General features: G+C 74.3%; 25 protein-coding genes. 13 read left to right on the plus strand and 12 right to left on the minus strand.

Annotated elements, in window-relative coordinates; all coding sequences use genetic code 11:
• The first annotated feature begins 327 nt into the window (after window positions 1-327).
• Window positions 328-1,794 carry an MFS transporter gene (locus tag ABZ923_RS11215; RefSeq protein WP_361469760.1) on the plus strand — a complete coding sequence of 489 codons (1,467 nt, stop codon included), beginning with the start codon at window positions 328-330 and terminating at the stop codon, window positions 1,792-1,794.
• Window positions 1,795-1,824: 30 nt separating this feature from the next.
• On the opposite strand, the gene ABZ923_RS11220 is transcribed toward ABZ923_RS11215, so the two are convergent.
• Complete coding sequence (locus ABZ923_RS11220; protein ID WP_361469763.1) at window positions 1,825-2,466, minus strand: TetR/AcrR family transcriptional regulator; 642 nt, start codon at window positions 2,464-2,466, stop codon at window positions 1,825-1,827.
• A gap of 53 nt (window positions 2,467-2,519) precedes the next feature.
• Window positions 2,520-3,188, minus strand: coding sequence for an SGNH/GDSL hydrolase family protein (locus ABZ923_RS11225; protein WP_361469766.1), 669 nt, complete (start codon window positions 3,186-3,188; stop codon window positions 2,520-2,522).
• Window positions 3,189-3,412: 224 nt separating this feature from the next.
• Between ABZ923_RS11225 and ABZ923_RS11230 the strand changes: the two genes are divergently transcribed.
• From ABZ923_RS11230 to ABZ923_RS11240, 3 genes are all read left to right on the plus strand, one after another.
• A complete protein-coding gene (locus tag ABZ923_RS11230) occupies window positions 3,413-4,333 on the plus strand; it encodes a zinc-binding dehydrogenase (RefSeq protein ID WP_361469769.1) in 921 nt (306 codons plus the stop codon).
• A gap of 68 nt (window positions 4,334-4,401) precedes the next feature.
• Entirely contained in the window at window positions 4,402-4,830 is a 429-nt protein-coding gene (locus ABZ923_RS11235; protein WP_361469772.1) for a nuclear transport factor 2 family protein, read from the plus strand.
• Between the two features lie 94 nt (window positions 4,831-4,924).
• Window positions 4,925-5,242 (plus strand): hypothetical protein, encoded by a 318-nt coding sequence (locus ABZ923_RS11240; protein WP_361469775.1) that lies wholly within the window; start codon window positions 4,925-4,927, stop codon window positions 5,240-5,242.
• Window positions 5,243-5,282: 40 nt separating this feature from the next.
• Here ABZ923_RS11240 and ABZ923_RS11245 read toward each other — a convergent pair whose 3' ends face one another.
• Window positions 5,283-5,705 carry a hypothetical protein gene (locus ABZ923_RS11245; protein ID WP_361469778.1) on the minus strand — a complete coding sequence of 141 codons (423 nt, stop codon included), beginning with the start codon at window positions 5,703-5,705 and terminating at the stop codon, window positions 5,283-5,285.
• Between the two features lie 413 nt (window positions 5,706-6,118).
• Here ABZ923_RS11245 and ABZ923_RS11250 point away from each other — a divergent pair, with 413 nt between their 5' ends.
• The 3 genes from ABZ923_RS11250 (at window position 6,119) to ABZ923_RS11260 (ending at window position 8,716) form a co-directional block, all read left to right on the plus strand.
• Window positions 6,119-6,457, plus strand: a complete 339-nt coding sequence (locus tag ABZ923_RS11250; protein WP_361469781.1) for a MerR family transcriptional regulator — start codon at window positions 6,119-6,121, stop codon at window positions 6,455-6,457.
• A gap of 230 nt (window positions 6,458-6,687) precedes the next feature.
• Window positions 6,688-6,891 carry a cold-shock protein gene (locus tag ABZ923_RS11255; protein WP_007383480.1) on the plus strand — a complete coding sequence of 68 codons (204 nt, stop codon included), beginning with the start codon at window positions 6,688-6,690 and terminating at the stop codon, window positions 6,889-6,891.
• A 247-nt stretch (window positions 6,892-7,138) separates the two neighbouring features.
• A complete protein-coding gene (locus ABZ923_RS11260) occupies window positions 7,139-8,716 on the plus strand; it encodes a DEAD/DEAH box helicase (protein ID WP_361469784.1) in 1,578 nt (525 codons plus the stop codon).
• Between the two features lie 170 nt (window positions 8,717-8,886).
• On the opposite strand, the gene ABZ923_RS11265 is transcribed toward ABZ923_RS11260, so the two are convergent.
• The 3 genes from ABZ923_RS11265 to sbnA form a co-directional block, all read right to left on the minus strand.
• Window positions 8,887-9,096, minus strand: a complete 210-nt coding sequence (locus ABZ923_RS11265; protein ID WP_361469787.1) for a hypothetical protein — start codon at window positions 9,094-9,096, stop codon at window positions 8,887-8,889.
• A gap of 374 nt (window positions 9,097-9,470) precedes the next feature.
• Window positions 9,471-10,214 carry an alpha/beta fold hydrolase gene (locus ABZ923_RS11270; protein WP_361469790.1) on the minus strand — a complete coding sequence of 248 codons (744 nt, stop codon included), beginning with the start codon at window positions 10,212-10,214 and terminating at the stop codon, window positions 9,471-9,473.
• A 58-nt stretch (window positions 10,215-10,272) separates the two neighbouring features.
• Window positions 10,273-11,244: a 2,3-diaminopropionate biosynthesis protein SbnA gene (gene sbnA, locus ABZ923_RS11275; protein WP_361469793.1), complete on the minus strand. Its 972-nt coding sequence runs from the start codon at window positions 11,242-11,244 to the stop codon at window positions 10,273-10,275.
• A gap of 779 nt (window positions 11,245-12,023) precedes the next feature.
• Here sbnA and ABZ923_RS11280 point away from each other — a divergent pair.
• The gene (locus ABZ923_RS11280; RefSeq protein ID WP_361469796.1) at window positions 12,024-12,947 is read left to right on the plus strand and encodes an AfsR/SARP family transcriptional regulator; all 924 of its coding nucleotides are present in this window, start codon (window positions 12,024-12,026) and stop codon (window positions 12,945-12,947) included.
• A gap of 94 nt (window positions 12,948-13,041) precedes the next feature.
• Here ABZ923_RS11280 and ABZ923_RS11285 read toward each other — a convergent pair whose 3' ends face one another.
• Window positions 13,042-13,986, minus strand: coding sequence for a TauD/TfdA family dioxygenase (locus tag ABZ923_RS11285; protein ID WP_361469799.1), 945 nt, complete (start codon window positions 13,984-13,986; stop codon window positions 13,042-13,044).
• A 146-nt stretch (window positions 13,987-14,132) separates the two neighbouring features.
• On the opposite strand from ABZ923_RS11285, the gene ABZ923_RS11290 reads away from it, so the two are divergent.
• From ABZ923_RS11290 to ABZ923_RS11310, 5 genes are read left to right on the plus strand one after another with little or no spacing between them, the layout of a single operon-like run.
• Entirely contained in the window at window positions 14,133-19,040 is a 4,908-nt protein-coding gene (locus ABZ923_RS11290) for an amino acid adenylation domain-containing protein (RefSeq protein WP_361469802.1), read from the plus strand.
• 52 nt (window positions 19,041-19,092) lie between these two features.
• Window positions 19,093-20,154, plus strand: a complete 1,062-nt coding sequence (locus ABZ923_RS11295) for a ketoacyl-ACP synthase III family protein (protein ID WP_361469805.1) — start codon at window positions 19,093-19,095, stop codon at window positions 20,152-20,154.
• A 31-nt stretch (window positions 20,155-20,185) separates the two neighbouring features.
• Entirely contained in the window at window positions 20,186-25,399 is a 5,214-nt protein-coding gene (locus tag ABZ923_RS11300) for a type I polyketide synthase (RefSeq protein WP_361469808.1), read from the plus strand.
• Between the two features lie 56 nt (window positions 25,400-25,455).
• Window positions 25,456-27,012, plus strand: coding sequence for a tryptophan halogenase family protein (locus ABZ923_RS11305; protein WP_361469811.1), 1,557 nt, complete (start codon window positions 25,456-25,458; stop codon window positions 27,010-27,012).
• Window positions 27,009-27,524 (plus strand): flavin reductase family protein, encoded by a 516-nt coding sequence (locus ABZ923_RS11310; RefSeq protein ID WP_361469814.1) that lies wholly within the window; start codon window positions 27,009-27,011, stop codon window positions 27,522-27,524. Before ABZ923_RS11305 ends, ABZ923_RS11310 begins: the two co-directional genes overlap by 4 nt.
• Before the next feature lie 102 nt (window positions 27,525-27,626).
• On the opposite strand, the gene ABZ923_RS11315 is transcribed toward ABZ923_RS11310, so the two are convergent.
• From ABZ923_RS11315 to ABZ923_RS11335, 5 genes are all read right to left on the minus strand, one after another.
• On the minus strand, window positions 27,627-28,970 hold the full coding sequence (locus tag ABZ923_RS11315) for an NAD(P)/FAD-dependent oxidoreductase (protein ID WP_361469817.1): 1,344 nt from the start codon (window positions 28,968-28,970) through the stop codon (window positions 27,627-27,629).
• Window positions 28,967-29,245 (minus strand): acyl carrier protein, encoded by a 279-nt coding sequence (locus ABZ923_RS11320; RefSeq protein WP_361469820.1) that lies wholly within the window; start codon window positions 29,243-29,245, stop codon window positions 28,967-28,969. The genes ABZ923_RS11315 and ABZ923_RS11320 overlap by 4 nt, the downstream gene beginning before the upstream one ends.
• A gap of 47 nt (window positions 29,246-29,292) precedes the next feature.
• Window positions 29,293-34,338 carry an amino acid adenylation domain-containing protein gene (locus tag ABZ923_RS11325; protein WP_361469823.1) on the minus strand — a complete coding sequence of 1,682 codons (5,046 nt, stop codon included), beginning with the start codon at window positions 34,336-34,338 and terminating at the stop codon, window positions 29,293-29,295.
• A gap of 137 nt (window positions 34,339-34,475) precedes the next feature.
• Window positions 34,476-35,783 carry an MFS transporter gene (locus tag ABZ923_RS11330; RefSeq protein ID WP_361469825.1) on the minus strand — a complete coding sequence of 436 codons (1,308 nt, stop codon included), beginning with the start codon at window positions 35,781-35,783 and terminating at the stop codon, window positions 34,476-34,478.
• Window positions 35,780-41,509: an amino acid adenylation domain-containing protein gene (locus ABZ923_RS11335; RefSeq protein ID WP_361469831.1), complete on the minus strand. Its 5,730-nt coding sequence runs from the start codon at window positions 41,507-41,509 to the stop codon at window positions 35,780-35,782. Before ABZ923_RS11335 ends, ABZ923_RS11330 begins: the two co-directional genes overlap by 4 nt.
• Window positions 41,510-41,515: the final 6 nt, after the last annotated feature.

The raw sequence follows: 41,515 nt of genomic DNA on the forward strand, positions 1-41,515 counted from the left end.
GGCCACCCCCCCCCACCCCCCCCGGCCCTCCTGCGCCTGCCCCCCGGCGCGGGGGGGGGGGCCCCCCGGCACCGGCGCCCCCGCCCCCCCGCCGGAGGGGGATCGCCGGGTTTCGTCCATCAACCGCGTCTCCAGTCCACGTCGTACGGCCCGGCGGATGCGCCGTGCCGCTTCAGGAGTCGGACCGGCCGGCGGCCGGGTTCCGGAACGCGTCCTGTTCGGGCGGCCCGTGGCGGTAACCGATTGAAGTAGACATACGGTCGTGCGTATTGTTGACGGGCCCGGGATCCCCCGGGTCCGTGTGTCTTGCCGTGGAAGGGATCCCTCGTGTCCGACACAGGTCACACACTGAAGGCGGCGCGCCACGCGCAGCCGGGTCCGGCGGATGCGGTGCCCTGGGCCGCGCTGGCGACGGTCATGGTCGGGATGTTCATGGCGGTCCTGGACTCGTTCATCGTCGTCGTGGCCGGACCGGCCATCCAGAGCGACCTCGAGGCCACCGCGGGCGAGCTGCAATGGGTCCTCGCCGGCTACCAGTTGAGCTACGCGGTCCTCCTGATCACCGGCGGCCGGCTCGCGGACCTGTACGGCCGCAAGCGCGTCTTCGTCATCGGTACGGCGGTCTTCACCCTGTCGTCCGTCGCCTGTGCCGTGGCCGGTGATCCGGGCGTGCTCATCGGGGCCCGCATCGTCCAGGGCCTCGGCGCGGCGCTGATGGTCCCGCAGGTCTTCGCCGTCATCACGCTGACGGTCTCGGCGCGGAACCGGCACCGTGTCTTCGGTGTCCTCGGGGTCGTCGTCGGCATGGCATCGGTCAGCGGCCAGCTGATCGGCGGCCTCCTGATCGGCGCCGACCTCTTCCACTCCGGCTGGCGTTCGGTGTTCTGGGTGAACGTCCCCATCGGCATCGCCACGATCCTGCTGGCCCTGAGGGCCGTACCGGAGTCACGGGCGGAGCGGAACCGCACGCTCGACGTGCCCGGGGTGCTGGTCCTCAGCACGGCCCTGCTGCTGCTCACCTACCCGCTCATCCAGGGGCGGGAGGCGGGCTGGCCCTGGTGGACGTGGGCGTGCCTCACGGGCAGTGCGGCGGCGTTCACGGTCTTCGTCGCGCTCGAGCGGGCGGTGGAACGGCGCGGTGGCGAGCCGCTGATCACGCTGTCCCTCTTCGCGCAGCGCTCGTTCTCGCTCGGCATCGTCCTCGTCCTCGCCGTGTACGCGCTGCTGACCTCGTACTACCTGGCGCTGTCCATCTCGCTGCAGGACGGGCTGGGCATGTCGGCCCTCGGTTCCGGGCTGGTCTACACGCCGGCGGCGGTGACCTTCTTCCTGTGCAGTCTGATCGCCGGGCGGCTCGTCCCGAGGTATGGCCGTCGCGTCCTGGAGACCGGTGCGGTGGTCCTCGCCGCCGGCTATCTGACCACCGCCGTGGTCCTGCTGTCCGGGCCGCGCCTGACGCCCCTGCTCGTCGTCCCGACCCTGATGCTGCAGAGCGTGGGGGGCGGGCTGCTGATCACCCCGCTGCTCAACACGGTCCTGGCCCGGATAGAACCGGAGTCCGCGGGCATGGCCTCGGGTTCGCTGTCCACCGCCCAGCAGGTCGGCGCCGCGCTGGGGGTGGCGGTCGTCGGAGCGGTGTTCTTCCACTCCTTCCGGGCGGGCGCCGCCTCGGGCGACACGGTGCACGCGGCGGGACACGCCTTCGCGCTGACGTCCCTGACGGCCTGCGCCCTGGCGGCACTCGCGGCCCTACTGGTGCACCTCCTGCCCAAGGCGCCGTCCACGAAGGCCTGAGGAGGTGCGGGAGGGCGGCCCGCGGAGGGGTCAAACCGCCTTCAGGAGGGCGTCCACGGTGCGGCGGACCTTGGCGAGGACGTCCTCGTCGCCCAGGCGCAGCGCCGTGTTGGCCGCGCAGAGCACGGAGTCGAGCTGGAAGACCGCGAGGTCGACGTCGAGTTCCGCGATCTGGTGGGAGGCGACGGCCTCCCGCAGTTCCCTGCCGAGGGTGTCGAGCCATTCCCGCTGGTGGCGCAGGAGGGCGTCGCGGACCGGTCCCGGCCTGCTGTCGAAACGGGCGAGGTTGGCGACGCGGAAGCAACCGCCTTCGAACAGCGGGGTCTCGGCGTAGTCGATCCAGTGCTCGACCAGGGAGCGCAGCCGGTCGGCTCCGGGAGCCGCCTCCCGCGCCGGGCGCACGACCGCGTCGACGAACATGTCGCGCGCGAAGTCGATGGTCGCGAGCTGGAGCAGTTCCTTGGACCGGAAGAGGGTCTGGATGCCCGCCTTGCTCATGCCCGTGTCGGTGGCGAGGCGGCCGAAGCTCACGTCGTCCAGCCCGTCGATCGAGGCGATGTCGACGGCGCGCCGCAGTGCGGCCTCGCGCGTGCGCGCCCCCTTGAGCAGGCGCTTGTCCGTGATCGACACCGTGTCCGCCCGCGTGGCGAACGTGCGCGCCCCAGTGTCCATACGGCCGATCGTACCTCTGGTGTACGAGGGGCGGGCCGGTGCCGGCGCCGGGGTCAGGGGGTGCGGCGGGCCAGGACTGCGGCCAGTGCCCTGACCATCTCGCTCGCCATGACGGCCTGGCCCGAGGTGGAGAAGTGGATGCGGTCCGCGCTCAGCAGGTCCGGCCGGGAGTTGACGGGGTGGTCCCACATGTCGACGACCACGGCGCCGTAGGCGCCGGCGACGGTGCGCGTGAGGTCGTTCAGGGTGCGCACGCGTTGCGTCCAGTCGGGGAAGACCGGCACGACGTAGGCGCGCCCCAGGGTGAACGTCGTGAGCTGCGCGCCCGTCCCGGCCGCCATCTCGTACATCGTGCGCAGGTTCCGCTCGATCTCTCCGAAGTCCGGTGTGCGGCGCAGGAGGTCGTTGGCGCCGCACGGGAGGTGCAGCAGGTCCGGGCCGAAGTCCCGCACCGCGCCGGTCTGGTGGTCGAGGGTGTCGAGCGTCGTGGCGCCGTCCACCGCCGTGTTCAGGTAGGCCAGGCCGGGCCGCACCTGCCGCAGGACGTGCGCGAACCGGTCGGACCAGCCCTGGTCGCCGTAGCCGGTGCTCCTGTCCCCCGTCCCCGCGGAGAGGCTGTCGCCGATGACGGCGTAGCGCTGCCAGGGGGCGTCGAACAGGAGCGCCGCGGCGTCGACGGTGGGGAGGCAGAACGGGTCGGTCTCCTCGGTGAAGGACGTCATGGCCAAAGTGTGCGGTCGACCGTATGTACTGTCAACGCCGGGGCCGGCCCGTGTGGGTCGAGACCTGCCGGGCCGGGCCGTTGACCCCGTGCGACAACCGCGCGTTGTCGCCCGTGCGGCTCGGTTGTTGGCCGGGGCGCCGCGCCCCGCGGTCGGATGGGCCCGCACGCCGCACCGCCGGAAAGCGTCCGGGGGCGGCCGACGCCACCGAGGAGCCGACCACGATGAAAGCGTTCGTACCGACCGGAGACCCCGCCGAGCCCGTCGTGCTCGCCGATGTCGCCGAGCCGACGCCGCGCCCCGACGAGGCGCTGGTGAAGGTCGAGGCGTTCTCGGTCAACCGGGGCGAGACGTTCAGGCTGGAGCGGCCCGCCCCCGGCGACCGCCCCGGCAAGGACGTCGCGGGCCTGGTGGTGCAGGCGGCCGCCGACGGCAGCGGGCCGCCCGCGGTCACGCGGGTCGTCGGCCACCCCATGGCGGGCGGCTGGGCGGAGTACGTGGCGGTGCCGGCGCACGCGCTCGCCGAGCTGCCGGACGGCGTGTCCGTGCTGCACGGCGCGGCGCTGCCGCTGGCCGGCCTCACCGCGCTGCGGCTGCTGCGCGCGGCCGGACCCGTACTGGGCCGGCGGGTGCTGCTGACCGGTGCCTCCGGGGGCGTGGGCCACTTCGTCACCGAGCTGGCGGCCGCCGCCGGCGCACAGGTCACCGCCGTCACCCGGAACGCCGAACGGGGAGCCCGGCTGGTCGAGTTGGGCGCCGCCGAGATCGTCCACGACGTCGCCGACGCCCGGGGCCCGTACGACCTCGTGCTGGAGTCGACCGGCGGCCGGGCCCTGCCGCTCGCGCTGGCCCGGCTCGCCCGGCGCGGCACGCTCGTCTGGTTCGGGCAGGCCTGCCGCACACCGGTGACGCTGGACTTCTTCGACTTCTTCACCGGGCCCGAATCGGCTGTCGTCCGCCACTTCCACTACCTCGACGCCGACACCCGCCTCGGCGACGACCTGGCGACACTCGTCCGGCTGACCGCCGAAGGCCGCCTGCACCCCGAGATCGGCCGGGTCGCGGACTGGGCCGACACCGCGACCGCCCTCACCGACCTGCGCGACCGCCGCATCCGCGGCAAGGCCGTCCTCACCCTGTCCTGAACCACGCCCGCGAGACCCGGCGAAAGACCGCCGAAAGACCGACGAAAGACCGGCGAAGGAGCAAGACCATGACCGCCACCGACCCCATGACGGCCACCGACCCCAGGGCCGTCGTCGTCCGCTACGTCGAGGCCGTGCGCGACGGCGCCGCCGACGTCGTCCATGACAGCTTCGCCGCGGACGCCACCTGGCACTACCCGGGCGACCTGCCCGCGTCCGGGGTGTGGCACGGCCGTGACCGGATCATCGGCGAGTTCCTCGCCGGCATGGGTCCGCTCCTCGTCCCCGGCACCCTGGAGATCGAACTGACCGGCACGATCGCCGAGGGCGACCGGGTGGTGGCCGAATGGACCTCCCGGGCCGAGACCGTGTACGGCGGCAGCTACGACAACCGCTGCGTCGGCGTCTTCACGGTGCGCGACGGCAGGATCGCCTCCGTCGTCGAGTACACCGACACCCGGCACGTCGCGGCGACGCTCTTCCCGTCGGCGCAGTAGCCCGTCCGGACGATGCCGGGATGCAGTGCGGGAGCGGGTCCGTACGGTCGGTTACAGGCGCCGGGACCTGCCCGGCCGCACGTCAGGAGGGTCCATGCGCCGCATCGGCTCGACACTCGCCACCCTCGGCGCCGCCGGGGTGCTGGCGCTCGCCGTTCCCTCGTCGGTGTTCGCCACGAACGGGTTCCTGGTGATCGACGGAGTCCGTCACGACACCCCGAAGGGCTGCTTCGAGATATCCCACCTCTCCACCGTCTTCAACGTCACGGACATACCCGCCCTGGTGCACGACGTCCCGGGCTGCGCCGGCACCTTCGTCCACGTCATCCCTCCCGGACTGGCGGAGCAGGTGCCCGGGACCCACAGCATCTTCATGGGCGAACCGGCGGCGGACCTGCTGCCTCCCGCGTGACGGCCCCGGCCTCCTGGTCACGGACGCGGACCGGCGCCGCTCAACCGGTGAAGTACCGCTTGTCGCGGGCGATCGTCAGCAGCTCGTCCAGGCCCAGCGCCGGCCGCGGGCGGGTCACCGGAGCGCTCTCGGCGTAGGAGTTGACCTCCCGCACCGCGACCCGGCGGCCGTCCGGGTACAGCAGGTCGACCAGCCACACGACGGCCGAACCGCCCTTCTCCGAGGGGCCCTTGACCTTCTTGACCTTGGTGCCGTCGGCCAGGGTCGTGGCCTCGCAGTCGCCTTCGACGCCGGCGCAGCCCATGTGCCCGGCCAGGGGGGCGGTCATGTCGTACTGCGCGTCGACCTGCACCATGTTCCTGCCCCGGCCGTCGTCGTAGACGAGCTGGATCAGACCGTCGCCGGCGTTCAGGTCGGAGACGGTCCCGCCGTGCGGCAGATGGGACCGCAGCACCTCGGTCATCCGGGCGCCCGGCACCCGGTGCCCGGCCGCGGACGGGCCCGGGGACGCGGACCTCTCCGGGACGGGCAGCGCGGCGATCGCCCTGTTCCAGGCGGGGAGCAGGCGGTCCGCAGCAGCGGCCCGCTGCGGGCGGCTGCGAACTCCAGGTAGTCCGCGGGTGCTTCCCCCACCGTGTGTCCTTTCGTGGTCGGACGTCGCCTCTTACACGCGGTGGGGGTGCCGCCGCGTTACACACCTGCCGGGATCCGCCGGCCCGGGGCGGGAGGGACCGTGCGGAAATCTGTCACGGCGGGGCCAGGTCTCCGGGCCCGGCGGCGTTAGGGTTGCGGGAGGAGACAGAGGTGTCCGGTCCGTCGAGCGCGGGTGCCGCGCACGCCCGGGTCTCCCGCCGCGCCCCCCGAAACGAAGGTGCCATGCCCGCCGAGAACGCCCCTGCCGCCGGCAACCTCGACGACGACGACTACCCCGCCTACACCATGGGCCGGGCCGCGGACGTGCTCGGCACCACCCCCGCCTTCCTGCGGGCCGTCGGCCAGGCCGGACTGATCACGCCCCTGCGTTCGGACGGCGGCCACCGCCGCTACTCCCGCCGCCAGCTGCGGGTGGCGGCCCGCGCCCGGGAGCTGGTCGACCAGGGCACGCCCGTCGAGGCCGCGTGCCGCATCGTCTCCCTGGAGGACCAGCTGGACGACGCCCTGCGCCAGAACCGGGACATGCGCCGGAGGCTGGGCGAGCGCGACGCGAATACCTAGTCCCGCCGGTACAGAATTTCGGTCCGCGACGGCACGAGAATTGCCGGACGCCACGCAAAACTGCCGGGCGATGCCAACCGACGTGTGTTAACGTGATAGCAGTTGCAGTTTTGGTTGCCAGAGATTTTTTTCTTTGCAGAGCTTTCCGGATCTTTCCGGAGGGGTGATCATCGCGGCGACTCGGCTCCGTAAAGTGCGGAGTCCGCACTGCCCTCCGAGGGAGATTCAATATGGCATCTGGCACCGTGAAGTGGTTCAACGCGGAAAAGGGCTTCGGCTTCATCGAGCAGGACGGCGGCGGCGCTGACGTGTTCGCGCACTACTCGAACATCGCCACCTCCGGCTTCCGCGAGCTTCAGGAAGGCCAGAAGGTTACCTTCGACGTCACGCAGGGTCAGAAGGGCCCGCAGGCCGAGAACATCGTTCCCGCCTGACGCTGACGCGAAATCGTCGCGAACCAGCGGTTCGCGCATCATGTGGCTGGGGCCCGCGCTCTCGGGGTGCGGGCCCCCGCTCATTGTCTGAGCCCCTTTCCGGATTTCCCGGACCACGGACGCCTCCGGCCGCCACACCGAGAGCTCCGTCTCTTCACTTTTTCTTCGGCTCATTCTTGCGAATCCTCGTGCGGTCGTCACCGCTGGACGGAATTCCTCGATACGCCGCATCGAGGAAGGTTCCTTCATGAACCGCACCCCCCGTCGCTCCGGCGGCACGTCCGGCGGCTTCCGCGCGGACCGCAGGTCCACGCGCGCGGCAGGAGCCGCGCGCGGCGGCCGCGCCCGTTCCCAGGAGCCCGGCCGCCAGGGCTCCCGCCCGGGCACCGGACGCAAGGGCGGCCCGGCCGCGCACTCCTCCCCGCGCCGGCAGGAGTTCGCCCTGCCGGTCACCCTCACCGAACCGCTGCCGGCGGTCGAGACGTTCGCCGAACTCGACATGCCCGAACGGCTGCTGGCCGCACTGGGCACCGAGGGCGTCACCCTGCCCTTCCCGATCCAGGCGGCCACCCTGCCGAACGCGCTGGCCGGCCGGGACGTCCTGGGCCGGGGCCGTACCGGCTCGGGCAAGACCCTCGCCTTCGGCCTGCCGCTGCTGGCCCGGCTGGACGGACAGCGGGCCCAGCCCCGGCAGCCGCTCGCCCTCGTCCTCGTCCCCACCCGGGAACTGGCCCAGCAGGTCACCGACGCGCTCACGCCCTACGCCCGCGCCCTGCGGCTGCGGCTCGCCACCGTGGTCGGCGGCATGTCGATCGGCCGGCAGGCGAGCGCGCTGCGCGGCGGCGCCGAGGTCGTCGTCGCGACCCCGGGCCGGCTGAAGGACCTCATCGAGCGGCGCGACTGCCGGCTCGACCAGGTCTCGGTCACCGTCCTGGACGAAGCCGACCAGATGGCCGACATGGGGTTCATGCCCCAGGTGACCGCGCTGCTCGACCAAGTACCGGCCCGCGGCCAGCGGTTGCTGTTCTCGGCCACCCTGGACCGCAACATCGACCTCCTGGTACGCCGCTACCTCCACGACCCCGTGGTGCACTCGGTCGACCCGTCCGCGGGCGCCGTCACCACCATGGACCACCACCTGCTGCACGTGCACGACGACGACAAGCAGACCGCCGCGACCGAGATCGCCGCGCGCGACGGACGTGTGATCATGTTCCTGGACACCAAGCACGCGGTGGACCGGCTCACCAAGCACCTGCTGTCCGTCGGGGTGCGCGCCTCGGCCCTGCACGGCGGCAAGTCCCAGTCCCAGCGCAACCGGACGCTCGCCCAGTTCAAGGACGGCCAGGTCACGGCCCTGGTGGCCACCAACGTCGCCGCCCGCGGCATCCACGTCGACGGCCTCGACCTGGTCGTGAACGTCGACCCGCCCGGCGACCACAAGGACTACCTGCACCGCGGCGGCCGTACCGCGCGGGCCGGCGAGTCCGGCACCGTCGTCACCCTCGTCCTGCCGCACCAGCGGCGCGCGGTGGACCGCCTGATGAACGACGCCGGCATCGCCGCGCAGACCGCCCGGGTCCGCCCGGGCGAGACCGAGCTGCAGCGGATCACCGGCGCCCGGACGCCCTCCGGCGTGCCCGTCGTCCTCACCGCGCCGGCCGAGAACCGCCGCGAGGGCAAGGGATCGTCCGCCGGCCGGCGCCGCAGGGGCGGCGCGGGGCGCGGCAAGGGCGCGGGGGCCGTCCGCGGGGAGAACGGCCAGGGCACCGGCCGCGGCGGGGAGACCCGGGCCCGTCGGCCCGCTTCCCGGAACGACGCGTAGTCCGGGCGCGGGGACGGCACTCCCGGCGGACGGGGCTGAGCCGCGCCCGGTCGACCCGGCCCTTAAGGCACGGGCCGGCGAGGACACGCTCGGCCGGTGACGCGCGGGATGTGACGCGGGAACGGAGGAGCGGGCCGCACCCTGGGGTGCGGCCCGCTCCTCCTTCGGCGTCAGAGGGAGACGCTGACGCTGACGTGGTCGTACTGGGCGGCGGTGGCCAGCACCTGGTTGCCGACGGCGCCGAGGCCGGCCAGGACGTCCGCGTCGCTGACCGCCGTGGGACCGGCGGCCAGGCCGGCGTGCGGGCTCAGGCCGCCGGAGACGCCGTCCAGTTCGGCGTCGGAGATCTCGGCGGTCTCGACCTGGGGAGCGGAGTTCATGAGGAGACTTCCCTTCGTATGGATGAGCCACGAGGGGGGCGGCCCGCGGGGACGGAACGCGGGTCTCGCGGCGCTGGGGATCAAAGCACGGACCGCGCCCGTCATCCAGCCGTCCGGCCCGCCCGCAGGGGGCGTCGGGCGGTGCGGCGGTCGCATCCGTGCAGGCGCGCACACGGCCCCCGGACAGCGTCTCCATATTCCTCACGGCTCCGTGACCCGGAGCGGCCCGTGCCCCCGTCGACGGAACGGGACACTCCGCACGAACGGGGAATCCCGTGGCGCGCCCCGGCGCCGACTCCCGGCGCGCGGGCGGGAATTGCGCACGCGGTGTGCAGATTCACCGAACCCGGCGGATCCGCCGTTGCCGGCGCGGCTCAGCCGGTGTGCACGCCGAGGGTGGTGTCGATGAGGGCGGCCACCTCGGTGAGCCGCTCCTCCAGGTAGAAGTGGCCGCCGCGGAACTCGGTCACATCGGCCCCGGCGACGGAGTACGCGGACCAGCCGGCCGCGGCCTCGGCCGTGGCCACCGGGTCGCTGTCGCCCACCAGGGCGCTGATCCGGCAGCGCAGCGGGGGCCCCGGGGTCCAGGTGTAGCCGCGCAGCGCCCGGTAGTCGGCGCGGACGGCCGGGAGCACGAGGGCCATCAGGTCGGGGTCGTCGAGGACGACCGCCGCGGTGCCGCCGAGCGCGCGCAGCTCCGCGACGATCTCGGCGTCGCCGGCGGCGATGCCGTAGTCGCTGCGCCGCTCGCGGGGCGGCACCTGCCCGGAGACGAACAGCCGGGACGGTTCCGGGAGCCGCCACCGTTCCAGGCGGCGCACGGTCTCGTAGGCGAGCAGCCCGCCCATGCTGTGGCCGAAGACCGCGTAGGGGCCGTCGGTGAGCGGGCGCAGAGCCGCGGCGATGTGGTCCGCCAGCCGGCCGATGTCCTCGACGGGCGGCTCGTCGAACCGCTCCTGGCGGCCCGGGTACTGGACGGCGACGACGTCGACGTCCGGCGCGAGCTCCCGGGCCAGCGGCAGGAAGCTGCTGGCGGCGCCGCCGGCGTGGGGGAAGCACACCAGGCGCGGCCCGCGGGCCGTGGTGGTGTCGAACCGCCTCAGCCACTTACTGTTCACCGTCGTTCCCGCCTTCTCCCATCGCGCTGTGCGTCCTTGTGCGGCGCCGGTGCCGCCGTCAGGCGTCCAGCAGTGCGTCCAGCAGTTCGGGTCCGTACGACCGGGTCAGCCACTCCTGGTCGTAGACGGTCTCCAGGTAGCTCGCGCCCAGGTCGGGGGCGACGGCGACCGCGGTGAGTCCGTCGCCGCCCCGGGTGGTCAGCCAGTCGAGCGCGCCGCTGACGACGGTGCCCGTCGAGCCGCCGAAGAGGAAGCCCTGGCCGACCAGCCGGTGGCACATGCGGACCGTGTCGGGCTCGGAGACGTACACCACGTCGTCGACGAGCGAGGGGTCGAGGATCTGCGGGCGCACCCCGGTGCCCAGGCCCGGGATCAGCCGGCGTCCGGCCGGTCCGCCGAAGGTCACCGAACCCGTCGTGTCGATCGCGACGACCCGGACCGAGGGCAGGTTCTCCCGGAAGTAGGTGGCGCAGCCCATCAGCGTGCCGGTGGTGCCCGCGCCGATGAACAGCACGTCGAGTCCGGGGAACGCCTCGGCGATCGCCGGAGCGGTGGTGCGGTAGTGGCTCGTCCAGTTGCCGGGGTTGGCGTACTGGTTCAGCCACAGGTATTCGGGGTTCTTCTCCAGCAGCCGCTGGACGAGGGACAGCCGGGCGCCGAGGAATCCGCCCTCGGGGTCGGGTTCGGTGACGACGTGGACCTCGGTGCCGAAGGTCTCCATGAGCCGGCGTGCGGTGCCGGTGCAGCGGGTGTCGGTCACGCAGACGAAACGGTAGCCGCGGCTCGCGGCGACGAGGCCGAGGGCGACGCCCATGTTTCCCGAGGACGATTCGATCAGCGTGTCGCCCGGGCGGATCTCGCCGGTCCGCTCTTTCGCCCGGACCATTTCGGTGGCGGCCTTTATCTTGACCGAACCGGAGAAATTGAACCCCTCGCACTTGAGGAAGAGCTGCCGCCCCAGACTGGGCATCAGGTCGACATAGAGATCCTCCACATTGAAATCGACGGGGTTCGAGATGACAGTCGCCATGTGGTGCAGCCCAATCTCGTCCAGGAGGGGCAGCCACACACCGTCGGACACCCCAAGCGGAGACTCTCCTTCGACCGCCCGTCGATCATCTGCGCGGCTTCGATATTTGGCCTATACCTAGCCTATGCACAGGCCCGTCGCAGACGGTCGGCGCGGGGGCGTCCGGCTCCGCCCGGGGTCCGGAGCCGTATCGGGTGCGCCGCTGTTGGGCGCCGGTGGAGCGGGCGCCGCCGGCCGTCGCCGAACGACCGGATTTCGGCGTCCGCTCACGGAAAATTACACCTGCCACAGATCGTTTGCAGGTGGTTGGAACCGGAAGTTCCGACTGTCGGCCGACCTGGGGTTGTCTCCCCTTCCGGGCCCCACAAGCCCCCGCAAGCCAGACATAGCCGAAGATCCACATATAGCGTTAACAGGACGTCATCTCCTCCTTCATTCGCAATCCAGCCACCCTTTCGATCCGGCCTCCGGCGCAGGCCGGGGCCGCATTTTCCCACCCCTTGACGCACGTTCGCACACGTGATTACGCTCACGGCGTCGGCAAATTTTGACCACATCCGACCAGGTCGAAATCCGACGACGAAACGGGGGCTTGACCATGTCTTTCTTCTGTGGCCGTGCGAGGCCATCCATTCCTTCCATTGAGCTGAACGCTCTGGAAAATCCTCTTTAACGGCGCCAAGCAGCCAACAAAACGTCCTGTCGCGACACCTGGCGTTTCTGCATGCGCCAGGTGCCCGCTGCGCGATCAGCACGGCCGATAAGGAGCACAGTACGTGATGCAATTCAGAATCCTGGGCCCGGTCGGAATATGGTCTGGCGCCGCGGAGGTCCCGCTGAGCGGAACCAAGCAGCGCACCATGCTCGCCGCCCTCCTGCTGGCCGGCGGGCGGGTCATCCCGGACTACCGGCTCAGTCAGGCCTTATGGGGGAGCGAGCCGCCCTCCACCCATCAGGCGCAGCTCTACACCTACGCCTCCCGGCTGCGCCAGCACCTGGAGGACCACGCGGAGATCGTCCGCAAGGGATCCGGCTACCTGATGCGCGTCACCGCCGGACGGTTCGACTACGGGGACTTCACCGTGCTGTGCCGGGCGGGCCGCGACGCGCTGTCCTCCCGCCGGTACGACGACGCGGCCGACAACCTGCGCGCCGCCCTGTCCCTGTGGCGGGGGCCGACCCTCACGGACGTGACCGACCACCTGGGCGAGACCGAGCGGCCGATCATCGAGGAGGCCTACATGGAGGCGCTGGAGGGCCGCATCCTCGCGGACCTCGCGCTCGGCCGGCACGACCAGCTGGCCTCGGAACTCATCGGCCTGGTCCAGGCCCACCCGCTGCGCGAGACCCTGCGCGCCCAGCTCATGGTGGTGCTGTACGCGTCCAACCGGCAGGCCGAGGCCTTCGCCGTGTACCACGAGGGCCGCCGCAGGCTGGAGGAGGAGCTCGGGGTCGACCCGGGCTCGGCGCTGCGCCGCACCTACGAGGCGATCCTCGCCGGAGGCATCGACCAGAGCTGGTACGCCCAGCTCATCGGCGTGCCCGCGCAGAGGGCGGAGCGGCGGAGCGGTGCCCCGCTCACCGCGATGGCCATCCGCACCCCGATCATGACGCCGTCGGCGGCCGGCCCGTTCGCCCACCCGTGGCACGAGGAGGTCCCCGCCGACCGCGGCCCCCTCAGCCGCAACGTCATAGTGCGCTGAGGACACCGGCCGGGGCAGGGCCGCGGGACGGCTCCGCAGCCCTGCCGGCTGCCCGGCTCCTTCGGCTCCCCACTCCGTGGCGTCCGCGGTCGGGTCAGTCCGACATGGCGACCAGGACCCGGCGGGGGCCCGTGAAGGGGCGTCGGCCGTGGGCGACGAGGACGTTGTCGATGAGCAGCAGGTCGCCGGCCTGCCAGTCGACGTCGACGGCGGCGTCCAGGCCGCGGTCGCGGACCTGGGTGACGTAGGCGTCCGGGATCGGGGAGCCGTCCGCGAAGGACACGGACTGCGGCAGGTCCCGCTCCGGCATGATCCTGCTGAGCGCCGCCGCCGTCTCGTCGCCGAGCCCGGCGGCGTGCCACTGGTCGGCCTGGTTGAACCAGACCTCCGTACCGGTGACGGGATGGCGCACGGTCGCCGGCCGCACCTGCGTCACCCGCAGGCCGCCGTCCGGCTTCCACTCGTACCGCGCCTCGGCGCTCTCCAGGAACTTCTCGACGTCGTCACGGGACTCGGTCTCGAAGGTCTCCTGCCAGCTCTTGCCGAAGCCGCGCCCGCCGTGCAGGTTCTGCGTGTAGCGGACCCCCCGCGCGAAGCCCTCCCGGACCTCCGGGTCCAGCAGCCGCAGCCAGCGCGCGCCGTCCACCACCGGGGTGGCACCGCCCGTCTCGGGGGCGCGCTCGCAGAAGAACAGCAGCCGGGCGGGCCACTGGTGGGCGTAGCTCATCTCGTTGTGCATCGAGATGGTGTACTGCGGCGGGTACTCGGTCGAGGTGTAGACGTTCCGGCCCACCTTGGTGCGCGGCGAGTTGCCGTGGACGTAGGCGAGCCGCCGGGGCAGCAGCGGGGCCATCACCGTGTCCAGCTCGGCCGGGTCGATCCCGAAGCCGCGGAAGACCACCGCCTTGTGCCGGGCCAGCAGCCCGGTCAGGTCGCCGAGCTCTTCCAGCAGGCCGAGCAGCCCCCGCGCGGTGGCGGGGGTCCGCGCGTCCGGCCTGACGACATGCGGTGCCCATGCGTCGTCGCGGTCTTCCTCCACGGCTTCTCCTTTCGGCGTCAGCTCGCTGAAGAGCCTGGGGACGGCTTCTATATTTCTTCGCTATTCGGTCGATAGCCGGGGCCGTATAGATCGGCTATAGCAGCTGTCCCCATGGTGGCCGGGATAGGCGAGCAATGGAGTCGAGAATGGGAGACAGGGACGCGATGCGACTGCCTTTGTCCGCCGGCCAGCAGGGAATCTGGTTCGCCCATCGGCTGGATCCCTCGGGGCAGCGGTTCACCTGCGCCGAGTACATCCTCATCGACGGCGCCGCCGACCTCGGCCGGCTCCGCGCCGCCTGGGCGCTGCTGCGGGCGGAGGCCGAGGTGGTGCGCGTCCGCGCGGTGGTCGAGGACGCCGGCCTGTGGCAGGTGGTCGACCCGGAGCACGCGGTCGACCTGCCGCTGATCGACTTCTCTGGGTCGGACGCGGCACTTGAGGACGCGCTGCGCTGGATGCACGAGGACGTGCGCCGGCCCGTCGACCTGGCCACCGGACCGCTGTCCGCGTTCGCCCTGCTGCGGCTCTCCGACGCCCGTACGATCTTCTACTACCGAATACACCACGTCGCCGTCGACGGATACGGAGTTCATCTCCTCGGCCGGCGCCTGGCGGAAATCTATTCGGCGCTGGAGCGGAACCCCGAGGACCCCGGTGAAGAGGCATCCGCCGGCGCCTTCGGAACGCTCGCCGACCTGTATGCGGAAGAGCGGAACTACCGCGACTCCGACGATTTCGCGGCCGACCGCTCCTATTGGCTCGACCGGTTTTCCGACCGGCCCGAACCGGCCCGCGTCCCCGCCCCGGCCGGCCCCCTCGCCCCGCTCCCCGAGGACCGGCTGCGCCCGCGCCTGACCCGGCTGCTCCAACCCGCCGACGTCGCTCTGCTGGAGAAGGCGGCCGCGGCCACCGGCACCACCTGGCAGGTGGTGTTCGCCACCGCGGTCGCCGTCTACGTGTCCCGCCTGTCCGGCCGCGCCGGCGTGGTGCTCGGCCTCCCGGTCACGGCCCGGCGCAGCGTGGCGGCCCGCCGTACTCCCGGCATGGTGACCAACACCGTGCCCCTGCGGCTGGACGCCGCGCCCGGCAGCACGCTGGCGGGGCTCGTGCCGCGCATGACCCGCGAGATGCACCGGGCGCTGCGGCACGAGCGGTTCCGGCTGGAGGACCTGCACCGCGAACTCGGCGCGGACGGCGACATGAGCGCGCTGCTGGGCCCGATCGTCAACTTCATGCCCTACGGCGGTGCGCTGCGCTTCGGACCGCACCCGGCCACCTCGCACAACCTGGCCTCGGGCCCGGTGCCCGACCTCTTCGTCACCGTGCGCCCGGACCCGACGGGCGAGGCCACGATGCTGGTCCTGGAGGGCAACCCCGACCGGTACGACCTGCCCGCGCTGGAGGAGCACCTGGCGCGGCTGACCGGGTTCGTGCGGACCGTCGCCGAACAGCCGCACGCCGTGCTCGACACGGTCGACGTGCTGCTGCCCGCGGAACGCGCACGGCTGTTCGCCGCGGGCGAGGGCGCGCCGGCCCCCGCGGCCGACGCCACCGTGGTGGCCCTGTTCCGGCAGCGGGCGGCCGACGCGCCCGGCGCCGTCGCGGTCGTGGACGGCCCGGCCGAGCTGTCGTACCGCGAACTGGACGTCCTCTCCGAGCAGTTGGCCGAACGGCTGGCCGAACGCGGGGTCGGTCCGGGCGACCTGGTCGGCATCGCGCTGCCCCGCTCCGCCGGGCTGGTGGCGGCCCTGCTGGCGGTGCTGAAGGCGGGGGCGGCGTTCGTGCCGCTCGACCTGGCGCATCCGGCCGAGCGGATCGCCGCCATCCTCGACGACACCGCGCCCGCCCTCGTGATCTGCGTGGCGGGCAGCCGCTCCCGGCTGCCCGCCACGACGGCGTGCCTGCTGATGGAGGAACGGCAGAGCGGACAGGACGGGCGGGCCTCCGCCGGCGGGAGCGCGGGCGGCGCGGCCCGGCCCGACCCCGACCCGGAACTGCCGGCGTACGTGATCCACACCTCCGGCTCGACCGGCCGCCCCAAGGGCGTCGTCGTGCCGCACCGGGCGCTGCGCACCCTGGTCGCGGACCACGTCGACCGCTACGGCCTCGGCCCCGACGGCCGCGTGCTGCAACTGGTCTCGCCCGGCTTCGACGTGGCGATGGCCGACATCTGGCCCGCGCTCGCGGCGGGCGCCCGGCTGGTGCTGGCGCCGCCCGGCCGCACCACCAGCGGCGAGGCGCTGGCCCGGCTGCTCCGCGCCCACCAGGTCACCCACGCCGCGATCCCGCCCGCGTTCCTGACCCGGCTGCCCGCCGACGACCTGCCCGCCCTGCGCGTGCTGATCACCGGCGGCGAGCCCCCGGCCCCCGAGGTGCTGCGCCGCTGGACCGGCGGCGGCCGGCGCGTCTTCAACGAGTACGGCGTCACCGAGGCGACCGTGACCAGCACGGTGAGCCGTCCGCTGGACGACGGACAGGACGTGCCGGTCGGCACCCCGGTCGCGGGCTGCCGGGTGTACGTGCTGGACGAGGCCCTGCTGCCCGTCGTACCGGGCGCGGTCGGCGAGCTGTACCTGGCCGGGGAGGGGGTGGCCCACGGCTACCTGGGGCGCCCCGCGCTGACCGGCGAACGGTTCCTGCCCTGCCCGTACGGCCCGCCGGGGAGCCGGATGTACCGCACCGGCGACCTCGTCCGGTGGCGGCCCGACGGGCAGCTGGCGTACCTGGGCCGGGCCGACGACCAGATCAAGATCCGCGGGTTCCGGGTGGAGCCCGGCGAGATCCGGTCCGTCCTCGCCGGCCACCCGGCGGTGGACGCCGCGGTGGTGACGGTGCGCGAGGACCGGGCGGGCCACCGGCAGCTAGTGGCCTACGTCGTCCCGCGCCCGGACGCCGAGGCCGACCCGGCCGCACTGCGCCGGTTCGCGGCCCGCTCCCTGCCCTCCCACATGGTCCCCGCGGCCGTCGTCCCGCTGGCCGAGCTGCCGCTGTCGCCGAACGGAAAGGTGGACGAACGGGCGCTGCCCGCCCCGGACTTCGGCGCGGACACCGGGGAGTTCCGGGAGCCGCGCACCGCCCGGGAGAAGGAGCTGTGCGCCGTGTTCGCCGACGTCCTCGGCGTGGACCGGGTCGGTGCCGGCGACTCGTTCTTCGACCGGGGAGGTGACAGCATCGGCGCGCTGAAGCTGGTGACCCGGGCCCGCGAACGCGGCCTCGCCGTGGAGCTGGCCGACGTCTTCGCGCACCCCACGCCCGCCGGGCTCGCCCCGCTGGCCCGGCAGCTCACCGACGCCGAGCCGGCCGGGCCGGCCGCCGCCGACCTGGTCGACCTGGCGCCGGAGGAGCGGGAGGCGCTGGCCGCGGCCCACCCCGGCCTCACCGAGGTGCTCCCGCTGGCCCCGCTCCAGGAGGGGCTGCTCTTCCACAGCATCCTGGCCGAGGGCGGCGTCGACGCCTACGCCGCCCAGCTCCGCCTGGACGTCGAGGGGCCGCTGGACCGGGAACTGCTGCGGGCGGCGGCCACCGCGCTGCTGGACCGGCACTCCGGGCTGCGGGTGGCGTTCCGGCACACCGGGCTGTCCCGGCCGGTGCAGGTGGTCTGCGCCGACGTCCGGCCGCCGTGGGCGGAGGAGGACCTGACCGGCCTGCCCGCGCAGGACCGGCCGGAGCGGGCCGAACTGCTGGCCGCGCGGGAACGGGAGCGGCCCTTCGACATGACGGCACCGCCGCTGCTGCGGTTCCTGGTGCTGCGGCTGGCCGACGACCGGCACCGGATCGTGCTGACCGGCCATCACATCCTGTGGGACGGCTGGTCCACGGCGATCCTGGTGCGGGAGCTGTTCGCGCTGTACCGCGGCGGTGCGGACGCCGGGGCGCTGCCCCCGGCCCCCGCGCACCGCGAGCACCTGCGCTGGCTGGCCCGGCAGGACCTCGGGGCCGCCCGGCAGGCCTGGGGCGAGGCGCGTGCCGGGCTGCCCGGACCCACGTACGTCGCCCCGGACGTGTCCGGGCCGGCGCCCGACCGGCAGCAGCACCGCGAGCGCGCCCTCGACGAGGAGACCACCGCGGCGCTCACCGCCGGCGTCCGGGCCCACGGGCTCACCCTGAACACGGCCGTGCAGGCCGCGTGGGGGCTGCTGCTGGCGCGGCTCACCGGCAGCGACGACGTCGTCTTCGGCACCTCGGTGTCGGGCCGGCCGCCGGAGCTGACCGGGGTCGCGGACATGGTGGGGCTGCTCACCAACACCGTGCCGGTCCGCCTGCGGCTGCGCCCCGACGAGCCGCTGCCCCGGATGCTGGCCCGCCTGCAGCGGGAACAGACCCGGCTGCTTCCGCACCACCACCTGCCCCTCGCCGACATCCAGCGCCAGGCACCCGTCACGGGCCACCGGGACGGCACGCTGTTCGACACCGCGACCACCTTCGTCACGTACGCCTTCGACGCCACGGACGCGGACACCGCGGACACCACGGTCTCCGCGGCCTCCGCGGCCGGTACGCGCACGACCGGCCCGGACACGGCTGCCGGCCCGGACGCCGCCGCCGGCGCGGGCGGGCCGATGAACGGCACGGGCGGCACGAGCAGCTCGGAGGGCACGGGCGGCTCGGACGGCTCGGACGGCACGGGCGGCCCGAGCAGCTCGGACGGCACGGGCGGCACGCGCAACCCCGAGGCCACGAGCGGCCCGGACACCACCGCCGGCGCGGGCGGGCCGATGAACGGCGCGGGCGGCGTGGGCGGCACGAGCAGCTCGGACGGCACGGGCGGCGCGCGCGATCCCGAGGCCACGGGCGGCCCAAACACCACCGTCACGGGCGGCCCGGAAACCACCGTCACCACGGGCGCCCCGGACGCCGTCGGCGCGGGCGGGCCTCGGGTCGTAGGGGTCGAGGTGCGGGACGGGACGCACTTCGCGTTGCGGCTGGTCGCCCTGCCCGGGCCGCGGCTGCGGCTGCGGCTCGGGCACCGTCCCGACGCGTTCTCCCGGGCCGAGGCCGACGCCCTGCTGGACCGGCTGGTGCACGAGCTGACCGACGCGGCCGCCCGGCTCTGACCGGCACCCCCCGCACCACCCGACGCAACACGACCGAGGAGGCGAGGCGGCCTTGCGCACGCCCGACGTATTCATCAAGGGACTCGGGGTCCACCTCCCGGGCACCACGAGCATCGACGAGGCCGTCGCCCAGGGGCTCTACCCCGAGTTCGAGGCCGAGCTGCACGAGCTGGCCGGCGCGGCGGTGGCCGGGGACACCCCGGCCCCCGAGATGGCCCTGCGGGCCGCCGAGGAGGCGTGCAAGCGGGCCGGGCACCGACCCGACGACACCGACCTGCTGCTGTACGCGGACTCCTGGCACCAGGGCCCCGACGGCTGGCAGCCGCAGTACTACCTGCAACGGCACCTCGTCGGCGACCACGCCCTGGCGGTCGAGGTACGGCAGGGCTGCAACGGCATGTTCGCCGCCCTGGAGCTGGGCTCCTGGTACCTGCGCGGCCGGCCGGCACCGGAGAGCGGAGACCGGGCGCCGACCGCGCTGCTCGTCGCCTCCGACAACTTCGGCACGCCGATGATGGACCGCTGGCGGATGGGGCCGGGCTACGTCGCGGGCGACGCCGCCAGCGCCGTCCTGCTCACCACGCAACCCTCGTTCGCGCAGCTCCTCGCGGTGGAGTCGGTCACCGTCTCGGAGGCCGAGCAGATGCACCGCGGCACCGAACCGCTGTTCCCGCCCGGGCCGACGACCGGCCGGGCCCTGGACTTCCAGGCGCGCAACGCCGAGTACAAGCAGGCGGCGCTGGCCTCGGGCACCGGCACCGCCGCCCTGGTGAAGGTGCACGCCCGGACCCTGGAACTGGTCGACCGGGTCCTCGACGCCTCCGGGATCGCCCTGTCCGACGTCACCCGCGTCGCCTACATGAACTACTCGCGGGAGATCGTCGAGCAGCGCTGCATGGCCGCCCTCGGCCTGCCGATGGAGCGGTCGACCTGGGAGTTCGGCCGGACCGTCGGCCACCTCGGCGCCAGCGACCAGATCGTGTCGCTCGACCACCTGCTGCGCACCGGCGAACTGGGCCCCGGGGACCACCTGCTGATGCTCGGCGTGGGCCCGGGCGTGACCCTCTCGTGCGCCGTCGTACGGATCCTGCACCCCGCTCCGTGGTGCGGCTGACCAGGCGATGCCAAGGCAAGGAGACGAAGTAGTGGCTGCTGATGAACCCATTGCCGTGATCGGGGCCGGCTGCCGGCTCGCCGGTGACGCCGACTCGCCCGCCGCTTTCTGGGACATGCTGCTCTCCGGCCGGGACGGCATCGGCCCGGTGCCGGACGGCCGCTGGGACGCCTACCGCGAGCAGGGCCCGAGCCACGGCGCGGCGGTGCGCCGCGCCGACATCCCCGGCGGATTCCTCAAGGACATCGAGGGGTTCGACTCCGCCTTCTTCGGGCTCAGTCCCCGCGAGGCGGAGCTGATGGACCCCCAGCAGCGGCTGCTGCTCGAAGTGGTGTGGGAGGCGCTGGAGGACGCGGGCATCCCGCCGCTCAGCCTGGCCGGCGGCGACACCGGGGTGTTCGTCGGCATCGGCTCCGACGACTACGGCCGCCGGCTGCTGGAGGACCTGCCGACCATCGAGGCGTGGACCGGCATCGGCAGTGCGCTGTGCGCCGCCGCCAACCGCATCTCCCACGCCCTGGACCTGCACGGTCCGAGCATGGCGGTGGACACCGCCTGCTCCGCCTCCCTGGTCGCCACCCACCTGGCCTGCCAGAGCCTGCGCGCCGGGGAGAGCGGCATCGCCCTGGTCGGCGGGGTCAACCTGATCGTCGGGCCGGGCCTGTCGCTCACCCTGGAGGCCGCCGGCGCCACCGCGCCCGACGGGCGGTGCAAGCCGTTCGACGCCGCGGCCGACGGCTACGGGCGCGGCGAGGGCGGCGCCGTCCTCGTCCTCAAGCGGCTGTCCGACGCCCGGCGCGACGGCGACCGGGTCCTCGCGGTGGTCCGGGGCAGCCACGTCGCCCAGGACGGCCGCACCAACGGCATCATGGCGCCGAGCGGCACCGCGCAGCAGCGGCTGCTGGAGGAGACCCTGCGCCGCACCGGTGTCGACGCCGGCAGCGTGGACTACGTCGAGGCGCACGGCACCGGCACCCGGCTCGGCGACCCGCTGGAGGCCGGCGCGCTGTCCGCGGTGTACGGCGCCGGGCGGCCGGCCGGGCAGCCGCTGCTGATCGGCTCGGTCAAGCCCAACATCGGCCACCTGGAGGCCGGTGCGGGCGCGGCCGGGCTGCTCAAGGCCGTCCTCGCGCTGGCGCACGGGGAGATCCCGCCCACGCTGAACCACTCCCGGGGCAACCCCGCGATCGACTGGGACGGCAACGGCCTGCGGGTGGTCACCGAGCGCACCGCCTGGCCGCGGCACGAGGGGCCGCGCCGCGCCGCGGTGTCCGGTTTCGGCTACGGCGGCACCATCGCGCACGTGCTGCTCGAACAGGCACCGGAGCCGGCCGGCGGCACCGGTGCGCAGCCGGCCCCGGAGACCGGCGAGGCACGGCTGTTCCCGCTGTCGGCCCGGTCCCGGGAGGGCCTGCGGGCCGCGGCCCGGGACCTCGCGGAGTGGCTCACCGGCACCGGACGGCAGACCGCCCTCGACTCGGTCGGCCACACCCTGGCGCTGCGCCGCTCGCACCTGGAGCACCGGGCCGCGGTCGTCGCCGCCGACCACGCCGAACTCGCCGCCGGGCTGCGGCTGGTCGCCGACGGCGAGGAGTCCCGCCAGGCGGTCACCGGCTCCGCGCCGGCCGACCCGGGCGCGGGCCTGGTCTGGGTGTTCTCCGGACACGGCTCGCAGTGGGCCGGCATGGGCCGCGAACTGCTCGCCGCAGACCCGGAGTTCGCTGCGGCCATCGACGAACTGGAGCCCGTCTTCCTGGAGGAGATCGGCTTCTCCCCGCGGCAGCTGCTGCTCGACGGCGACTTCGAGACCGTGGACCGCATCCAGACGATGATCTTCGCGGTGCAGATCGGGCTGGCCGCCGTATGGCGTGCGCACGGTGTGCGGCCGGACGCCGTCATCGGGCACTCGGTCGGCGAGATCGCCGCGGCCGTGACCGCCGGCGCGCTGTCCGTGACGGACGGCGCCCGGCTGATCTGCCGCCGCTCGCTGCTGCTGCGGCGGGTGGCCGGCAAGGGCGCGATGGCGATGGTCGGGCTGTCCCTCGCCGAGACCGAGGCCCGGCTCGACGGCCGTACCGACGTCGTCGCGGGCATCGCCTCCTCACCGGGCTCCACCGTGGTCACCGGTGCGCGGGCCGCGGTCGAGAAGCTGATCGAGGCCTGGCAGGCGGACGGCGTGCAGGTGCGCCGGGTCGCCTCCGACGTCGCCTTCCACAGCCCGCAGATGGACGAACTGGTCGCGGACCTCGCCGCCGCGGCCCACGACCTCACCCCGGGCGCGCCGCGCATCCGGATGTACAGCACCGCGCTGACCGACCCGCGGACCACACCGGCCGCCGACGGCGCCTACTGGGCGGCCAACCTGCGCAACACCGTCCGGCTCGCCGCGGCCGTCGAGGCCGCCGCCGAGGACGGTCACCGCCGCTTCCTGGAGCTGTCGGCCCACCCGGTGGTGGCCCACTCCGTCCGCGAGACCCTCGTCGAACAGGAGCTGACAGAGGGCGTGTTCGTGGGCTCCACGCTGCGCCGCGACCAGTCCGACCGGCTCTCCCTGCTGGCCGCGCTCGCCGCCGCGCACACCGCGGGCATCGCGGTGGACTGGCGCCGGCTGCACCCGCGGGGCGACCTGACGACGCTGCCGGCCGCCGCCTGGCAGCGGCTTCCGCACTGGCGGAGGACGTCCCCGTCCGGTGCCGCGGGCAGCCTCGAACACGACGCCGACACCCACGCGTTGCTCGGCTCGCCCACCAGCGTGGGCGGCCGCCCGCTGACCCTGTGGCGCACCCACCTGGAGGAGGGCAACCGGCCCTACCCGGGCAGCCACACCATCGACGGCGTCGAGATCGTCCCCGCCGCCGTCCTGCTGAACACGTTCCTGGCCGCCACCGGCGGACCCGGCGCGCACACCCTGCGGGACGTGGCGCTGCGGGTGCCGCTGACCGCCGCGGAGCGGCGCGAGGTGCAGGTGCTCCGCGAGGACGACGCCGTGCGGATCGCCTCCCGGCCCGCCGAGGGCGACGGCGACTGGCTCGTGCACACCACCGCGGTGAGCGCCGGCCCCGAGGCGCCGTCCGGCACCCTGGCGGAACTCCCGGCCGACGCGGCGGACGCCGACCCGGCTCAGATCCTGCGGCACCTGGCCTCGGTGGGCGTGCCCACCATGGGCTTCGAATGGACCGTGACGGCGCTGCGCCGCGCCGAGGGCCTGCTGCACGCGCGGGTGCTGGCCCGTCAGCCGGAGCGGGCGCCCGCCACCTGGGCCCCGGTCCTGGACGCCGCCCTGTCCATCGCCCCCTCCGCCTACCCGGGACCGGCGGCGCTGCGCATGGTCGCGGGCGTCGCCGAGGTGCGGGTGGCGCCGGAGCCCCCGGCGGACGGCACGGCCGTCGACGTCCGGGTACGGCACGACGCCGCCACCGGCACCGTGGACGTCCTGGTCGCCGGGGACGACGGCCGGGTGCTCGCCGCGCTGCGCGGGGTGCGGTACGCCGACGTCGGCAACGGCGCGGCGGGCGCAACCCCGGCACGCCGGCTGGTGCACGAGATCCGGTGGCGGCCCGCCGCGCTCGGCGGCCCCCGCGAGGGACGCGGCGTCGAGGACGTCGTGCTGGTCGGTGCCGTCGGCTCCGCGACCGCGGCGGCCCTCGGCGAGCGGCTGGCCGCCGACGGGGCGCGGGTGCGGCTGCTGAAGAGCGCCGCCGAACTGGACGGCCTGCCCGGTCTGGCCGAGGCCACGGACGTCGTCGTGCTGCCCGACCCGGCCGCCGCGGACGACACCGCCCCGGACTCCGCGCCGGCCTGGCTGCTGCTGGACACCACCCGGCGGCTGGCCGCGCTGGACACCACCGTCTTCCCGCGGCTGTGGGCCCTGACCACCGGCGTGCTGGAGAGCCGGGAGGCCACCGCGCCGGCCCAGGGCGCGCTGTGGGGCCTGGGCCGGGTGATCGGCGGCGAGCACGGCGAGCTGTGGGGCGGGGTCGTCGACCTGCCGGCCGGTGATCCGGCCGGCGCGGTGGACGCCCTGCTGGACGTGGTGCGCGCGGCGCCCGGCGAGGACGTCGTCGCCGTCCGGGACGGTGCCGTCACGGTCGCCCGCCTGGCCCGCCCGGACCGGGAGCCGGCCGCGCAGCCGTTCGGGTGCCGGCCCGACGGGACGTACCTGGTCACCGGCGGGCTCGGTGTGCTCGGCCTGCGCGTCGCCCGGTTCCTCGCCGAGCGGGGCGCCCGCCGCCTGGTGCTGGCCGGCCGGACCGGGCTGCCGCCGCGCGCCGAGTGGGAGACGGTCACCGACGCCGCCACGGCCGAACGGATCGCCGTGGTACGGGAGCTGGAGGCGACGGGCGTCACCGTGCGGGTGCTCGCCCTGGACGTCGCCGACGCGGCGGAGGCCGCCCGCGCCCTCGCCCCGGACGCCCTCGGTCTGCCTCCGGTGCGGGGCGTGGTGCACGCGGCGGGCGTGCTGGACAACCGGCTGGTCCCGCACACCGACGAGGAGTCGCTGCGCGGAGTGCTGCGGCCCAAGGCGGCCGGCGCCCGGGTGCTGCACGAGCTGTTCCCGGCCGGCACCCTGGACTTCTTCGTGCTGTTCTCCTCCTGCGGCCAGCTGCTCGGCCTGCCCGGCCAGGCCGCCTACGGCTCGGCGAACGCCTTCCTGGACGCGCTGGCCGCGCACCGCAACGCGGCCGCCGCCGCGGCCGGCCTGCCCGCGGACGCCACCAGCTTCGCCTGGACCTCCTGGCGCGGCCAGGGCATGGCCGTCAACGAGGTGGTCGACCTGGAGCTGCGGGAGCGCGGCGTCACCGACGTCACGGCCGACGAGGCGTTCGCCGCCTGGGAGTACGCGGCCCGCCGCGGTCCCGGCTGCTACCCCGTCCTCGGGCTCGGGCCGGTGCCGGACGGCCGGCCGCTGCTGGTGCTGAGCGAGGCCGTCGACGCCGGGACCCCGCAGGTCCAGGCCCCGGCGGGCGGCTCGTCGTACACCGGGCTGAGCACGGACGAACTGCGTGCGCGGCTGCTGGACGACGTCGCCGAGGAGATCGCCGGGGAGATGCGGCTGCCGCGGGCGTCGCTGGACGTGCGCCGCTCGCTGGTGGAGCAGGGGCTCGACTCGGTGATGACCATGGTCGTCCGCCGGCGCCTGGAGAAGCGCTTCGGCCACAAGCTGCCGGCCTCGCTGCTGTGGCAGCAGCCGACGGTCGCCGCGATCGGCGAGCACCTCGTGGAACTGCTGTCCGACCGGCCGTAGCCGGCCTGCGGACCACCTCGCGGGATTTCCCGAAAGTCACCGGATTGGGGACACACATGACCAACAAAGTCGTGATCGTCGGCGGCGGCACGGCCGGCTGGATGACCGCCTCCTACCTCAAGGCCGCCTTCGGCGACCGGATCGACATCACGCTCGTGGAGTCGGGCAAGGTCGGCACCATCGGCGTCGGCGAGGCCACCTTCAGCGACATCCGGCACTTCTTCGAGTTCCTCGGGCTCAAGGAGTCCGACTGGATGCCGGCCTGCAACGCCACCTACAAACTCGCCGTCCGCTTCGAGAACTGGAGAGAGAAGGGCCACTACTTCTACCACCCGTTCGAGCAGGTGCGGTCGGTCAACGGGTTCCCGCTGACCGACTGGTGGCTCCAGCAGGGCCCGACCGAGCGGTTCGACAAGGACTGCTTCGTGATGGCGTCGGTGATCGACGCCGGGCTGAGCCCCCGCCGGCTCGACGGCAGCCTGCTCGACACCCCCTTCGACGAGAGCGCGGAGGAGATGCGGGGGCTGACGATGTCCGAGCACCAGGGCAAGACGCAGTTCCCCTACGCCTACCACTTCGAGGCGGCCCTGCTCGCCAAGTACCTCACCGCGTACGCCGTGGAGCGCGGCGTCCGGCACGTCGTGGACGACGTCACCGACGTCGGCCTGGACGAGCGCGGCTGGATCAAGGGCGTCCGGACCGCCGGGCACGGCGAGCTGACCGGCGACCTGTTCGTGGACTGCACCGGCTTCCGCGGCCTGCTGCTGAACAAGGCGCTGGAGGAGCCGTTCATCTCCTACCAGGACACGCTGCCCAACGACAGCGCGGTCGCCCTCCAGGTGCCGATGGACATGGAGCGGCGCGGCATCCGCCCCTGCACCACCGCGACCGCCCAGGACGCCGGCTGGATCTGGACGATCCCGCTGATGGGCCGGGTCGGCACCGGGTACGTCTACGCCCGCGACTACCTCTCCCCGGAGGAGGCCGAGCGCACCCTGCGCGAGTTCGTCGGCCCCGCGGCGGCCGACGTCGAGGCCAACCACATCCGGATGCGGATCGGCCGCAGCCGCAACTCCTGGGTGCGCAACTGTGTCGCCGTCGGCCTGGCCAGCGGCTTCGTGGAGCCCCTGGAGTCCACGGGCATCTTCTTCATCCACCACGCCATCGAGCAGCTGGTGAAGAACTTCCCCGGCCCGGACTGGGACCCGGTCCTGCGCGACCGCTACAACGACGGTGTCGCCCACGTCATGGACGGCGTACGGGAGTTCCTGGCGCTGCACTACCAGGCCGCCAAGCGCGACGACACCCAGTACTGGCGGGACACCAAGACCCGCGCGGTGCCGGACGGCCTGGCCGAGCGCATCGAGAAGTGGCGCGCCCAGCTGCCGGACAGCGAGACGATCTACCCGTACTACCACGGCTTGCCGCCGTACTCGTACATGTGCATCCTGCTCGGCATGGGCGCCATCGACGTCAAGCCGTCGGCGGCGCTGGCCCTGTCGGACTTCTCCGCCGCGCAGCAGGAGTTCGACGCGATCCGGGACAAGGCCCGGCAGCTGGTGAAGACGCTGCCGGAGGCGTACACCTACTTCTCGCGGATGCACCAGCCATGAGCGGCACCCTTCGTCCTCCGGCGGCGGTCGCGACGCCGGAGGACTTCCGCACTCTCATGAGCGGGTTCCCGAGCGGAGTCGCCGTCGTCACCGCCCGGGACGACGACGGCACCCCCCGCGGCATGACGTGCTCCTCGCTGTGCGGGGTCTCGCTGGAGCCGCCGGTGCTGGTGGTCTGCCTGCGGGCGGGCAGCCCGACGCTGGCGGCGGTGGCCGGCTCGGCGGGCTTCGCGGTGAACCTGCTGCACTCCGGTGCCCGGGAGACCGCGCAGCTGTTCGCCTCGGGTGATCCGCACCGGTTCGAGCGGGTGTCCTGGACGGCCGGCCCGCACACCGGCGGTCCGCACCTGGCGGCCGACGCGCACCGCGTCGCCGACTGCGCGGTGCTGCACGCCCAGCCGATGGGCGACCACGTGGCGGTGTTCGGGCAGATCTGCCGGGTCACCCGGCACGGCGAGCGGGCGCCGCTGCTGTACGGCCTGCGGCGGTTCGCCGCCTGGCCGACGGCCTGACCGGCTCCGCGCCGCGCAGGCAGGCAGGCAGGCAGGCAGCGGGAAGGGCCGCCCACCGGAGGGGTTTCCGGTGGGCGGCCCTTCGGCCGTGCGTACGGCGGGTCAGAACGCGGGTGCCGAGGCGGGCGCCCGGAGCGTGCCCAGGTACGGGTGCCAGAGGTGCTTGGGGTTGTTCTCCACCTCCCGGACGACCTCCCGCATCGCGGTCAGCGCCTTGGGCTCCTCACCGTCGTACACGTCGCCCTGCAGCATCTTCAGCACGTCGACGCGGTAGCGCGGGTCCTGCACGAAAGCTGTGAACAGCACGTTCAGCCGGTAGTAGATGGAGATGAACTCGTACCAGTACTGCACGGCGCGGCGCAGCTTGCTCTCGTACGTCTCGAACCGCTTGCGGGTGTAGTCGCCGGCCTCGTGGGCGGTGATGATGTCCTGGGCGGCGATGCGGGCGCTGTTGAGGGCGACGCTGACCCCGCTGGAGAAGATCGGGTCGACGAACCGGGCCGCGTCCCCGATGAGCACGAACCGGTCGCCGCAGATCTGCTTCATGGCGTAGCTGTAGTCGCCCTCGGCCTTGAAGTCGCGGACCCGGCGGGCGCCGCGCAGCGCGTCGTGCAGCTCGGGCCGGCTGGCGACGAACTCCCAGAAGAAGCCCTCCCGGTCGGTGCCGGCGGCGGCGAAGCGCTTCTTCTGGGTCACCACGCCGATGCTGGTGATGGTGTCGGTGATCGGGATCTGCCACACCCAGGTGTCCTTGATGGGCAGGAAGTGCACGAAGATGTGGTCGACCTGGGCGGCGTCGCGGGCGATGGCGGTGCGGTCCAGGCCCTCGAACCAGGTGTGCACCGCGTACTGGTCGAAGACCGGGTCGGCGACCTTCACCTTCAGCTGGCGGCCCAGCAGGGTCTGCCGGCCGGACGCGTCGACCACCATCCCCGCGGTGTACCGCGCCTCCTTGCCGGCCGTGCGCACGGTCAGCTCGACGGCCTCGGGGTCGTCGAAGTCGACGTTCAGCACCCGGCCCCCGTTGACCACCGTCGCGCCCTGCTCGGCCGCGTGGCGCAGCAGGATGGCGTCGAAGCGGCCCCGGTCGACGTGGTAGGTGTAGTCGCGGTCGACACCGGGCTGGTTGCGTTCGACGAAGGCGATGTCGGCGGTCCAGCCGTGGGTGAGCCCCTTGTAGTCCAGTACGGGGATGTCCCGGGACTCGGCCGACGTCCAGGACGCCCCGTACTTGCGCGGGAAGCCCGCCTCGTCGATCTTCTCCAGGGCGCCGATCTCGTGCAGCACGGGAGTGGTGGCGGGCACCAGCGACTCGCCGACGTGCGGCCGGGGGAAGGTGTCGCCCTCGAACACGGCCACCGACAGTCCGGCCCGGGCGAGGTAGGACGCCATCGTGGAACCGGCGGGTCCGCCGCCGACGACCGCGACGTCGAAGTCCGTGCTCATGCCCTTGCCTCCTTCTGCCCGGCCGCCGACAGCTCGTGCAGCATGCGGGCGATGGTCCGTACGTCCTTGAAGTGGTCGGTGTCGATCAGCGCGGGCGACACGTGCACGTGCAGCTCGTCCCGGATGTGGGTGAGCAGCAGCGCGACCCGCAGCGAGTCCAGCACCCCGGACTCCATCAGCGGGAAGGTGTCGGTGAACCCGGCCGCCTGGTCCGCCGGGAGGATCTCCTCCCTGACGAAGGCCACCAGCCTGGAGACGTACTCTTCCTCGGTCATCCCATCTCGCTTTCTGTGCGACGCGGGGGCGTCCCGGTCCGCTGCGGTCACCGGTCCGGTTCCTGTTCGTCCAGCTGCCGGGCCCGTTCGATCAGTTCGGCCGGCGCCATCCGTTCGATCTCGGCCCGCACCTCCGCCTCGACGGCCGCCGCCAGTTCGGCGACGGTGGCGCCCTCGAAGACGGCACGGGCGGGGAAGTCGATCTCGAAGGCGTCCTGGATCTGCGCGATCAGCCGGATCGCCAGGATCGAGTTGCCGCCGGCCCGGAAGAAGTGGGTGTGCCGGCCGGCCCGGCCGCCGAGCAGCTCGGTGAAGATCTCCGCCAGCCGTTCCTCGACGACGCCGTCCGGCTCCTCGTCCCCGGCGGGCGCCTCGGTGCGCGGCCGGGGCAGGGCGGCCCGGTCCAGCTTGCCGTTGGCGTTCAGCGGGACGGAGCCGATCGCCGTGAGACTGCCCGGCACCATGTAGTCGGGGAGCCGCTCGGCGCAGTGCGCGGCGAGTTCCTCGCCCAGCCGCTCGGCCGCCTCCCCGGCCTCGGCGGGCACCCAGTAGGCGGCCAGGGCGTGGCTGCCGGCGCCGTCCTCGACGGCGACGACCACGGCCTCGCGCACCGCCGGGTGCCGCTCCAGCACGGACCGGACCTCGCCGGTCTCCACCCGGTGGCCGCGGATCTTCACCTGGCCGTCGCGCCGGCCCACGAAGTCCACCGTGCCGTCCGGGAGCAGCCGGGCCAGGTCGCCGGTGCGGTAGAGGCGGGCGCCCGCGGGGCCGTAGGGGTCGGGGACGAACGCGGCGGCGGTCGCCCGCGGCCTGCCGCCGTAGCCGCGGGCGAGGCCGAGGCCGCCCACGTACAGCTCGCCCACGACGCCGACGGGCACCGGGCGCATCAGGTCGTCCAGGACGTGCATCGTGACCCCGGGCAGCGGGCGCCCGATGGGCACCGTGGTGCCGGGCACCGGGGCCGTCACGGGGTGGGTGCAGGTGCCGACGGACGCCTCGGTGGGGCCGTACTCGTTGACCAGCCGGTCCGGCCCGAGGGCGCGGGCCCAGGCGTCCGCGCGGGCCGCCGGCAGGGCCTCGCCCGCGGCGACGACGACGGAGGCGAGCCGGGCCAGCCGTTCCGGGTCGAGCTGCTGGGCGAGGATCTCCAGGTGACCGGGGGTCAGCTTGAGGAAGGACAGCGGTCCGGCCGCCGCCAGCCGGTCTCCCAGCTCGGACAGGTCCAGGTCGTGCGGGAGCAGGTGCAGGGGCTGACCGGCGAGCAGCGGGGCCCACAGGTTCGGTACGACGAGGTCGAACGCGACCGAGGAGAACAGCGCGGCGCCGCCGCTGCCGCGCCCGGCCAGCTCCTCGACGGCCCAGCGCAGGTGGTTGGCGAGGCCCCGGTGGGTGATCTGCACACCCTTGGGCGAACCGGTGGAGCCGGAGGTGTAGATGACGTAGGCCAGCAGGTCCAGGTCGCGTCCCTGCCGCGGGTCGAGGTGCCCGGGGTGGTCCAGGGCGCCGTCGGGGCGGGCGGCGATCTCGGCCGCGTCGGTGTCGACGGCGACGACCTCGCCGGTGAAGCCGGGCGGGAGCAGGTCCCGGTGCGCCGACTGCGTCAGCACGGCACGGACCCCGGCGTCGGCCAGGACCCGGCCGATCCGGTCGGCGGGGGTCGCCGGGTCCAGCGGCAGGTAGGCGCCGCCGGCCCGCCACACCGCGAGCAGCGCGGCCGGCAGGTCGGTGCCCCGGTCCAGCAGGACCGCGGTGACCGTCTCGGGTCCCACGCCCCGCGCCCGCAGCTGCCGGGCCAGCCGGTTGGCCCGGCGCTCCAGCTCCGCGAAGGTGACCCGGGTGCCGTCCGCGATCAGCGCCGGCCGGTCGGCGGCCGTCCGCGCGGCCTGTTCCAGCAGGGCGGGGACGGACCGGTCCGGCGCGGGGGTGACGGTGTCGTTCAGCCGGGCCAGCGCGGCGCGTTCGGCGGCGGGCAGCAGGTCGAGGGCGTCCAGGCGGCGCCGTGGCGTGCGGGCCGCGTCGGACAGCAGCTGCCCGAGGTGTCCCGCCATCCGCTCCACGGTGGCCGCCTCGAAGAGCGAGCTGGCGTACTCCAGCGCGCCGAGCAGGGTGCCGTCGGGCTGCCGGCGCATGTACAGCGTGAGGTCGGTCTTCGCCACCGACGACACCTCGACGACCGCGTCCAGTTCGCCGGCGTCGGCGGCGGAGCCGGTCATCGCCTCGTCGTGGTAGTCGAACGCCACCTGGTAGAGCGGGGTGCGCGAGGGGTCCCGCTCGGGGGCCAGTTCGGCCACCAGCTCCTCGAAGGGCAGCTCCTGGTGGCCGAAGGCCTCCTTGCACACGTCCCGGACCCGGTCCAGGGCCTCAGCGAAGGTGAGCGATCCGTCCAGCGGGCAGCGCAGCACCAGGCTGTTGAGGAAGAACCCGACGACGCCCTCGACCTCCGGCCGCTCGCGGCCCGCCACGGGGGCGCCGACCACCACGTCCCAGCGGGCCGTGTACCGGGCGAGCAGCGTCGAGAACGCCGTGAGCAGCACCATGAACGGGGTGGCGTCGGCACGCCGGCCCAGCTCGGCGAGGGCGTCGGTGACGTCCACGGGAACGGTGAAGGTGACGACGGCGCCGCCGGCGTCGCGCACCGGGGGCCGGGGCCGGTCGGTGCGCAGCGCGAGCGGTTCGGCACCGGCCAGCACCCGCTTCCAGTGCTCCAGTTCGCGGGCGACGACGTCCTCGGTCAGCCGGCCGCGCTGCCACACGGCGTAGTCCGCGTACTGCACGGGCAGCTCGGGCAGGCCGGGGTCGCGGCCCTCGCGCAGGGCGCGCAGCACCGTGTGGAACTCCTCGCGCAGCACGGTCGCCGACCAGCCGTCGGCGACGATGTGGTGCATCAGCAGTACGAGCGTCCGCTCGCCGGTGCCGTCCGGGGTGCCGATCAGCAGCGCGCGGACGACCGGGCCGTGTTCGAGGTCGAAGCCCTGCCGGGCGTTTTCCTCGACGACCTCGCCGACGCGGTCCCGGGGCGCCGCCACGCGGTGCAGCTCCATCGGCGCGGGCGGGTCGACGAGCTGCGCCGGCTCGCCGTCGGCGCCGGTGACGAACCGGGTGCGCAACCCCTCGTGCCGGGCCCTGAGCAGGTCCAGCGCGGCCTGCACCCGCGCGTCCGGTTCGCCGGCCGGCACCCGCAGGAACACGCCGGTCACCCACTCGCGGCCGCGCGGGTCGATCCGGTCCAGCAGCCACAGCCGCCGCTGGCCCGGCGAGAGCGGCAGCGCACCGGTGCGGGGCACGGGCCGTACGGCGGGCACCGGGTCGGCGTCCCGGGTGACGAGCCGGGCCTGCGCCGCGACCGTGGTGGCCGCCAGCAGCCGGGACAGCTCCACCGGGCGGCCGGTCGCGGCCCGCAACCGGTTGGCGAGGACGGTGAGTTGCAGGGACGACCCGCCGAGCCGGAAGAAGTCGTCGTGCGGGCCGACGGCGGGCACGCCGAGCACGTCCCGCCACACGCCGGCGACCAGCTCCTCCGCCTCGGTCGAGGGTGCCTCGACCGGGCCGTCGTGCGCGGCGGGTTCGGGCAGGGCGCGCCGGTCCAGCTTGCCGCTGGCGGTGCGCGGGAAGGAGTCGGCCGGCAGGCACACGGCGGGCAGGTGGCTGTGCGGCAGCCGGCCGGCGAGGAAGCCGCGCAGCTCCTCCCAGTCCGGGCCGCCGCCGTCGGCGAAGCGCACGTGGGCGGCGAGCCGGGTGGCCCCGCCGGGTGCCCGGTAGGAGGTGACGGCGGCCTCCCGGACCCGGGGGTGGGCCTCCAGCGCGGCCTCCACCTCGCCCGGTTCGATCCGCACGCCGTTGATCTTGACCTGGTCGTCGGCCCGGCCCACGTACACCAGGACGCCGTCGGCCCGGGCGCGCACCAGGTCCCCGGTGCGGTACAGGCGGGCCCCGGCCGGCCCGGACGGATCGGGCACGAAACGCTCCGCGGTGAGGTCGGGGCGGCCCAGGTAACCCTGGGCGAGACCGATGCCGCCGACGTGCAGCTCGCCCTGCTCACCGGCCGGCACCGGGTGCCCGTCCGGGTCCAGGACCAGCAGGCGCAGGCCGTCCACGGCCCTGCCCACGGGCACCGGTCCGGTGCGCTGGAGCGAGTCGTGGCGGTGGCCCGCGACCTCGTTGGAGCACTCGGTGGGGCCGTAGGTGTTCCACACCTCGGGCGGGGTGGCGTCCTCGGGCAGCCGGGACAGGAAGCGCCGCACCAGCTCGGCGTGCAGCTGCTCGCCGCCGGAGGACAGCAGCCGCAGGGTGGTGCAGCGCGACCAGCCGGGGTCGTCGGCGAGGAGGCGCAGCAGCGAGGGCACGACCTGGAGCACGGTGACCCGGTGGCCGGTCACCGCGTCGAGCAGCAGGGCGGGGTCGCGTTCGGCGCCCGCGGGGGCCATCACGACGGTGCCGCCGGAGACGAGCGGGGCGAAGATCTCCCAGCCGGCGGCGTCGAAGGTGACGGGGGTCTTGTGCAGCACCCGGTCGGCGGGGCCGAGGCCGTGGGTGCGCACCCGCCAGGCGACCTGGTTGGCGAGGCCCTCGTGCGGGACGACGACACCCTTGGGCCGGCCCGTCGACCCGGACGTGTACAGCACGTAGGCCGGTTGCGGGCCGGCGATGTCGATGTCCGGTGCGGTGTCGGGCAGGCCGTCCAGGGCGGTCAGGGCGGGGTCGACGGTGACGGCGCGGATCGAGCCGGTGATCCGGTGGGCGTGCTCCGGGCCGGTGATCACGTGCCGGGCACCGGTGTCGGCGAGGATGCCCTCGGTGCGGGCGGCGGGGTGCTCGGGGTCCAGCGGGACGTAGGCGGCACCGGCCTTCCACACCGCCAGCAGGGCGACGGCGAGCCGGGCGTCGCGGTGCAGCAGCACCCCGACCGGGGTCCGGGCGTCGGCGCCGGAGCGCAGCAGCGACCAGGCCAGTTGGTTGGCCCGCCGGTCCAGTTCGCCGTAGGTCAGCTCGCGCTCGCCGTCGACGACCGCGACGGACCCGGCGGTGGCGGCGGCCTGGAGCGCGATGCGGGCGGGCAGCGGCCCCGGCGCGGACAGGTCTGGCGACGCGTTCATAGCTTCTCCCCATGGATCGGCGGTGCTCTGGCCGCCCCGGCGGGCGGGCCAGGGCACGAACGGTCCCTCGGCCCGCCTCGGGCTGATGCTGGTCAGTGCGCCGATAGCGGGCCGATAGCGGACCTATACCGAGGTGGTCAGTGGGTGTCGGAAGGGTCGGACGGGTCGGACGGGGCCGGTGGCGCGGCCGGCGTCGGCTCGGGGCGTCGCGCGGTGCGGACGGACGGGATCAGGGCGGCGGCGAGCGTGGTCGCCGCCATGACCGCTCCGACACCGAGCAGGGTGCCGGTCGAGCCGGTCCGCTCCAGCGCGTAGCCGCCCGCCAGCGAGCCCAGCGAACTCGCCCCGGAGCTGAGCAGTCCGGCGACGCCGCCGACCCGGCCCTGCAGCTCGTCCGGGGTGGCCTGCACCTGGTAGACGCCGGCCATCACGTTCAGCACCGCCCCGGCGAACGAGGTCCCGGCGAACAGGGCGCCGAGCAGCACCACGTCGGCGGTCAGCGCGACCAGCGGCATCAGCAGCGTCCAGACGGCGAAGACGCAGATCATCACGGTGCCGGGGCGCAGCCGCCGGACGACGTGCGAGCCGGTGAGGGCGCCCGCGATGCCGCCGACGCCCGAGACCACCCCGACGATCCCGATCTCGGCCGGTGAGCCGCCGCCCTCCTTGATGACCAGGACCAGGGCCAGAGTGAGCGCCTGGAAGAGGATGTTGGTCACCGCGACCAGGGAGATCGCCGCCCGCAGGAACCGCTGTCCCAGCAACCAGGCGAACCCCTCGGCGAGTTCGGCGCGCGGCCGCCACGGGGCGGGGTCGCGCGGGCTCTGGAACTTCCTGCGGATCAGCAGCAGGCCGCACAGGGCGAACAGATGGCCGAGCGCGGCGGCCAGGAACGGCGACCAGCGGGCCGCGCCGTACAGCGCGCTGCCCAGCGGCTGACCGAGGAGTCCGGCGGCGCGCGCCCGGGCCTCGTTCTGGGACAGCGCGGTGGACACCTGCCCGGTGCCGACCACATGGGGCACGGCCGCCCGTTCCGCCAGCCGGTAGAAGATGGCGGCGGTGCCCTCCACGAACGCCACCGCCATGATGTGCGCCAGCCACAGGGTGCCGTGCAGCAGGGCCACGGCCAGGCTGACCATGGCCACCAGCCCGGCGAGGTCGCAGACGACCATCGTCGTCCGGCGGTCCAGCCGGTCGACCAGCACCCCGGCCGGCAGCTGGAACAGCAGCATCGGCAGCAGTCCGGCGAACCCGACCAGGCCGGCCTGGCCGGGCGAGCCGCTGTACCAGATCATCAGCAACGGGAAGGCCACGGTGGCGGCGCGGTCGCCGAGCACCGACAGGCCCGCGCCCAGCCACAGCAGCAGGAAGTCCCGGTTGCGGCGCAGCGGCGGGGGCGGCGGCTGCGGGCCGGCGGTGACGGCCGGCCCGCCGACCGCGCTCACCGCGACCGGTCCGCGGGCCGGGCGTCCAGCAGCGGCACACAGCGCCTGGCCACCTCGGCACCGGCGTCGCCGTTGGTGAGGACCACGAACCCGCTGCCCTGCCCGATGCGGCACATGGCCAGGGCGTGGTAGCCGTCGCCCGCACCGCCGTGCCCGAACTGCACGTCGGTGCCGAGGTCGTCGACGACCGCGCCCAGCCCGTAGGCGCTGTGCGGGTGCTGCGGGGTCAGCAGCTGTTCGGCGGTGCCGGGGCGGAGCAGTGCCAGGGGCCGGCCGAGCCGGGAGCGGCGGATCTCCAGCAGCAGCTTGGCCAGGTCGGCGGCGGTCGTCCACAGGCCGGCGGCCGCCGTGTCGGGCCACTGCCGCCAGCCGCCGTCGACCGGGCGCCCGCCGGTGTCGTGCCCGCACGCCACCGGGTGGGCGACGCGCTCCGGGTAGGCCTGGTCGAAGCTGCTGCCGGTCATCGCGAGCGGCTCGAACACCAGGCGCCGCATCAGCGCCTCCAGGCTCTCGCCGGTGACGTCCGCGAGGATCTGCTGGACCACGGAGTAGTGGACGTTGGCCTTGCGGAAGACGGTGCCGGGCGGCAGCTCCGCGCGGACCGGTTCCAGCAGTTCCGGCAGCGGTACGAGGGGTTCGCCGCGCCGCTGTCCGGTGCTCGGGGTGGGCGTCAGCCCGGCCAGGTGCGCGAGCAGCCGGCGCAGCGTGATGCCGGTGCCGTCCGGCAGCCGCCAGCCGGTGAGGTAGGCGTCCACGTCCCGGTCGAGGTCGAGCACGCCCTCGTCCACCAGCCGCAGGGTGCCCAGTGCGGTGACGAGCTTGCTCACCGAGCCCGCCTGGAACGGCGTGTGCACCGTGACCGCGGTGCCGCCGTCGGCGGACAGCACGCCCTCCGCCCGGACGTCCACCAGCTCGCCGCCGGCGATGACGGCGAGGCTGACGCCGGGCACGTGCTCGGCGAGCAGCGACTGCGGTGAGCCGGCGGCGGCCGTGGCGGCCGTGGCCCGGGCGGCCGGTTCCCGCTCGGCCGGCGCGGCGGCCCGTGCCGTGTCGACGGCCGCGGCCACCGCCTGCACGCTGTCGTCGCGGTAGAGCATCAGCAGGGACAGCGGGTACCCGGCACGGCGGGCCGCCGCCAGGACCTTGAAGACCAGCAGGGAGTGGCCGCCGAGGGCGAAGAACCGGTCGCCGCGGCCCACCCGGTCGACGTCGAGGACCTCGGCCCACACACCGGCGAGCCACTGCTCGGTCGGGGTGCGCGGGGCGTCGTGGCCGCGCCGGCCGTAGGCGGTGTCGTCGGGCGCGGGCAGGCGGTGCCGGTCGAGCTTGCCGTTCGCGGTGAGCGGCAGCGCGTCGAGCGTCACGAACGCCGAGGGGACCATGTACGCGGGCAGCTGCCGGGACAGCAGCTCACGCAGCTCCTCCGCCGCCGGGGGCGCAGCCTGCTCGGCGGCGACCAGGTAGGCCACCAGCCGGGCGTCGGACGGGCCGTCGCCCCAGCGCACCACCCGGGCGTCGGCGACTGCGGGGTGCCGGGCGAGCGCGGCCTCGATCTCGCCGAGTTCGACCCGGTAGCCGCGGATCTTGACCTGTCCGTCGCCGCGGCCCAGGAAGTCCACGGAGCCGTCCGGCAGCACCCGGGCGAGGTCGCCGGTGCGGTACAGCCGGGCGCCCGGCGGGCCGTAGGGGTCGGGGACGAACCTCTCGGCGGTCAGCGCCGGCCGGTCGACGTAGCCGCGGGCCACGCCCGCACCGCCGATGTACAGCTCGCCGGTCACCCCCCGCGGTACGGGGTTCAGCCACGCGTCCAGGACGTGCGCGGTGACGCCGGGCAGCGGCCCGCCGACGGGTACGGCCTCACCCGCGAAGGGGTCGGGGACGACGAACTCGTTGCTCACCACCGACGCCTCGGTGGGGCCGTACGAGTTGACCACGCGGCCGCCGCCGTCCAGCAGCGGGCGGGCCTGCGCCACGCTCCGCGCGCTCACCGCCTCCCCGCCGACCACCAGCGCCCGGGCGATCGGGCTCGCGGTCTCGCCGCCCGACTGGGCGGAGATCAGCTCCAGATGCCCGGGGGTCAGCTCGACGAAGTCGAACGGGCCGCTCTTGGCCAGCCAGGCACCCAGCTCGTCCAGCTGCCGGTGGTGCGGGAAGAGGTGGACGGTCCGCCCGGCCATCAGCGGGGCCAGCAGGCCGGCCACCGCCATGTCGAAGGCCACGGAGGAGAACACCGGGGCGCCGTGCGTGCCGTCGGCGAGATAGGTGTCCACCATGTAGCGCAGGAAGTTGGCGAGCCCGCGGTGGGTGATCTGCACGCCCTTGGGCCGGCCGGTGGAGCCGGAGGTGTAGACGACGTACGCGAGGCCGTCGGGGTCGTCGGCGCGGTCCGGCGCGGTGTCCGGCCGGGCCTCGATCCGCTCCCGGTCCCGGTCGAGCAGCACGAGGGGCCCGTCGTAGAACGGTGTGCCGTCCGCCGTGTGCGCGGACTCGGTGACCAGGGCGGCGGCGCCCGAGTCGGTCAGCAGGTAACCCAGTCGCTCCGCCGGGAAGGAGGGGTCGAGCGGCAGGTAGCCCGCACCGGCCTTCCACACCCCGAGCAGGGCCGCCATCAGGTCGCGTCCGCGGCCCAGCAGCAGGCCGACGGTCGCCCCGGCACCGACGCCCAGCGCGCGCAGCTCGTGCGCGATCCGGTTGGCGGCGGCGTCGAGTTCGCCGTAGGGCACCGACTCGTCGTCCACGACGACGGCGGTCGCGCCCGGGCTGCGGCGGGCCCACTCCTCGAAGCGGCCGGGCGGGCACCAGACGGGCGGCTCCGCCGGGCGGGCGGACCAGCGGGCGAGCAGCTCGCGTTCGCCGTCCGGCAGCACCGCCGTACGGGCGTCGCCGTCCGGGTCGGCGGCCATCGCCTCCAGGACCGCCCGGTACAGGGAGACCAGGCGGGCCCCGTCGGCGCGGCCGACCACGCGGCCGTCGACGTCCAGGACGATCTCGTCCCCGCCCGCGGTGACGGCCAGCGGGAACTCGTCGTGGCTGGAGCCCATGGACCTCCCGTCGCCGTTGCGGGCGGGAGCCGTGTCCGGGACGCCGAAGTCCTCGTAGCTGAAGTACACCTGGACCAGCCGGGTCCCGTCGCCGTACCGGTGCTGGACGGCCGGCATCGGGAAGTGCCGGTGCCGCCACACCTCCAGCTCCCGGTCGAAGACCTGGCGCACCCACTCCCGCCAGCGGGCGGGCAGCGGGCCGGCCGGGAACGGCACGGTGTTGAGGTGGGTGCCGTAGACCCGGTCGGCGCCCGGTGCCTCCGGTCGGCAGTGGGTGACGACGCCGGAGGAGAAGCGGGTTTCCGGGGTGAGCCTGGCGAGCACCTTCAGGTGGGCTGCCAGCAGCACGCTCTTGACGGGCGCGCCGGCGGCCGCCGCGAGGGCGCGCAGGCCGCCGGTGAGGTCGCCCACCGGGACGCGCAGCTGGTAGCCGTCCCGCGCGGCGCCCGGTCCGTCGCCCCAGCCGTCCGGCAGGGCGAACGGGACGTGCTCGGTGACGGCCTGCCGCCAGTAGGCGTCGTCCTCCTCGGAGGCCAGGGCGGTCAGCTCGGCGGCCACGGTGTCGGCGAACCGCACCGCGGGCGGGTCGTACGGCGGGACCGGGTCGCCGTCGCGGTACGCCCGGTACAGGGCCAGGAGCTCGCCGCGCAGGGTGGCGAAGGTCCAGCCGTCGACGATCAGGTGGGACTGGGTGACGGTCAGCTGCCAGGTGCCGTCGCCGAGCCGGTGCACCAGCAGGCGCAGCAGCGGCGGGGTGTCGTGCGGCAACGGCGTACGGCTCTCCTCGGCCAGGGTCTCCCGCAGCGCGCGGTCCTGCCCGTCCGCGTCCACGCCGGTCAGGTCGACCACGCGCAGCGGCACCGGGGCGGTGGCCCACACCAGTTGCAGGGGCGTGCCGAACGACTCCGCGTCCACCGTGGTGCGCAGCGCCTCGTGCCGGCGGATCAGCTCCTGGACGGCCCGCTGCAAAGGTTCGCGGGAGAAGGGCTCGTCGGCGCCCATCCGCACCGAGGACACCCGGTGGTAGGCGAGCGGCCCGCCGTCGGCGGAGAGCATCTCGGCGAGCATGCCGGTCTGCGTCTGGGTGAGCGGGTAGGCGTCGCTCAGGCCGTCCGGCAGGGCGGCCCGGTCCGCGGCGGACAGCAGCGCGAACGGCGCCACCGGCACCACGGTCCCGGCCGGAGTGTCCGAGGCGGCCGCGCGCACGCACAGCGCCTCGACGGTCTGGTCCTCCAGCACGTCCCGCGCGGTGACGTCGTGACCGGCCTCGCGCATCAGCCCGGCCACCGCGACCGCCTTCACCGAGTCACCGCCCAGGTCGAAGAAGCCGTCCTGGACGCCGACCCGCTCGACGCCGAGCACGTCCCGCCAGACCGCGGCGACCCGTTCCTCGGCCGGGGTGCGCGGGGCGAGGTAGGCGGCGCGGGCGTAGGCGGTGCGGTCCGGGGCCGGCAGGGCACGCCGGTCGAGCTTGCCGTTGGCGGTCAGCGGGAGCCGCTCGATGCGCTGGTAGGCGGCCGGGACCATGTAACCCGGCAGGTCGCGCCCGAGCCAGTCCCGCAGCTGCGCGGGCTCCACCGGCTGCTCCCCGGCCGGTACGACGTAGCCGACGAGGGTGTCGTCACGGGCGACGACGACCGCCTGGAGGACCGCCGGGTGGGCGACGAGGGCGCTCTCGATCTCGCCGAGTTCGATCCGGTAGCCGCGGATCTTGACCTGGTCGTCGGCCCGGCCCAGGAACTCCAGACTGCCGTCCGGCCGGCGCAGGGCGAGGTCCCCGGAGCGGTAGAGCCGGGCGCCGGGCGGACCGAACGGGTCGGGCACGAACCGCTCGGCGGTCAGCTCCGGCCGGTTCAGATAGCCCCGGGCCACCCCCGGACCCCCGACGTGGATCTCGCCGCGGGTGCCGTCGGGCACCAAGTGACCGTACTCGTCGAGGAGATGGATCGTGAGGTCGCTCAGCGGGCGGCCGATCGGGTTGCCGGCGCCCGGGGCGAAGTCGCGCTGGGTGAGCCGGTGGTAGGTCGTGTGGACGGTGGTCTCGGTGATGCCGTACATGTTCACCAGCGCCACCCGGCCCAGACCCCACCGCTCGGTCCACGGCGTGAGTTCGCCGACCTCCAGCTTCTCACCGGCGAAGATCACCGAACGCAGGGCCAGCCGGCCGATCCGCTCGTCGCCGCCGGCGGCGGCGGAGACCAGGGAACGGAACGCCGACGGCGTCTGGCTGAGCACCGTCACCTGCTGCTCCACCAGCAGGTCCAGGAACTCCTCCGGCGACCGCGTCACCTCACGCGGCACCACGACCAGCGTCCCGCCGTGGGCCAGGGCGCCCCACATCTCGAACACCGACACGTCGAAGGCGTAGGAGTGGAACATCGACCACACATCAGAGCTGTCGAACGCGTAGTGCTCCTGAGCCGTCTCCAGCAACCGCACCACGTTGGCGTGGCTGAGCACGACACCCTTCGGCCGGCCCGTCGAGCCCGACGTGTAGATGACGTAGACCGCGTTGTCCGGCCCCGACACCGCAGGCAGTGCTTCCGTCCGCTCGGACTCCAGCGCGTCCAGGACCACCAACTCGCCCTCGAACCCCTCCAGCACCGGCAGCAGACCCGACTCGGTCACCACCACCCGCGCCCGCGCATCCCCGAGCATGAACGACAACCGCTCGGACGGATTCACCGGATC

This window comes from Streptomyces sp. NPDC046881 (genome assembly GCF_040645015.1).
In the GTDB taxonomy this organism is placed as follows: Bacteria; Actinomycetota; Actinomycetes; order Streptomycetales; family Streptomycetaceae; genus Streptomyces.

Excerpts from the sequence above, each read along its gene's own strand:
- ABZ923_RS11225 (WP_361469766.1), bottom strand. The coding sequence starts at position 3,188 with ATGACGTCCTTCACCGAGGAGACCGACCCGTTCTGCCTCCCCACCGTC.
- ABZ923_RS11310 (WP_361469814.1), top strand. The coding sequence starts at position 27,009 with ATGAGCGGCACCCTTCGTCCTCCGGCGGCGGTCGCGACGCCGGAGGAC.
- ABZ923_RS11325 (WP_361469823.1), bottom strand. The coding sequence starts at position 34,338 with ATGAACGCGTCGCCAGACCTGTCCGCGCCGGGGCCGCTGCCCGCCCGC.
- ABZ923_RS11250 (WP_361469781.1), top strand. The coding sequence starts at position 6,119 with ATGCCCGCCGAGAACGCCCCTGCCGCCGGCAACCTCGACGACGACGAC.
- sbnA (WP_361469793.1), bottom strand. The coding sequence starts at position 11,244 with ATGGCGACTGTCATCTCGAACCCCGTCGATTTCAATGTGGAGGATCTC.
- ABZ923_RS11290 (WP_361469802.1), top strand. The coding sequence starts at position 14,133 with ATGGGAGACAGGGACGCGATGCGACTGCCTTTGTCCGCCGGCCAGCAG.
- ABZ923_RS11220 (WP_361469763.1), bottom strand. The coding sequence starts at position 2,466 with ATGGACACTGGGGCGCGCACGTTCGCCACGCGGGCGGACACGGTGTCG.
- ABZ923_RS11240 (WP_361469775.1), top strand. The coding sequence starts at position 4,925 with ATGCGCCGCATCGGCTCGACACTCGCCACCCTCGGCGCCGCCGGGGTG.
- ABZ923_RS11315 (WP_361469817.1), bottom strand. The coding sequence starts at position 28,970 with ATGAGCACGGACTTCGACGTCGCGGTCGTCGGCGGCGGACCCGCCGGT.
- ABZ923_RS11320 (WP_361469820.1), bottom strand. The coding sequence starts at position 29,245 with ATGACCGAGGAAGAGTACGTCTCCAGGCTGGTGGCCTTCGTCAGGGAG.
- ABZ923_RS11255 (WP_007383480.1), top strand. The coding sequence starts at position 6,688 with ATGGCATCTGGCACCGTGAAGTGGTTCAACGCGGAAAAGGGCTTCGGC.
- ABZ923_RS11265 (WP_361469787.1), bottom strand. The coding sequence starts at position 9,096 with ATGAACTCCGCTCCCCAGGTCGAGACCGCCGAGATCTCCGACGCCGAA.
- ABZ923_RS11230 (WP_361469769.1), top strand. The coding sequence starts at position 3,413 with ATGAAAGCGTTCGTACCGACCGGAGACCCCGCCGAGCCCGTCGTGCTC.
- ABZ923_RS11305 (WP_361469811.1), top strand. The coding sequence starts at position 25,456 with ATGACCAACAAAGTCGTGATCGTCGGCGGCGGCACGGCCGGCTGGATG.
- ABZ923_RS11235 (WP_361469772.1), top strand. The coding sequence starts at position 4,402 with ATGACCGCCACCGACCCCATGACGGCCACCGACCCCAGGGCCGTCGTC.
- ABZ923_RS11260 (WP_361469784.1), top strand. The coding sequence starts at position 7,139 with ATGAACCGCACCCCCCGTCGCTCCGGCGGCACGTCCGGCGGCTTCCGC.
- ABZ923_RS11245 (WP_361469778.1), bottom strand. The coding sequence starts at position 5,705 with ATGACCGAGGTGCTGCGGTCCCATCTGCCGCACGGCGGGACCGTCTCC.
- ABZ923_RS11280 (WP_361469796.1), top strand. The coding sequence starts at position 12,024 with ATGCAATTCAGAATCCTGGGCCCGGTCGGAATATGGTCTGGCGCCGCG.